The organism is Pseudomonas sp. Rh2 (genome assembly GCF_040762985.1).
Classification (GTDB): domain Bacteria; phylum Pseudomonadota; class Gammaproteobacteria; order Pseudomonadales; family Pseudomonadaceae; genus Aquipseudomonas; species Aquipseudomonas taiwanensis.
Window position 1 is genome coordinate 3,303,453 of sequence record NZ_CP142890.1, and the last position, 57,022, is coordinate 3,360,474.

Consider the following 57,022-nt stretch of genomic DNA (forward strand, 5'->3'; position numbering starts at 1 on the left):
GCTAAGGCTTGGCCGGCAAACCCAGAGGGACGCCTGCCGGGCACGTTGGTAGGGACTGGCGGCACATCGATGCAGCCGCCGCGCCCTGACACGCCCTCCAAGACCATCGACCCTTGGTCGACTTTTTGTACCATCCAGTACATTCCTTGATTACACTCCGCGCGTTTCACCCCTGTCCTACAAACTGACGATCTGATACTTGGAGTGTATTAAGTCGATGCAAACGGATTCGATTCGCCTGATGAGCGATCTGGAGCAACAAATGCTGCTGGAAGAGCTCAGCAGCAACGCAACGCAGGTCGAAGAGCAACTGAAATTCGTCGTTTGTGGACAATCCACTTTAAGTGAGCTGGAGAGTCTGCTCGGCCCCTTCGAACAATGTGAAGTGCTGGGCGACATGAAATTACTCCGCTGGAGGTTTGTCTACACCGAGGGGGGCCTGGCCCTGAGTGATCCTCAAGTCCTCACGGTGGCAATCGACCAGAAAGACTGCATAACCGATTTCGCCTTGGTCTAGCGCTGCGAAAGCGCTCGCCAGATTCGGTCCGCTCCATTGATCTGCCATGAACCAGGCACCCCGTATCATTGTCAGGAGACGTATCAATGAGCGTAAACATCAACAGTCTCACGATCACCACGCCGGTTCCCACTTCAGCCACCAACCCGGTTGCGCTGGAGCTCAGTGGAGCCGAGGCGATCGCACAACTGCCCAGCGTCGTCAAGGTCTTGGCCGATGGCTCTGTACAGTTCTCGGCACCGACCAAAGGTGCATCCAGCAAGAGCACTCACCGCACGCGGTGCGAATGGAAGGAGCCGGTCTATGTGGTCCCTCGCAAGCGATGCCGAGCACATCAACGTGCAGGAGATGACGCTGACCAAGGTCAACTCCGCCCAGAAGGTTGTCATTGCGCAGCTCCATGTGAAGGACGACGATAGCCCGCCAGTGAAGGTGTTCTGGAGCAAGGCAAACATCACCCTGGGATTTCGCAAGACATTCAATCAGGCGGCCCCAGTGAACATGACCTTACTCAAAAACGTGCCCCTCGGGACGACGTTCAGGGTGATCATACGCGTCCTGGCTTCGGGTGCCCTGAACGTTACCGCGCAAAGCAATGGCCGCGCGGGATCGTCCGGCAGGCTGGAGATGGACAGTTCCTGGCGCTCATCGCTGTTGAACTTCCACGGCGGTGTGTACAACCAGGTCGCCTATACCGACGCCACTGCAGCTGATGACGGCTCGATCTGTATTCTGAGCGAACTCTCGCTGACTCACGTCTGACCTTCGGGCGCCGGCCAGGTGGCACTGTCCGTTCAGTTGTCGGTGCCGGCTTCACCGCTTGCCCGTCGCCCCCATAGTCATGGCGGCCCTAGTGGGTGCGTAGCACTTGCTCACCAGCATTCCCAGGCAAGCGGATGGCGTCGGCCAGGGCGACACCGGCGATCAATGCCACACCGATTAGCGCCCAGTGAAAATCACTCACCGTCAGCTCACCCTCACCTCCTCGCAGCATCAGCGAAAGGCGCAACAGCAGCGCGACAACCGCCACACCAAGCGCCATCGCCAGCTGGAAGAACATACTGAACAGTGTCGATGCCTCGCCCATCTGCTGCTTGGGCACCTCGGAAAATCCGAGCGCGTTGTAGGTGGTGAACTGCATCGAACGCGACAGTCCGCCTATGAATAGCACCAGCGCCATCCAGTACCACGCCATCCCCTGTTGCAGGCCCAGACAAGCCAGGATGCAACCGACGCCGATCAAGCCGTTCACCAACAGTACGCGTCGAAAGCCATGACGCCGCAACAACCCCGTCGTAAACGGCTTCATCGCCAGGTTACCGGCGAAGATCGCCAGCACCAGCAACCCAGTATCCAACGGTGACATGCCCAAACCGATCTGCAACAGCAACGGGACCAGGAACGGCAAGGCGCTGATCGAAAGGCGGAACAGCGTGCCACCGACGACGCTGGCCCTGAAGGTGGCGATACCCAGGGTCGTCAACGGCAGCAGCGGCGCCGGATGGCGCTGGCAATGACGGACCGACATCCAGGTCAGGAGGCCACCCACCGCCAGCAGGGCTAAGCCTCTATCGAGGCTGCCACCGGAAAGCGAACCCAACATCTCCAGCCCAAGCAGCCACGCGGCGCAGGCCAAGGCAAGAAGAACGAAGCCGAGCACATCGAAGCTGCGGACTTCGCTCGAACGAGTATTGGGCACCAGCCACCACGCCGCCGCGATAGCCAGCAGGCCCAACGGGATGTTCAGGTAGAAGATCCACGGCCAGGACAGGTGGGTCACGATCAGCCCACCAACGGGGGGGCCGAGGACCGGTGCCACCAACCCAGGCCAAGTGATTACCGCGAGCATCTTCACCAGGTCCTGCTTTTCGGTGGTGCGCAACACCACCAACCGACCGACCGGGACCATCAGGGCGCCACCGATACCCTGGAGCACCCGTGCGGCGACAAAGGTTTCCAAATTGTAAGCCAGGCCGCAGAGCCAGGACGCCAGGGTAAACAGAGCAATGGCACCGGCGAATACCTGGCGGGCACCGAAGCGGTCAGCTACCCAGCCGCTGAGCGGAATGAACACTGCCACCGCCAGCAGGTAGGCGCTGATGCCGATGTTCAGACTCACCGGACTCGCGCCAAAATCATGGGCCATCTGCGGTAGCGCCGTGGCGATGACGGTCGCATCGAGGTTTTCCATGAAAAAGGTGATGGCGACCAGCAAGGCAATGCAAGTGGTCTGCCGGGCGCTGAGGGTTACGGCCGCTTCGGTCAAGGCTACACGTCCTTCTGAAAGTGAAGAATCGGTCAGACCATCTTCATCGCCGCACGCAGGGCGAGCAGATAAGTCTCGACACCGAACCCGCAGATCTGTCCGCGCACGACTTCGGCGAACACCGAATGGTGACGAAACGGCTCTCTGGCATGGATGTTCGACATATGCACTTCGACCACCGGCGCCTCGAGGATGGCCAACGCATCGCGGATACCATAGCTGTAGTGCGTCCACGCCCCGGCATTGATCAGCACAGCATCGACCCGATCTTCAAACGCCTGATGGATTCGCTCGCACATGGCGCCTTCGAAGTTGGTCTGGAAGCTCTCGACCCGCGCCCCCAGTTCCTCGCCCAGCGCCTGCAAGGACTGGTCGATATCGGCCAGCGTGGCCGTACCATACTGGCGCGGGTCGCGTTTGCCGAACATGTTGTGGTTGATACCGTGCAACATCAGCACATTGGCAACCATGGGCTTACTCCAGAGGAATGGTCAGTCGGTCGATCACGGCGCGGGTTTCGGGACGCACCCCACGCCACCAGGCAAACGCTTCCGCCGCCTGCTCGACCAGCATGCCCACACCGTCGGCCAGGCGCGTCACGCCTTGTGCTTGCGCCAGACGCAGGAATGGCGTCAGGCCTTTGCCATAAGCCAACTCGTACGCCAGCCGCGTCGCGCCCAACACATCAGCAGGCAACGGCGGCAGTTCACCGGTAAGGCTTGCAGAGGTGGCATTGACAACGATGTCGAACGCCTGCCCTTCCAGCTCCTCGTAGCGGCTGATACGTAGCAGCGGATGGTCCAGTTCATTGCGCAAGGACACCGCCTTGGCCATGTCGCGGTTGGCGATCACCAGCTCGCTCGGGCCCGCTTGCAGGAACGGCAGTAGTGCTCCACGAACCGCACCACCAGCGCCGAGTACCAGCACCCGACGGTTGCGCAGCGGCTCTGCAAGGTTCTCTTCGATATCCCGCAACAAGCCGATGCCATCGAAGTTCTCGGCGAAGATATGGCCATCCTCGAACTTCAGCGCATTGGCCGCCCGTGCCAGCTGAGCCCGCTCGCTGCGCCGGTCGGCCAGCTCGAAAGCGCGCAACTTGAATGGCGCGGTGATGTTCATGCCCAGCCCGCCATCGCTGCGAAATTGCAGCACCTGGGTCTCGAACCCCTCGAGCTCGCCCTCGATGGCACCATACGCCAGGGTCTGGCCGCTGGCCTGGGCAAACAGGCCGTGGATCAAGGGGGATTTTGTGTGATTGATCGGTCGCCCGATCACTGCATAGCGGTCGCTCATCGTGCATCTCCGTGGGTGAACAGCACACCGTCCGCTTGCATGGCGGTGATTTCTTCGGGGCTGAAGCCAAGCCCGGCAGCGACTTCGGCATTATGCTGGCCAAGGTCCGGGGCCACCTGATGGATCGTGGTGTCGCAATCGGAAAAGCGGAACGGCAGATTGGGCAGGCGCAGGGTACCGTAGCGCGGGTGCCGCTGTTCGATGACCATGTTGCGAGCCTGGATCTGCGGGTCGGCCAGCACTTCGTCGATGCGTTGCACCTTGGCGCTGGGAATGTCGATGCCATCGAGCAGTTGCAGGATGTCGGCGACCCGACGCGCGCCGACCCAATCGCGGACCACTGCGAGAATCGCTTCGCGATGTGCATTGCGGCCATTGAGGTGATGGTAGCGGCTATCGCTACCGAACCCGGACGGGCCGCCATTGGCCTCGACCATGGCGGCAAAGCGCTGCCAGGCATCGTCGACCTGGGCGGCGATGACCAGGTCGCCATCGGCTGCGCGGAAGACGCCATAGAGGGTCGAGGTCGGCATGTCATGGCCGGTCTGCTCCGGTAGCACCTTGCCGTCGGACAACGTGTAGCACTGCACCGCATACTCGTGCATCGACACCAGCGTGTCGTACAGGGCCATGTCGATATGTTGTCCGCGTCCAGAGCTTACCCTGCCCAGCAACGCCGCGTTGATCGCCGCAACAGCATGAATACCGGTGTACATGTCGCCCAGGGAAATGCGCAGCAACGGGGGCGCCTCGCCCGGCACGCCAACCATCTGCATGATGCCGCTCTTGGCTTCGGCAATCAGCCCGAAGCCGGCGCGGTGAGCATCCGGTCCGGTGTGACCGTAGGCTGAGATCGAGCAGTACACCAGGCGCGGGTTGCGCGCCGACAACTCGGCATAGCCAAGACCAAGCTTATCCAGCGCACCCGGGCGATAGTTTTCGATGAACACGTCGGCCGAATCGGTCAGGCGTTGCATGAAGGCCTTGCCACGCGGGTCCTTCATATTGACGCTGACGCCCTGCTTGCCCATGTTCAGCTGCAGGAAGTAGCCGCTCTGCTGCTCATCCAGGGTAAACGCATGCTGGCGGCCGGCATCGCCGCTGCCGGGCCGTTCGACCTTGATCACCTCGGCACCCAGCGCGGCCAGGCAGCGCCCCACATAAGGACCGGCGAGGAAGTGGCTGTAGTCGATGACGCGGATACCTGCCAATGGCAATGCCTGGCTCATGCTTGTGCCCTCCTCGGCACCATCAGGCGGTGCTCGCCGCGCTGCACGACTTCGCCATGCTGGTTGATCAGTTCCGACGGCAGTACCACGATGCCCCACCCTGGGCGACTTTTGCTGGGACGCATCGCCCCTACGCGCATGCGGACATGCAGCACATCGTTGACCTTTATCGGCAGCACGAAATCCCAGGTCCAACCCAACGACATACCCGGCACGAAGCGGTATTGGCACTGGGTCTTCAGGCCGTCGGCGATCGACAACCCGAACAAGCCGTGGGCGACCAGGCAGCCGAAGTGGCTGGCATTGGCGTACTCCTCATCGACATGGACTGGGGTGTGGTCGCCGGTGAGGTCGGCGTAGGCCAGGATGCGCTCGCGAGTTACCGTGTAGGTGGGGCTGATGCACTCATCGCCTTCGCGGGCGTCGTCCCAGAATTTTTCCACTACGCTCATGCCGATACCTCCGCACGCGGGTCGATGGCCAGTGCCTGGGCGACGCACTTGGCCGGCGAGGCCTGGATGAACTCCACCGCCAGGCCGTCGGGCAGGCGCAGCCAGTTGCGACCCTGAGACATTTCGCTGACACCGAAGCGTTGGGCTGCGGCCAGGGCGGCTTCGAGGTCCTCGCACATGATGCCCAGGTGGGCCAAGCGCCCCTCCGGCCCGGCGAAGTCCGGCTGGTGAATGAACTGCAGGCCACCCAGCGTCCAGTACTGCGTCGGCAGCTCGACGTCGCCCTGCACTTCCCGCATGGTCATGCCGCACACTTCATTGAAGAAACGGATATGCCACTGAATGTCCCGCACCCAGAAGGCAACGTGTTCGAGATAGGCTTTCGGCTGGCTCATGGATTATCCCTTTTCTGGTGATCGGCCATCGCGCGTTCGATGCCCTTGATACAGGCCACCAAGGTCGCGTTGACGGGGGTGGCAACGCCATGACGCTGGCCCCAGCGCACGACGGAGCCGTTGATGAAGTCGATTTCGGTGATCGAGCCCTTTTCCAGGCTCTGCAGCATCGAGGTGCGGAAGCTCGCCGGCAGGCCCTCGGCAGCCAGTCTCCATGCCGCTTCGGGACTGGTCAGGCTCAGGCGGATGCCGGCCCGCTCGGCGACGGCAATGGCCTCGGCCACGGCAGCCTTTGCGGTGCATTCGAGCAGCGGCTCGCTGTAAAGCTGGCCATAGCTGAGCATGGTGATGCCGCTCAACGCGCCAGTCGCGACGTTGACCAGTAGCTTGTCCCACATGGTGCCAAGGATGTTGTCGCTGACCGTGGTGGCCAGTCCGGCGCCGTTGAACGCCTCTGCAATGGCTTGCACGCGTGGCGTCATCTGGCCGTCGAGCTCGCCAATGAAGGTCTGCTTGCCTGCCACCCCGGCCCGGATCGATCCGGGTGCCAGCAGCACGCCGCCGACATAGGTCTTGCCGGCCAGCACCCGCTCGCGGCCCACGGCCTCGGCCAGGATGTCCTCATGGCCGAGGCCATTCTGCAGCGACAGCACCAGCGTTTGTGGCCCGAACAGTGCAGTGCCGCCAGCGATGGCATCGGCGGTGTGGAACGACTTGACCAACACCACCACCAGGTCGACCGCGCCAATGTCTTGGGCGTCAGTCGTCGCGTTGACCCGCACTGAGCGCTCGCCGCGTTCGTCCTGCACCTGCAGCCCGTTCAGGTTCATCGCCTCGACATGCGCACGGCCACGGTTCAGCAGCCAGGTTTCATGCCCCGCCTCGCTCAAGGCCGCGCCAATGGCGCAGCCCAGGGCACCGGCACCCAGAATGCAGATTTTCACGTCGCAGACCTCCTGTGATTTGCGACCACCTTATGCAGACGGGCTTATTTAGACTATACAATGCGCTCAATACCACTATTGAGAATCGCAATAATGAGTACATTGGAGGCTCTGCCTGAGCCGAAACTGCTGCAGCTGTTCGACGTGCTGTATCACTGCCGCAGCGTTACCCGCGCGGCCGAGCAGCTCGGTCAGAGTCAGCCGACCATCAGCATCTGGCTGGCGCGGCTGCGCGAACAATTGAACGATCCGCTGTTTGTGCGCACGCCGACCGGCATGGCACCTACGCCACGCGCCGACCAGTTGATCGGCCCCTGCCGGGAAGTCCTGGAATCCCTGCGCCGCCTGACCGCCTGGGAACCACAATTCATTCCAGCCACGGCGCAGCGTCGCTTTCGCCTGTGCGTCAGTGATGCCAGCCATATCACCTTGCTGCCCAGCATTCTCAACCACCTGCGCTCACATGCGCCGGGAATTCGCCTGGAGGCGGCACGTATCGATGGCAATACTGAAAGCGCACTGGAGTCCGGCGAGGCGGACCTAGCGATCGGTTTCGTACCATGGCTGGGTGGAGGGATGTATCAACAGGTGCTGTTCGACCAGGACTGGGTGTGCCTGAGCAATCCGCAGCATCCACGCCTGGCACATGGGATGAATGTGGCGCGCTACCGCGCCGAAGGGCATGTCCAGGTCAGCGCCGGCACCGGGCAGAAATTGCTGGAGGCCGGCTTGGCGCGCGCGGGCATCGAACGCAGGATCATGCTGGAGCTGCCGGCGTTCCTGGGGTTGGGGATGATCGTCGGGTCGACGGACTTGGTGGCCACGTTACCCCGCCATATCGGGCAAACTCTCGCCGAAATGCATGGGCTGCGCCTGCATGACTGTCCGTTTGCAGTCGAGGGATTCACGGTCAAGCAGCATTGGCATGCCCGGTATCACCAGGACAGCGGGAATCGGTGGTTGAGGGAGGTCGTCCGGGGATTGTTCCAGTCAGGGAAAGGTTAGCTTCAGGAGCAACAGTCCGCTGAACCAGGGTTGCCAGCGCTGCCATATAGGAACAATTGCCGTCGCACCGCGAGCGCATCAAAATAGCGCTTCCCGCGAAGACACCCACACTCCAGGAAGGAACACTCAGATGCCGTACCGACTTGCCATCTTCGACTTTGACGGCACGCTCGCAGATTCATTTCCCTTCTTTGTCCGGGTGTTCAACCAAGTCGCTGACCGGCACGCATTCAACCGAATTCAACCCGAAGAACTAGACAGTCTGCGCAAACTGGGGGCACGGGAGATCATGTCCCATATCGCAATGCCCCGCTGGAAGCTGCCTTTCGTAGCGCGGACATTCATGAGTCTGATGAACAACAATCGAAGCTCGATCCCGCTTTTCGATGGAATCGCCGATACGCTAAGCCATCTGGATGAGCAAGGACTGATGCTCGCGGTGGTCTCTTCCAACGCCAAAGACAATGTCACGCAGATCCTGGGCGCCAGCTGTCGACATTTCCGCGCCTTCGAGTGCGGGGCATCCATTTTCGGCAAGGCATCACGCTTGCGCCGGGTCATGCGCAAGTGTGGGGTTACGCCAGAAGAAGTTATCTATATAGGCGACCAGCCTACAGATGGCGAAGCAGCATCGGCTGCAGGCATTGCGTTTGGCGCGGTTGCTTGGGGATATGGGACCCATGAAGCATTCCATGATCTTCCATCCCACGAGTGGTTTGCCGATGTAAGCCAATTAAGGCGACTGACCGGAAACCCTCTGCTGCTGCCATGCATACCCACGCGCTGACGTGTAGCCCGCAAAAAAGCTGTCGGCTGCGGTGAGGTATCAGATTCGTCTGATTAAGCTAGCGGCGGCCCTTGACATAACTTGGCGCATCCATTTACCGAGCATGCACCATGCAAATTTCAAGGCGAACTTATGAACAAGCAAGCAAGCAAGCAAGCAAGCAAGCAAGCAAGCAAGCAAGCAAGCAAGCAAGCAAGCAAGCAAGCAAGCAAGCAAGCAAGCAAGCAAGCAAGCAAGCAAGCAAGCAAGCAAGCAAGCAAGCAAGCAAGCAAGCAAGCAAGCAAGCATTATAGCGCTCGAAGCGTAATTGCCGCAAGCCTATTTTTAACTATTTCCGCGTGTACATTACCCGCTCGTGACAACTCGGACGAAATCCATAATACATCAGAAACCCTTCGTTTAAAGGAAGCCTATGATCGCTTGACATTCGAACACCCTGAATTTAATTGGAAATACGTTGAGGGACTCGCCGAATGATAAAGCCGATCAAATACCTGGTAGCTTGCATTATTGCGACACCCTCGCTTTCGTTCGCCGCCTGCGAATTTTTCGAGGGCCACTCCCAGAAACAAATCACCGTAAGCATACCCTCAACGCTTTCCATCCCCCGAGACGCAGAAAACAACACCGTTATCTACGAGTCTCCAGCCCAGACCTTTTCCGGTAACGCGTCGTACACCTGTTCCACTACCTTCACCACCGGAATAGTAAACAACGTCGGCAGCAACGCACCGACGAAAAACTACTTCCCCATCGGCAATACGGGGCTTTCGTGGCAGTGGATCTATCAGGACGCGCCCTATAACGGATTCGGTGGTGGATCAATTAGAACCCCGGGCGGGTATGGATTCAACACCACGAAGAACGCGTTGCGCATCATAAAAACCGGCGACATCCCGTCAGGTACGACGATACCTGCTGGCACCTTGGGATATATACAAGTCGAAACATCAGCCGTCAGACCGCTAGCGATGATAATAGACAAAAGTCCATCCATCGTACTTCAGTCATGTGAAACGCCGAACATAGCGGTGGAGATGGGCGAATACAATCTAAGTGTCTTTGCCAGCGAAGGCAACGCCACCCCACCCAAACACTTCGAAATAAAACTGAACAACTGCCCCAGCGGAATCAAAAAAGTCAGTTATCGCTTGACTGCCACTTCAGGTTCGCCAGCGGTAAATGGGCAACTCGGGATAATAGAACTGAACAAGGGTTCAACCGCCAAAGGCATCGCGCTTCAACTACTTGACAGCAACCAGGCACCTCTACAACTCGACAAAACTTATGTTTTCAACGAATACTCAACCCTCGGCGGAAATTTCTCCATCCCCATGAGCGCGAAGTACATACGCACGCTGCCTAACGGCAGCGCGGGTCAATACGATGACGGTATGAGCGCGGGCTCTGCTAGTAGTGAAGTGACGTTCGTCATGAGTTATCTGTGACTCACAGTGCGCGTCAAGGACATTGTCATACCCGGTTGGCCGGCTCGCCCTTATGGGCTCATCGACCGCCCCACAGGCAGGCTGGGCCACCGTAAGCAATAGACAGCAGCACACCATCGCGTATCAGCACACATCATTTTTAGCCGCCGTCGGACCAGCACATCAGCCACAAAACCTCGACCAAATCCGCCTATGGGGCCTTGCGTACACAGAGGAAAAGCGAAACTCGCTAGGTCACGGAGCCAGAGACCGATTGGCGCAGCGTGAAACCTGACGGGGCCTGTTGTACAGAACGTCACAGTAGGCCAATGAAAATACAGCCAATACGGCGCTTATACCATCTACTTTGGCCATTTCGACATCCAAACAATGAAAAATACCTGTACAAGGTACTTTCTTTGTACAGGTATTAAGGCAATACTCCCTGCACCGAAGATCGCTCGTACGCTCCCAGCCTGTCGGCATGAAGCCGTACCGCCATGTTATTCCTTCTGCAGGAGGTGCCAGCCTTGTCTATACAACTCATACCTGTTGAGCCTCAACGACCTCATGGCTGCCGCAGCTGCAAGGATAACGCTGGCATTGACTTCGACTTCACCATGGCGTTCCAGCCCATTGTCGACACCCGCGCCAACTGCGTTTTTGCGTATGAATCTCTGGTCCGGGGTAAAGATGGCGCTGGCGCACAGGCCATATTGCAAAAAGTAAATGACTCAAACAGATATAAATTTGATCAAGCGTGTCGTGTCAAAGCGGTGGAACTTGCTGCGAGAGCCGGCATGCCAAGCTGCTTGAGCATCAATTTTCTACCCAATGCTGTGTACCAAGCAGAGGCCTGCATTAGAACCACCCTCCTTGCCGCAGAAAAATACAATTTTCCCATTGAAAAAATAATATTTGAAGTTACTGAAAATGAGAGCATCGCAGACAAAGCACACATAAAAAAGATCATGGAATCCTATAAAAAACAAGGCTTTAGAACGGCAATCGATGACTTCGGCTCCGGGCACTCCAATCTCAATTTACTGGCCAGCTTTCAACCCGACATCCTCAAGATAGACATGGAACTGATAAGAGACATCCATAGCAGCAAGGCCAAGCAAGTTATCACCAAGGGCATTGTAAGCGTCTGCCGAGACCTCAACATACAAATCATCGCCGAAGGGATCGAGTGCGTTGAGGAACTTGATACGCTTCAGGCACTCGAGATACACCTGTTCCAAGGGTTCTTTTTCGCAAAGCCAAAACTTGAATCCCTTCCTGAGATTGCATGGCCCTAGCAGCGAAACCTAATAGGAGTCATCCATGGACAGCGCGATAGACTTCAACGCTGTAATAGCGCTCACACTGGACTACTTAAAACTTCATTTCACACACGCAGAATGGAGCATTGTTCGCGTGGGTGCCGATGAAGCCCCCAAGGCGAGCGGCAGTCATTTCGAACACCCCACGCTCGACGCCGAACTGCAAGCCATCACGAATAAAATACGCGCCGACCTCTTGGTCAATGATGTTCACGCGCCGGGAGGGGTCATACAACATGCATTATCAGGCGAGCACGGCGACACTACGCAGACTACACAGTACGTTGCCATACCCCTACTCCACTATCCGCCTATGCTCTACGGATTTATTTATGGAAGATCGGTAGATCGCAACCTATTGGAAAACCGTACCGACCTCAGACTGCTGGAACTTATTGCGTCGCTTCTAAATAGCTTACTGCATGCTGAAACACAAGCAGATTTCCAGGCGCGCCGCGCCGAGCGTTTCGAAACCCAGGCGTACACTGATGCTATGACCAACCTGTTCAACCGAGCAGCATGGGAACAACTCTTGCACCAGGAAGAACTGCGCTGCGAACGCCAAGAAACACCCTGTGCTGTCATCGTGATTGACCTGGACGACCTCAAGCAAACCAATGACGCCGAAGGGCATTATGCCGGAGATCAGCTTATCAAACGGGCCGCGACCTCGTTACTTCAAGCTTCACGCAAAGAGGATATCGTTGCCCGACTCGGCGGCGACGAGTTCGGGATAATTGCCACCCACTGCAACGAATATGACGGCGCGTGCTTATTGCAGCGAATTAGAGACTTGTTCAAAAAAGAAAAAATCAATGCCTCAATCGGAATGGCGCCACGCCAACCGTCTGGCTCACTAAAAAAGGCGTTCATCCGGGCTGATCAAGCGATGTACAAAGAAAAGCGTGTAAAGCGTGGTTCCGCAACGGCGCGAACCTTAGAAAACCCGTTCACGCCGGGCCACCAAACGGTCTGATTTAGCCACTGCATAGGTGCCATTATGTTTAACAAACGTCTAAAGTGCGAATTGGATGATGCCTTGTCAACGCTCCGGTCCCAGGAGGCCAGAGAAACAGCCATCAGTCGCTCGACGGCGACCATTGAGTTCACACCGGAAGGCATTATAACGAACGCCAATCAAAACGTATTGCATGCAATGGGTTACACGCTGGATACGCTGATTGGCCAACACCACGACATCCTTTGCCCGAACGACGATGCCCACAGTGTCGGGCATGAGGGCTTCTGGAGAACATTGCGAGACGGGGAATATATCCGCGACCGCATCCCCTTCCGCAGCCGCCAAGGTGAAACGCTCTGGCTTGAGGCAACCTACAATCCAATTTTTTCGGCGGACGGTCGCGTCAGTCGCATACTGATGCTCGCAAACGACATAACAGAGCACGTCAGGCGCGAGCAAGAGCAACGCAACGTCCTAGAGGCCATGAGTCGATCGATGGCCATGATCGCGTTTGACCCAGACGGATATGTACTTGAAGCCAACGATAATTTTCTGCATACGCTCGGATATCGTATGCCTGAAATTCAGGGTAAACACCACCGACTCTTTTGCACTCAACAAGAGGCGCAGTCGTCGGAATACCAAGATTTTTGGGCGCACCTCAACAAGGGCGCGTTCTTTTCCGGCCGTTTTCAGAGGGTGAACCGATGCGGCGCCACCGTTTGGTTGAGCGCCACTTACAACCCGATATTTGATGCCAACAAGAAACTGTACAAGATTGTAAAATTTGCTCGCGACATTACACCGCAGGTTGAACAACAGCAAATCGAGTCAACGGCCGCCACGCTTGCCTATCAGGTCTCGAAAGAAACCGACCAACGTGCGCAGCACGGCGCCATGGTCATCAGCGAAACCGTGGCGGTGGTCCGCAGCATTGCGGGCGAACTTTCAAATGCTGCCCTCAAAATATCAGCCGTTGGTCAGCAGTCTGAAATGATCACTGGCATTGTCCAAACCATACGCGGCATCGCTGATCAGACTAATTTGCTGGCGCTAAATGCAGCCATTGAAGCGGCCCGAGCAGGCCCCCAAGGAAGAGGTTTCGCTGTCGTCGCAGATGAGGTGCGTCACCTCGCTGTTCGCACCGCCCAAGCCACCTTGGAAATCAGCGACGTTGTAAAGCGAAACCATCAATTATCGCAAGACGCTGTAAAAGGTATGCAGATGACTCAACATATGGCTGACGTCGGCGTAGGGTTAGTAGGCCAAGCCGGGGATATCATTGGGGAAATTCAAAGCGGCGCCCGCCAGGTCGTGGACACGGTCAAGCAACTCAGTGAAGCGGTAGATAAACTCTGAGCCTTTTCGTCAACTCGCTTCTTCGCCTTCACGTTGTTGCCCTGTACTCAACCGTGAGATGAGTGACTTGGTGAACAGGCTCCAATGCAGCGCGTACATCATCGACCGATAGACCTACAGAACCTTGCACACTCACGATGGCTGCTCGCGCCTGCGGCCCCACTCGCCAGACATGGAGGTCTGTAATCTTGAGCGTCCCGAACTGACTGAGCAATTCACGGATCTCCTCGGCTATATACTCATCGCTCTTGTCGAGTAGCACGGCTGCAGTATCGCGAATGAGCGACCACGCCCAGCGCGCAATCACGACAGCCCCCACTATACCCATCAACGGATCAAGCCATACCAAGCCGAGGTACTTGCCAGCCACCAGTGCGACGATGGCCATGACAGATGTCACTGCATCCGCCAGCACGTGCATATATGCGGAACGCAGGTTGTTGTCGTCGCCATGCGTGTGGGTGTGGGTGTGGTGATCATGGGAGTGTCCATGATGATGCGCATGCTTATGACTGCCTCCCGCGAGAATGAGGGCGCTGACAAGGTTTACGACCAAACCTATTACCGCAATGAGCGTGGCCGCCTCGAACTCCACGTGGGCAGGTTCGAAAAGGCGTACTAACGATTCAGCACCGATGCCCAAGGAGATCAACCCGAGAACGAGAGCGGACGCAAAACCGCCAAGGTCACCCACTTTTCCCGTTCCAAAACTATAAGCAGCATTCTGCGAATGCTTGCGGGCAAACGCATAGGCCGCCACGGCGATACCCAGCGCGCCTGCATGAGTGGCCATGTGAAAACCATCGGCCAACAGGGCCATCGAACCGGTGATGTATCCGGCAGCTATTTCTCCCACCATCATGGCAAGGGTCAGCGCTACAACCCACAAGGTGCGCTTGGCATTTTCATCGTGTCCAGCACCCAGGAAATCATGGCTGTGAATGGGATCGATCGTGCTCATGTGTTTCTCACTTTGAGTATCGGCGGATGGCTTCCAGGAGCGCTTCCACACCTTGCGCCCTCTCTTGATCAGTGAGACCCGCCCTGGCTACATGCTCACGGGCATGGTCCTCAACAATCTCATCAAGTAGCCCGTTGATTGCGCCACGGGTTGCAGCCACCAGATGCAGGGTTTTTGCGCAGTCAGCATCGCCCTCCAGTGCACGCTCTATAGCCTGTACTTGTCCAGCGATGCGCTTCACCCGCTTGAGCAACTCATCTTTTCCGGATTGCATGTGGGCCATAACATACCCCCCTACCCTATATTGCGTGAATGATGCGCTTGATTTTCGTTGGGAGCAAGGGAGGGTCGGCAAAAGCAGGCTGTGGTTCCACGAACCAAGTGTTACAATCCGCCACTTCAAAGCGGCGCTCGAAGCGCTGGACATCCGTGAACGTCGGCAGTACGACACCCGCCACACCTACGCAACCATGCGCCTGATGACTGGGATGAACCGTGCGTTCATCACGAACCAGCTTGGCCAAAGCGTTGAGATGTTGCCCTCTACCTACGCGTAATGGATCAGCTCCTCCTCGGACTGGAGGGAGCTGGAGAAGCTGCCGCCCCGAGTCGAATTGGCCCAGCATTGGCCCAACACTGACTAGAGGGCCTAAATACACCTCTGGAACCCCCGCAGGACAAGCACTTGATTTCTACCGCCAACATCACCATGCAATTCGGCTCCAAGCCGTTGTTCGAAAACGTCTCGGTCAAATTCAACAACGGCAACCGCTACGGCCTGATCGGCGCCAACGGCTGCGGCAAGTCCACCTTCATGAAAATCCTCGGCGGCGACCTCGAGCCGTCCGCGGGTCAGGTCATGCTCGAGCCGAACACCCGTCTGGGCAAGCTGCGCCAGGATCAGTTCGCCTATGAAGAGTTCACGGTCATCGACACCGTGATCATGGGTCACAACCAGTTGTGGAAAGTCAAAGCCGAGCGCGACCGCATCTACTCGCTGCCGGAAATGACCGAGGAGGACGGCATGGCCGTCGCCGAGCTGGAAACCGAATTCGCTGAAATGGATGGCTACACTGCCGAGTCCCGTGCCGGCGAGCTGCTGCTGGGCCTGGGTATTCCGCTGGAACAGCACTTTGGACCGATGAGCGAAGTCGCGCCAGGTTGGAAGCTGCGCGTGCTGCTGGCACAGGCGCTGTTCTCGGATCCGGACGTGCTGCTGCTGGACGAACCGACCAACCACCTGGACATCAACACCATCCGCTGGCTGGAGAACATCCTCACCGCGCGTAACAGCACCATGGTGATCATTTCCCACGACCGGCACTTCCTCAACAGTGTCTGCACCCATATGGCCGACCTGGATTACGGTGAACTGCGCCTGTTCCCGGGCAACTACGACGAGTACATGACCGCCGCCACCCAGGCCCGTGAGCAGTTGCTGGCCGACAACGCCAAGAAGAAGGCCCAGATCGCTGAACTGCAGACCTTCGTCAGCCGCTTCTCGGCCAACGCCTCCAAGGCCAAGCAAGCCACCTCGCGCGCCAAGCAGATCGACAAGATCCAGTTGGCCGAGGTCAAGCCTTCAAGCCGTGTCAGCCCGTTCATCCGCTTCGAGCAGACCAAGAAGCTGCACCGCCAGGCCGTGACCGTCGAGAAAATGGCGAAAGCTTTCGACGACAAGGTGCTGTTCAAGGACTTCAGTTTCACGATCGAAGCCGGCGAGCGTGTGGCGATCATCGGTCCGAACGGTATCGGCAAGACCACCTTGCTGCGTACCCTGGTCGGTGAAATGACCCCGGACAAGGGTGAAGTGAAGTGGACCGACAGCGCCGAAGTGGGCTACTACGCCCAGGATCACGCGCACGACTTCGAAGACGACATGAGCCTGTTCGACTGGATGGGCCAGTGGACCACCGGCGAGCAGGTGATTCGCGGCACCTTGGGCCGGATGCTGTTCTCCAACGACGAGATCCTCAAGTCGGTGAAGGTCATTTCCGGTGGCGAACAGGGCCGCATGCTGTTCGGCAAACTGATCCTGCAAAAACCGAACGTACTGGTCATGGACGAACCGACCAACCACCTGGACATGGAGTCGATCGAGGCACTGAACCTGGCGCTTGAGAACTATCCAGGCACGCTGCTGTTCGTCAGCCACGACCGCGAGTTCGTGTCGTCGCTGGCCACTCGCATCATCGAACTGACCCCCACTGGCGTGGTGGACTTCAGCGGCACCTACGATGACTACCTGCGCAGCCAGGGCGTCGTAGTCTGAGCCGACCGCACAAGGGCCGCACCGCGGCCCTTTTTTGCGCCCCGGCCCAGCGGGCAAGGCTCGCAATCAAATAATCATTAGCCTGCTTTCATTTCCGTCGCGCAACGGCCATGATGAATCCACGCCCACCGCCCGCCCGCGAACGAGCCCATGACCGCGCAACAACCCTCCCCCAGCACCCGCGCCAACCTCACGCTACAGATCCTGTCGATCGTTTTCTACACCTTCATCGCCTTCCTCTGCATTGGCTTACCGATTGCGGTGCTGCCCGGCTACGTGCATGACCAATTGGGCTTTGGCGCGGTAATCGCCGGGGTGACCATCGGCCTACAGTACCTGGCCACCCTCCTCAGCCGTCCCTTCGCTGGGCGTGTGGCCGATACCTTGGGTGGCAAGCGTGCCATTGGCTACGGACTGTTCGGGATTGCCGGCTGCGGGGTATTGACGTTGCTGTCGGCCTGGACGCTTGCACTTCCCGTGCTGAGCCTGTTGCTGCTGCTGGCTGGACGGGTGCTGCTGGGCGTGGCCCAGGGGCTGATTGGGGTGGCGACATTGAGCTGGGGCATCAGCCAGGTAGGTGCGGAGCATACGGCCAGGGTGATTTCCTGGAACGGCATCGCCTCCTACGGCGCCATTGCCATCGGTGCGCCGGTGGGCGTGCTGGCCGTGGACGGCCTTGGCTTCAGTGTGCTGGGCCCGGCGCTGTTGCTGCTTGCGCTGTCGGCCTTGCTGGCATTGCGCAAGCGCCCGGATGTGGTGGTGGTCCGTGGTGAACGCCTACCGTTCTGGTCGGCTTTCGGGCGCGTCGCGCCCTGCGGCCTGGGGCTGACACTGGCCTCGATCGGTTATGGCACCCTGACCACCTTCGTCACCCTTTATTACCTTGAGCGTGGCTGGATTGGCGCAGCGTGGTGCCTGAGCGCATTCGGCCTGTGCTTCATCGTTTCGCGGCTGCTGTTCGTCAACGCGGTCAACCGCTTTGGCGGCTACAACGTGGCCATCGCCTGCATGGCCACCGAAGTGGTCGGTTTGGGCCTGTTGTGGCTCGCCCCTTCGCCGCCCTGGGCACTGCTGGGGGCGGGCCTGACCGGCTTCGGGCTTTCACTGGTGTATCCGGCGCTGGGGGTCGAGGCCATCAAGCAGGTGCCCAGCAGCAGCCGAGGTGCCGGACTGGGCGCTTACGCGGTGTTCTTCGACCTGGCCCTGGCCATCGCCGGCCCAGTCATGGGCGCGGTCGCCGTGCACTTGGGCTACGCCTCGATCTTTTTCGTCGCGGCCCTGCTCGCCCTGTCAGGGGTGGGCCTGATCCTGCTGCTGGCCCGGCGCAACAACGGCGGTTGAGCGCCCTGCGGGCAGCGGCGCGCCCAGTGCCTGGCTGAAAAATGCAGCAGTGTCACGCGTTAGCGAGCGATGGATATGCCGGCGGTCGACACCGTCGGCATCCTTGCACAGCACTGGCATGCGAGCGTGCTGCTCTTCGTCGCAGCGGGCCATGAACACGAAATGCCCAGCGCCGGCCAACAAGCGGTAATCCGGGGTGAGCGGAAGCTTACGGGCAAGGGCCTCGGCATTCCGGTCCAGCGCCACCAATTGGTCGCTGTCACCGCTGAAGATCAATGCCGGCACCTTTACGCCAGCCAGGGCGTGACGGCCAAACATCAGGCTAAGCGGTGCCATCAGCATCACCGCGCCTATCCGTGTATCTGGCTGGGGGCTCAGTTCGCTACGGTCGGCTATCAATACACCATGGGTCTTGCAGGCATCGGCATCGTCTGGGCGCTCCAGGCAGTAGCGCCTCAGCCGGTCCAGATCTGGCTGCGCGCCCGACAGAATCAGCGCCGTTTCACCGCCGGCCGAATAGCCAATCACACCCACTTTGCCGTCATTCAGGTAGGGCCCCAGCAACCGATCGACACGGGCGGCGGTGATGGCGGCACTGACCTGCAACGGACGACCATAGAGGTTGCTCAGGGTGCCCAGGCGGCTGTGGTCGCGGGCGTTGTCGCCTGGGTGAATCACCGCCACCACGACGAACCCCTGGTGCGCCAGGGCCGTTGCCAAGTAATGCAGCGCCAGCGGGCTTCCGGTGTTGCCATGGGACAGTACCAGCAAGGGAAATTGACCCAAAGCGACCGGGGCCTCTTCGGCCACCTGGATCGGGTAGCCGTCGATACGATTGGTGCGAGGCTCGCCTGTGGACGGGTAGAACGCCAGGGCCTGCATCGGACGGGCATCGACAGGATCGTCCAGGGTCATGCGGTGCAGCCCAACGTTCCAAGGCTGCGCCTCGGCGCGGGGCAGCAGCCCCCCCAGCAGGACCAGCGCCAACAAGATTCGGGAGGTGCTCATCGGCCCGCCACCCCTGCGAAGCAAAAGGATGACGCCAGCATAGATCCAGGATCGTCCGGGGCGGATGAAACCTAAATGAAAAAACGGCTGACACCCCAGGTGGCAGCCGTTTTCTAATTGCCTCAGCGGATCACGCGGCGGCGAACAGCTCGTTGGCGATCTGCGCCTGAGCGTCGTCAATTGCCTTGCTGCGCTGCTCCGGACCGTAGGCCAGGCCGTGGGCGCGGACGATTTCCAGGTCGGTGATACCGATGAAGCCGAGGAACACTTTGAGGAAGTCCTCATGACCGGCACCGGTCGCTTGGCCGGCGTGCAGGCCGCCTGCAGTGGATACCAGGACCACTTTCTTGTCGCCGCACAGGCCTTCAGGGCCGGCTTCGGTGTAGCGGAAGGTCTTGCCGGCGACGGCAACACGGTCGATCCAGGCTTTGAGCTGGGTCGGCACGGTGAAGTTGTACATAGGGGCGCCGATCACCACAGCGTCGGCGGCCAGGAACTCTTCCAGGGTTTCGGCGCTGAGCTTGGCTTCGAACGCCTGGGCCGCATCGCGCATGTCTTCAGGGGTACCGGCTGCAACCAAGGTCGCGGCGGAGAAGTGGGCGATGGCGTCGGCGGCCAGGTCGCGGTAGACCACTTCGATGCTCGGGTCGACGGCTTTCCAAGCTTCGACCACTTCGCGGCTCAGCTGACGGGAGGCGGAATTGTCGCCCAGGATGCTCGAATCGATATGCAACAGTTTCATGGGACTCTCCTGTGAATGAAGACCGCGGCGGTGGGCGATCACGATGGAGAGAATCCTACCGGGGCAGCCAATGGCTGATAAGGCGGCAAAAATGCGTTAGTTTGTCCTATGGATAGGACAGTGAGACAGGACCATGCAAGACCTCAATGACCTCTTTTACTTCGCCCGCGTGGTTGACGCCGGGGGGTTCGCGGCGGCAGGACGCCAGCTGGGCATCCCCAAGTCACGCTTGTCGCGACGCATCGCCGAGCTGGAGGAACGTCTGGGCACACGCCTGCTGCAACGCACCACCCGCCAGCTCAAGCTCACCGCCGTGGGCGAACGGTACCTGCATCATTGCCAGGCCATGCTGCTGGAGGCCGAGGCGGCCGACGAGGTGGTGGCGAGCATGAGCAGCGAGCCGCGTGGCCGACTGCGGGTTTCCTGCCCGGTCGCCTTGGCCCATGCCTTCTTGCCGGACGTGGTCAGTCGTTTTCTGGCGCACTACCCTCAGGTACAACTGGACATGGTGCTGCTCAACCGCCGGGTCGATCTGATTTCCGAGGGTATCGACGTGGCCCTACGGGTCCGCGATCTGGGCGATGAGGACCCTGCGCTGGTCACCCGTCGTTTGCGCCAGGCACAGATGCAGCTGGTGGCGGCTCCTGGCTTCGCCGACCACATTCGCGACCCCGCCGAACTGGCCACCCTGCCAGTCCTGGGTGCAGCAGAGGCCGACAGGCTGGTGCACTTTCGTCTGCACGGCCCAAACGGCCAACAGCAGGAGATTGCGCTGGAGCCGCGCCTGGCCATCGACGACTTCGTGGTGCGAAGCGCAGCCGTCCGCGCCGGGCTCGGCTTCTCGGCCTTGCCAAGCATGTTCTGTGAGGAACAGCTTGAACGAGGCGAACTGGTCAGGCTGCTGCCCGACTGGTCGCTGCCTGGTGGCTATCTGCAGGCGGTGTACCCTCACCGGCGGGGTCTGCTTCCAGCGGTACGGGCCTGGATCGATCATCTGGCGGCGTCGTTCGAGGCCTGTGGGGAACGTTATGTCTAGGCAGCACATGACCGAAGACCAGGTCGTGACCTTCTGCCTGGGCTTGCCGGGTGCACGGGAAGACTACAAGTGGGGCGGTGTCCGGGTGTTTTCGGTAGCCGGTAACAAGATGTTCGCGGTGCTGGATCTGGCCGGTGCAGGGCTGTCGTTCAAGGTGGCGGACGACATCTTTCTGGGCTACTGCGACCGACCCGGCGTCCGCCCGGCACCTTACCTGGCGCGGGCAAAGTGGATCAGCATGGCGCCACCCTACCCCATGGGCCGGGATGAGCTGTGCGATTTGCTGCAACGCTCGCACCAGCTAGTGGTGAAACGCCTGCCAAAACGGCTGCAGGTTGGCCTGGTGATGTGAACCGATCGCTGGCAAGCCGAGGCTCCAGGTAACGCGACGACTTCAAGAAGGACGCGCCCCTGGAGGAGCGACCTTGGGTCGCGAAAGGGCTGCAAGCAGCCCCCGGCAACGCCGCCATCAAAACAACGAGAAAAGCTGCTGATTCAGGAACAGGTAATCCACCCAGAACACCTGGTGCAGCAGCACGATGCCCCAGAACACCAGCTGGTAGGAAACCTTCCGAGTCTTGTGCCGAAACAGTTGTTGGGCCACCAGTGCTCCAGGCCAGCCCCCTAGAAGCTCGCTGACATGCAACACCTTCTCAGGCGTACGCCAGGCTTGGGCGCGCGCCTGGTGCTTGTCCTGCCAGTACAGCAGCAGGCAGATCAAGCTCGCCGCCGGATAGACGGCTAGCGGCCACCAGGCTTGCCCACCCCAAGCCATCTGGGCCACGCCAATTCCTGGCAGCAGGCACAATGCGCCCAAAACCAGCAGCTTGAAGCGGGCATGGCGTACCCCCTCCTCACGAGCGGCGCCATACTGCCCCTTGGCTTGCGTGCGTGCCATATCAGCCGTGCGCCGTCGACCAGTCGACCCAGCCGAACTGCCAGGTGGCCAGAATCAGCAGGCCAAAGGCAATGCGGTACCAGGCGAACACTGCATAGCTGTGATTGGCGATGAACTTCAACAAGCCTCGCACGGCGATCATGGCGAAAATGAACGAAGTCACGAAGCCGATGGCGAAGACTGGCAAGTCGCTGGGCTGGAACAGATCGCGGTACTTGTAGCCTGAATACACCGCCGCCCCCACCATGGTGGGCATGGCCAGGAAGAAGGAGAACTCGGTAGCGGCCTTGCGCGACAGACCGAAGATCAAGCCGCCGATGATGGTCGAACCGGAGCGGGAAGTGCCGGGGATCATGGCCAGGCACTGGATGAAGCCGATTTTCAGCGCATGGCTCCAGCGCATGTCGTCGACGTGATCGACCTCGACGCGGTGGTCGCGGCGCTCGGCCCACAGCATGATGAACCCACCGACCACCAGCGCAGCAGCCACGGTGATCGGGTTGAACAGGTATTCATGAATCAGGTCGGCGAACAACACACCGAGCACCACCGCAGGCAGGAAGGCCAGCAGCAGGTTACCGGTGAAGCGTCGCGCGCTGGGCTGGCGGGTCAGCCCAAAGACCACATCGAGGATCTTGCGTCGGAATTCCCAGACCACCGCCAGGATCGCCGCCAACTGGATGATGATGTTGAACGCCATGGCCCGCTCGCCACCGAAGCCGATCAGGTCGGCGACGATAATCTGGTGGCCGGTACTGGAAATCGGCAGAAACTCCGTGAGTCCCTCGACCACACCTAAGATGATTGCCTGGAAGGCAGTCCAAAAATCCATCGTTCCCCCGGGTGGAGCACTGCTCTGTGCAGGCCCCTAGTTCTTGATTTGCTTGTGATTTGCCGCACGCGGCGCGGCTGTTTTACAGCGACTGTTGGTGGCAATGCCAGTCGAAAAGTTCACGCTGCCTAAAGGTTTCATCTTGGGCGGCCGAAATCCTAACAGAGACGCTCTGCGATCGCTTGCCTGAACAGCGGCAGAGTAGCCCGGATCTAGCACTTAGCCATTAGTCGAGTGGGGGGCGACGGCAAAGCGTGTTTGGATGCACCTGAATAACAAGAAAAACGCGGGAGTAACCTTCATGAAGACCTTGAGGTCGATGTCGATCAGCCGCCGCTTGTGGCTGATACTGCTGGTGGCCGTGGCAATGCTGGTAGTGCTGGGCTTGTTGATGCTGCGCCAGATCCACGGCGACCTTTACCAGGCCAAGGCGGAGAAGACCCGCCATGTGGTCCAGACTGCCGCAGGTGTGCTGGCCTACTACCAGGGGCTGGAGGCTGCCGGAAGCCTCAGCCGCGAGGCGGCCCAACAGCAGGCCCTGCAAGTGGTGCGTGGGCTGCGCTATGACCAGAATGACTACTTCTGGATCAACGACCTGGGGCCGAAAATGATCATGCACCCGGCCAACCCCAAACTCGATGGCCAGGACCTTTCGGCCATCCGAGACCCAGACGGTTTCGCCGTTTTCAACGAAATGGTCGCCCTCGCCCGCAGCCAGGGCGCAGGCCCGGTCAACTACCGCTGGCCCAAGCCGGGCGCCACCGATCCGGTGGCCAAGACCTCCTACATTCAATTGTTCAAGCCTTGGGGCTGGATCATCGGTTCGGGTGTGTACGTCGACGATGTGCAGGCCGAATTCGCCCGTCAGTTGCGCGACGCCACCCTGGTCGGCCTGGGCATCGCCCTGTTGATGGCGCTTGTGGTGATGCTCATTGCCCGCAGCATTGCCCGCCCACTGCAGGAAGCCGTTCAAGCCATGGGCAACATTGCCAGTGGCGAGAGCGACCTGACCCGGCGTCTGGACACCCACGGCCGTGACGAGATCACCCACCTGGGCGAGCATTTCAACCGCTTCAACGGCAAATTGCAGGGGGTCGTCGGCCAACTGCAAGGTGCCGCCCATGCCTTGGCCCAGTCCGCAGGACAAGTCGGTGACAATGCTGGAGCCGCGCAACAGCGCAGCGCCCAGCAGTCGCTGCAGATGGACCAGGTGGCGACTGCCGTGAACGAAGTCACTTACGCCGTGCAGGACGTGGCCAAGACCGCCGAGCAAGCGGCCGGCGAGATGCGCGCTGCGCAACAGCAGGTGGAGCATGGCCAGCAAGCGATTCACGGCAGCCTGCAGCAGATCGACAGCCTGTCACAGACCATCGATCAGGCCGTGCAGGTGATCCGGGAACTGGCCGGGCACAGCAGCAAGATCGGCGGTGTACTCGATGTGATCCGCTCGATCGCCGAGCAGACCAACCTGCTGGCCCTGAATGCTGCGATCGAGGCAGCCCGCGCGGGCGAACAAGGCCGTGGTTTTGCCGTGGTTGCCGACGAAGTGCGCCTGCTGGCCCAGCGCACGGCTCAGTCGACCGCGGAAATCCATACCATGATCGAGCATTTGCAGGGCCAGTCGGATGCCGCGGTCAAAGCCATCGACACCAGCAGCGAGGCCTCCCGCCAGACGGTTCAGCAGGCCCGAGAAGCCGGCACCAGCCTGGATGCGATCAGCCACGCGCTGCACAACCTCACCGCACTCAATGCCTCCATCGCCAGTGCCACCTTGCAGCAGTCGCATGTCGTCGAGGAAATCAACCGCAACGTGCTGGATACTGCCGGTTTGTCACAGCAGACCGCCGACGCTGCCCGCCAGTCGAGCGATGCTGGGGAGGCACTGGCCCGCTTGAGCGAGGAACTGGAGCAGCTGCTGCGTCAATTCAGGGTTTGAACCGCGTCTGCGAAGGGCCGCGAGGCGGCCCCGACAGGGACTGATGCGAGGGCTATGCCCTCGATCGCAGGCTACGCCCGCGCCCCCGCAGCTTCTTCGAATCGATGAGCTTTCGTTGTTCGGTCAGAGCCGGCAGCCAAGCGGTTCACAAAGCCTTGTCACTCATCGCCCCCCACGGGCTACAATCGCGCCCCCTCCCATTCCAAGGATCGCCGATGTCCGGCCTTGAGTTCATCGCCGCCGTGCTCGGCGTAATCGCCGTCTGGCTCACCGTCAAACAAAATGCCTGGTGCTGGCCGATTGGCCTGGTGATGGTGCTGATCTATGCCTGGCTGTTCCATGAGGTCAAACTGTACTCGGGCATGCTCCTGCAAGTGGCCTACGCTGCGCTGCAGCTGTATGGCTGGTGGCAATGGCTGCGCCCGGATCGCGCCGAAGATGCACGCAAGGTGTCCCGCCTGGGGGGACCTGCCGTAGGTCACAGCCTGTTGGCCGGCCTTGTGTTGAGCCTGGCGCTGGGCGCGGCGATGGCCCGGTGGACCGATGCTGCCCTACCCTGGCTGGACGCCACCTTGACCGGTTTCAGCTTGGTGGCGCAGGTATGGATGGCGCAGAAGCGCCTGCAGTGTTGGCCGTTGTGGGTGGTGGTCGATGTGGTGTACGTCGGTCAATACCTGCATCAACAGCTGTACTTCACTGCTGGATTCTTCGCCGTGCTGACCGTCATCGCTGTGCGCGGCTGGATGGAGTGGCGTCGTGATCCGGCGTTGGTGGCGCAATGAAAGTCGTAGTGCTGTGTGGTCCGGAATCCAGTGGTAAAAGCTGGCTAAGTCGAGTGCTTCAGGCTCGCTTCGGCGGCCTTGTCGTGCCGGAATACGTGCGCCACTTCATCGACCAGGAGGGCCGCGATACCTGCTACGCCGACATCCCCACCATCGCCCGCGGGCAACTGGCGTGGGAAGATGACGCTCGCGCCCGCCAGCCTCGTTTGTTGATCCTCGATACCCACTTGCTCAGCAACCTGTTATGGAGCCGGGCACTGTTTGGCGATTGCCCGGCCTGGATCGAGCAGGCCCTGCTGGAGCGCGACTACGACCTGCATCTGTTGCTCGACCCGGAGGGTGTCGACTGGGTGGACGATGGCCAGCGCTGCCAGCCCCAACTGAGTGAGCGCCAAGGTTTTTTTGCCGACAGCCTCGGCTGGCTGCAACGCCACGAACAAGTTTGGCAGGTCGTCGGCGGCGACTGGCCAACCCGCAGCGCCGCCGCATTGGACGCTGTCGGCCAACTGCTCGCAACCCCGTGATGTGTTAAGCCCCTGAGACACCAAGGCAAGCCATGGTTCCCGTGCTTGCGCGCTTTCCGCAAATGCCGGGGTGAGTGTTACGCCGCTGATACAACCCCGCCAAAGCCGCTTGGGGCAGGGCCACAACCAGAAAAAGCTGTTCTTGGCCTGCCCCGTGTCTCGTCGCTGATACAGCTAAATGATGAAGCATTCAGCTATTGAAGCTAATTCCTTGAATTATCTATGAAAAGCAAAAACGGCACAGCTCCTGCTCTCTTCCTCGCAACGCTGATAACGGGCCAGCGAACGGAAAGAAGGAATTGCCACCGTGGAGAAACTCGATAAAGGCCTTTTCCGCCGCCTGCTGATAGGGTGCGTACTGGGTTCATGCCTCAGTCTACCGGCCCAGGCCGACAACGGAATCATCGTGATCACCCGCGATGTCCAACCCCGAATGGCGATCCGCGCGCCGCTGGCGCCAGACCCCAACCCTACCACCGCCAACGCCAACCCCTCTGCCTACATCCTCAAGCAGACCAATGAGCTCAGTGATGGCGACTTCGCCAACATCACCAGCGGCACTGGTATTTCTTCGCTGGTCAACCAGCAGACCAACAACCTGGGCGGAGCCATCGGCAACCAGAACCAGCTTCCCAACATGGCCGCTGGCCGTGGCACAGGCGCAGGCAATGGCATCTCCAACATGGTCAATTCGAGCGTCCAGCGCGGTCTTGCACCGCTGCAGATCCTGACTGGAGGCAAATGAGATGAGGCAGACGCTGTTCATCCTTGCCGCGTTTTGCAGTGCATCGACCTTGGCCCAGTCCCCCGTGATGAATGACGCTTCCATCGACAGCTCCGGCGGGCAGTACCAAGGCAACTTCTCCCTCAACCAGGCAGCGGGCGACCTGCAGCAACAGGTCAACGCCCGCGCGTTTGCCAATGGGCCGCAGGCCAGCGCGAATACGCAGATCCAACAACGCCTTCAATCCGTGATCGATCCGAACATGGATGCCCGAGCCAGCATTCAGGGCACCGCCTTCAGTCACGGCAGCGGCGCGCTGGGCATCAACCAGAGCGCAGGTGCCAGTACCCAGCAAGCCAACGCACTGAGCATCAGCACCAGTGCGCATCCGCAAAGTATCGACGACAGCGTCCTGATGCAGCAGAACGTGGCGCTGATCAAAAGCTCCGATCCAACCGATACCTCCCCTGGTTATCGCCAGGTCACCACCGGTGACCAGGCCTTCACCGGTAGCCGTGGGGTGATTCAGTTGAATCAGAGCGCCGGGGTGGGAAACCAGACGGCAAACACCCTGAGCGTACGGGTCGCGAACTGACCCAAAAAGGTAAGAACAACACTTAACCGAAAAAAAAGACGGAGAAACACCATGAAACCCTCGATGGCACTCAAGCCTCTGGTTTTCGCAATTGCTGCGGTCATGGCTGTTGCTGCACAAGCGGATCAGAACGATCGGCGTGGACATGGCCACCACGGCCACTACAACCCTCCTCCAAAACCTATCTACACCAGCGCTACTGCCACAGCTGACGACACCCAAAGAAGCACCAACAACTTCATCCTCAATGAAGGCACCGTCAACGAAGCAGAAATGAGCAGCTCGGCCGCAGGCGCGAGTGGCAACGTCGGCGTCAACGTGGCAGCCGGTAACGGCAACCAACAAGACAACGCGGCGGCTATCGCCAACACCGCGTCCGACAACTCTGCCATCGACAACAGCTTCGTCTTCGGCGACTCCGTGGCAACCGCAAACGTCGATCAACACAGCAACAACAACACCGTCAAGAACTGGTCGACCCAAAGCTCGGCTGTCATGAGCGGCTCGGCTGACGGTAGCAGCGGTAACGTGGGTATCAACATTGCTGGCGGCGACCTGAACCAGCAGAAAAACACCATGGCCATTGCCAACAACAGTGCGCCAATTGGTAACTCCACTGCCACTGCCACTGCCAAGCAGACCGGTCCAGGCCTGACCGTCATCAACCGTGCCGACCGCACCTATCGGGTGGATACGCTTACCTTCACCACCTCCAAGAGCGGTTCGTCCTCGCGCAGCGGCTCGTTCGATGCCAACATCGACAAGAGCTCCAGTTCGAGCTTCAGCGTGGCTGGCTCGCAAAGCAGCAGCGCCAGCGGTTCGAAGAGCAGCAGCGCCAGCGGCTCCAGCAGCAGCAACGCCAGTGGCTCTAGCAGCATGAACGCCAGCGGCTCCAGCAGCAGCAGCGCCAGCGGCTCGAACAACATGGCTGCCAATGGCTCGAACAGCTGGAATGCCAGTGGTTCGCATAACTCGAGCTCCAGCTCCACCTCGAGTGCTTCGCTCAGCGCCTCGCTGGATGCTTCGGCCAGTGCCGATGCAACCTCCAGCTCGTCGTTCGGCCCGTTCACCCGGACCCGCAGCGAAAGCTTCGACGGCTCGCTCAGCGCTAACCTCGACGTAGACGTCGATACCTCGAGTGACAAAACCCACGCGTCGTCCTTCGACAAGTCCTTCGATTCGTCGTTCGACAAGTCGTATAGCTCTTCGTATGACCGGACCCGCGACTCTTCTTACGACAAATCTCGCGACACCTCCTACGAGAAGTCTCGCGATTCTTCGTACGAAAAAGCGAGAGCCTCGGAGTGGGAAAAAGCCAACGCTTCGGCCTTCGAGAAGTCCGGCGAGAAAGCCTCGCAATCTTCGGACAGCATCTCGAAGAGCTACAGCGAGTCTAGCGAGTACGCACTGAGCAACACCGTGTCGTTCCAAGTGCTGACCCCGACCGGCTGGGCCAACCCTGTGACCAACACCGCAACCCTCAGTGGCTCGGTGAACGGTGGCAGCGGCAACCTGGGCGTCAACGTGGCAGCCGGTGTGGGCAACCAGCAAAGCAACTCGCTGGCCATCTCCAACACCTCGATGTAGCAACTGCGGCGTGGAGGCCCCCTTCGGGGGGCCTCTTTCTAACAAGAAATCAAAGGGGGGCGTCGAACATGCGCATTATCGCCTTGGCGTTTTTGCTGTGCATGGCCAGTGTGATCGAAGCAGCCCAGATGCCGTTGTCCGTCCTGCCGGGAGGCGCGGTCATCTACAAACCCATCCAGAGCATCCGCGAACGCAAGTTCGCCGACCTGGTGCAACAGAAAACCGACTTCAGTTGCGGCGCCGCGGCCCTGGCGACCATCCTGCGCCAAGCCTACTGGCTGGACGTCGACGAGCAGCAGATCATCGAAGGCATGCTGGCCCATGCCGACCCCGACCAGGTGCGCGTCCAAGGTTTCTCGATGCTGGACATGAAGCGCTACGTGGAAAGCCTCGGCATGCGCGCCCGTGGTTACAAGGTGGCCCCCGATACCCTGCACAGCATCCGTATTCCAGTGGTCGTGCTGATGGACATCCGCGGCTACAAGCATTTCGTGGTCATGCAGAAGGTCGATCGTGGTTGGGTCTACATCGGCGATCCGGTGCTGGGCCACAAGCGCTTCAAGGTAGAGGACTTTCTCAAGGGCTGGAACGGCATCATCTTCGCCGTCATTGGCCAGGGATACGACAAGAACAACATCCTGCTCGACCCACCGTTGCCGCTGAGCGCCAAGAACCGCATCAGTAACTTCACGCCGGTGCAGGACGCTGAGTTGATGGACTTTGGCTTTATCCAAAGCGACTTCTTCTAGCAATCAATGGGCAAGACGCTCCGGGAGCTCCCCATGAAAACTTCTACCTGGCTGGCCTTGATGTGCCTGGCCGCTACCCTGCCGACCCAGGCAGAGACATTCAAACCCATCGAGCTGAAGGATCAGGAGCTGGCCAACCTGCGTGGCCGCTACGTGATGCCGGGACGGATCGTCAGCTTCGGCATCGTCATGACCAGCACCTGGCAGAACGCCAATGGCGAGGTGATTGGCGCAACGTCTTCGATGCAGATTCAGCAATCGACCATCAAGCCGCAGTTCTATGTGTCGATGATCGACGAAAAAGGCACCGGCACCTCCCAACCCACGAGCAATGGCACAGGGACCGTCACCGGCGGCAGCGGCCTGAACACCACCGAAGGCGTGACCCAGGTGGTACGTGCCGCGGGTGACTTCAACACAGCACACAACAATGTCGCCATCAACGTGACCAAGGGCAACCAGGCCCCAACCAGCAGCCCCCAAGGTCAAGCCCTGACTGACGGCTCCTCGCTGACCGGCAGCAACGGTGCGGGTTCGCTGAACGTGTCAGCTTCCGGCACCGGGGTTCAGATGAGCATCGTTGCCAATAACAACCAGGGCAACACCTTCCAGCGCATCGGCCAAGGTGGACTGATGCAGAACACGACATTGCTCGGTGCCAGCAACCGGGTCAGCAACCTGACGTCGCTCAATGTCGTGATGCGAGACAGTGCTCGCACGGCCGGCACGATGAATGTCAACCTGGACCAGCTCAAAGGCCTTCGAAACCTCGGATACTGATCTACGCTCAGTCTCATCGAATGCAGTCAGTCAGAAGGGACGGCTAACCCATGCACCGTTTGTTGACGCTAAGAGCTATCGTCTGTTTGAGTACCCTGGCACCGGCCACTCTGCTCCAGGCTGCGGCCGACCCGGAGGTCGAAGCGCTGAAACAGGAGCTTATCGCGCTGAAACAGCGCTATGAAGCACAACAGAACGCATTGATGGTGCTGGAGCAACGACTGCGCCAGGTCGAAGAGGCACCTCAGGCCCCAGCCCCGAAACGCCTGACCAAATCGCCTGCCGAAGGGGTCAAGGGCAGCCAGACCGTGGCCTCTGGCGCGCCCGGTACCACAGGCAGTTCCTACGGACAATCGTTGCAGGACAATTCCGAGCCCGCGCAAAGCGTGTCCAACCTGTATGACGAAGCCAGCGGCTTTTTCGGTGGCGGCAAGTTCAGCGTCGAGACCGGCCTGACCTATACCCATTACGACACCCGCGCCCTTACCCTCAACGGATTCCTGGCGCTGGATTCGATTTTCCTGGGCAATATCAACATCGACCGTATCAAGGCGGACAACTGGACCCTGGACCTGACAGCCCGCTACAACATGGATCAGCGCTGGCAGTTCGATATAAACGTCCCGATCGTCTACCGCGAATCCACCTACTCCTCAGGCGGCGCAGGCGGTGCCGCTGGGGTGACGTCCGATGATACGGTGACCCGCGACCCGGCCATCGGCGACGTCAACTTCGGGATCGCCTACAAGTTCCTCGACGAAGACGAAACCTGGCCGGACGCCGTGGCCACACTGCGCGTCAAGGCACCCACCGGCAAAGACCCCTATGGCATCAAGCTGATCCAGAGCCCTGGCAACGACAACCTGGCGGTTCCGGAAGACCTGCCGACCGGCAATGGTGTCTGGTCGATCTCGCCCGGCATCTCGCTGGTCAAGACGTTCGACCCGGCCGTGTTGTTCGCCAGCCTGCAGTACACCTACAACATGCAGGACTCGTTCAGCGACATCAGCCCGCAGGTCAATTCCAAGGTTGGCGGGGACGTGAAACTCGGGGACTCGTGGCAGATCGGCGGCGGTATCGCCTTTGCCCTCAACGAGAAGATGAGTATGTCGTTCTCGGTAACCGACCAGTTCTCGAGCAAGAGCAAGATCAAGCCTGACGGGGGCGACTGGCAGTCGATCAGCAACAGTGACTACAACGCTGCGAACTTCAACATTGGCATGACATTCGCTGCGACCAACAACCTGACGATCGTACCGAACCTGTCCATCGGGCTGACCGATGATGCGCCGGACTTCTCCTTCAGCCTCAAATTCCCTTACTACTTCTGAGTTGTCCGGGCCTGCCCGGCCCGGCAATTGGTAACCAACCTTGTAACCGACCGCTTTCCTGAACTTGGCCTGTTATCATCGAGCACAGAAACATGACGTTTTAATGGCAATAAGGAAAGTTTTCGTGAATGACCTGTTAGGCCACCCTCGCACCCGTCTTGCCGCCCTGGCGACCTTGGTGCTGGTGATCCCACTGGGCGCGCGCGCCATGTTGGGTTGGTCCAACGCTTTTGGTTACCTGTCGGACCTCGCGATCGGCAGCCTGCTGGTGCTGGCACTGCATCGCCGCCCCTGGTGGCTGGCCCTGCCGGTGCTTCTGGCCTGGGCCGGGTTCTGGGTGACTTCGGCGGAGCTGGTGAGTGCAGTGGGCCGGCTGCCCACCGCCGCCGACCTGGGCTACCTGACCGACCCACAGTTCGTGGAAAACTCCACCGGTGGCGGCCTTGCCCATGCCTGGCTACCCTGGGCACTGGCGCTGGGCCTGCTGGGGTGGCTGGCGAGCCTATCGTTCGGGGTCCGTTCGCCTGCTTCTCCCTTACCCCGCAAGGCCTGGGCCATTCCCGTGCTGCTGTTCGGCCTGCACTGGAGCGGTCAGCACCTGGCGCCGTCGGACGCCGACCAATGGCGCCAATACAACCTCTCCCACCAACTGCTGGCAGCAGGCGTCGGCAGCGTGCAGCAACGTGCCCTCGATGCGTTTGGCGAACAACAGCCCGTAACCCCGCTGCCAAGCGCGGGCCTTACCCAGTCCGACTTGCATGGCCGCAAGCTGTTGGGCGTGCCCGGCCAGGCGCGCAACCTGCTGGTGATTACCCTCGAAGGTATTCCCGGGGCTTACATCAGGCCTAATCGCCAGGCCCTGAATAGCCGCTTCGACGAAGAGCTGATGCCCAAGCTCAGCCACTGGGCAGAGCGCGGCATGAATACCCCGGATTACGTGCTGCATACCCACCAGACCATTCGCGGCCTGTACGCCATGCTCTGTGGTGACTACGACAAGCTCGCCAACGGCACTCCCAAGGGCATGGAGCTGTTGACGCAGCAGCAGCGCAATCAGGCTTGCCTGCCGGCGCAGCTGCGTCAGGCAGGATTCACCACCCATTACTTGCAGGGTGCAGGCCTGCGTTTCATGGCCAAGGACCGGATCATGCCGCACATTGGCTTTGACTCGGTGAATGGCCAGGAATGGTTCCGCAACGGGAACTACCTGGAGTTCCCCTGGGGCAAGGATGACCGGGCCTTCTTCGAGGGTGCGCTGGACTACGTGGGCCAGCTACGCAAACAGGACAAGCCGTGGATGCTCACCCTGCTGACCGTGGGCACGCACCAGCCCTACTCGGCGCCCGAGCAGTACCTGGAGCGGTACGATACCGCCAAGCAGGCGGCAGTGGCCTATCTGGACGATGCCATTGGCGCGTTTCTCGACAGCCTCGAACAACAGGGTGTCCTCAAGGATACCCTGGTAGTGGTTACGTCCGATGAGTCCCACGGCATCGACGGAGTACGCCTGGCATCATCCTGGGGTTTCAACCTCACCCTCGCCCCCGAGCAAGCCGCATTGCCCCGCGTGAACCGCGGCACCTATGGGCATATCGACCTAGCCACTTCGTTGCTCGATTACTTCGCACTGCCCATTCCCGCCGCACTCGGCGGGCGCTCGCTGTTTCGCGACTATGACAGTGGCCGCGAGATGATCGCCTACACCAACGGCATGCTTCGCTACCATGACGGCAAGGGCGTGTTCACCGAGTGCGACTTCCAGCAGCGCTGCCGGCGATACGCCAGCGAGGGATTCATTGCCGACCAAGCCAAGTACCTGGGGCCAGGCGATGCGATTACCGGGCTGCAGATCAGCGCTCTGGCCGGAGTGCTCGACCAGTCCTTGCTGCAGACACCGCTGAACCTTCGCTACCAGTTCGGCGGTCCGTCCGCCATCCCGCTGCAAGCCCGAATACACGACGACTGGGCCGATAACCTGATCGGCGCACAGTATCTGGAACTGCCGGAGGGCTCGCACACCAGGGTACGGGTCAAGATCCGCTCCCTCGACCCGCAGCACAATGCCTACATTCAGCTCAAAGCCAAAGAGCTAGAGCAGGATGTACCATTGGGGCTACCTGAAGAAATGCTGGTAACGGCGGACCAGCCTCTGGACATGGAGTTCGGTTTCGACAACCCGACTGAGCGCAAGGCGTTTTCTTTCCATTTGCTGGGGTACGGCGGTGGCGAGGTGGAGGTCAGTGACTTCAGTGTGATCACAGCGCTGCCGGGCGAGGACGAGGCTGTCGAGGAAATTGCCGACGGGCATATTGCGCAGTCGAGTTGAGACGCAGTGCCAAAGTGTCCAGGCTGCTTCCGAACAACCCCACACGTTGAGTCAGCCCGGCTGAATGCTTACCTGATCTGATGCTTGTGCAGCAGGCGATAGAAGGTTGGCCGCGACACCCCGAGCACCCGCGCCGCGATGCTCAGGTTATCGCTGTGCCGGTTGAGCACATCGCACAATGCCTGACGTTCCGCGCGGTGCTTGTAGTCCTCCAGCGTGCCCAGCGGTTGATCCTGTTGCTCCACTACCTGCAAACCAAGGTCCTGCGCCTCAATCTGCCGCCCTTCGGCCAGGACCAAACCTCGCCTCACACGATTGGCCAGTTCCCGCACATTACCCGGCCAGTCGTGTCGGCCCATCGCAGCCAGCGCATGGTCGCTGAACGAACGCGGTCTGCGCCCTGTTTCCAGGCTGTAGAAATGCGAAAAGTGGTTGGCGAGCATCGACAGGTCACCATGGCGGTCGCGCAGGGGCGCAGTCACGACCTGCAGGACGTTCAGCCGGTAATAGAGGTCTTCGCGAAAGCGGCCCTGTTCGATGGCCTTCTCCAGGTCCACATGGGTCGCGGCCAGTACCCTGACGTCAACGGGGATAGGTTGGCTGCCTCCCACCCGTTCGATGTGCTTCTCTTGCAGAAAACGCAGCAAATTGGCTTGCAACTCCAACGGCAAGTCACCGATTTCATCGAGAAAGAGCGTACCGCCGTGCGCTGCTTCGATTCGCCCGACCTTGCGCTGGTGGGCACCCGTGAAAGCCCCCTTTTCATGACCGAACAGTTCGGACTGGATCAGGTGTTCCGGGATCGCGCCGCAGTTAATGGCGATAAACGGTTGATCGAAGCGTTGCGACTGACGGTGCAACGTGCGGGCCACCAACTCTTTGCCCGTGCCACTTTCTCCCCGGATCAGCACCGGCGATTCGGTCGGCGCCAGTTTGCCCAACAACTTGCGCAGTTCACGGATGGGTCTGCTGTCGCCAAGCAGTTCGTGCTCAAGCTCCTCCACCTGCATCGCACCTTTGCCACGCAAGCGCGCCATGCCAAACGCACGCCCCAAGGTAACTTGAACCCTGGACACATCGAACGGCAAGGTGTGGAAATCGAAGAACCACTCGCAGACGAAATCTCCGACGTTCTGCATGCGCAGCTCTTCAGCGCTCAACACGGCAATCCATTCGGTGTTGCTGCGCTTGATCATGTCCTTGACTGCGTCGGGGTGGCGCAGGTGCGACGCCTGCAGGCGCAGCAAGCCGACATCGCATGGGTACTCCAGCGCAGCGCCCAGCGTACAGCTATGCACGTCCCAGCCCGCTCCACTCAGGCCTGGCAAAAGACGGTGGCAATCGTCGCAAGGATCGACAATGAGCAAGCGGCGTTGAGATGCAGGCTCGTGCATAACCTTTCCTTGGCGCCAAATTATGGTTTTTTACATGAAAACAGTAAGTTGCGACGCCCGAATTAACAGTAGCAACGAACTTGGCGCCGCCCACTACCGTTTGTCTGTAAACGGGAGTGGCCACAATTCGACAAGGGAATTTTCACCGGTTGATGACGTCACACGGGGCGTAGAATGGAGAGTCATTTCTCCGCCCCCAAAAAATTTACAACTGCCATGTGACTTGAACACCGACTTGGAGCATCAGTACGAATAACCCCGCGCTGCGTATCGCGAAATGTTTTAGCGAGCACTCGACAACGCGGACTTCACTTCGATGTTTGGGACCATAGAGAGACCGAACCATGAATGCCCCGCTCCGTGTCAACGAAGCACTGCTGATTGCCGACCATGCCTTTGAACCCTTCCAGTGCGTTGCCTGGGATGCCCCAAACGGTTCGGGCGAGCTGAGTCTGGCAGTCATCGACCGGACCAGCACCCGTATCGGCAGCAAACAGGTTTCCTCGCGTATCTATTCCGACCCAGCGCAATGGGCGAACCTGATCGAGGAAGTGCGTGCCGAACTCTCCGAAAAAGGTTATGACCTGCAACCTTGGTCGATGCCGAAGTAATAGCTGCGGGTGACACAAGTGCGTGCCAGTGCACGCACCTGTGAAACATGTGCTGTTACTGCCACGGCAACTTTCCTTATTGCGGCACAGTGTCGCAGCCTGCTGACAAGTGTCACTTTTGCATTACCTTGAAGTTTTGCAGGTGCCGGTATTCGGCTTGCAGTTCTTCGGCCAATTGTCTGGCACGCCCCAGGCGTACTGGCGCCATTTCCATATCCACCAGCAGGGTGTCGCAAGCCAGTGGTTGCACAGCGCCCCAACGCTGCAGGCGGCCATCGGTGAACACCAGGCAGCGCTGCAGCTCCTGTGGACAGGCCTTGCGCCGCGCCAGCAGCCACTGACGAGCCTGGTCCAAGGCCGCGATCAGGGGGGTACCACCACCGGCGCCCAGCGCCTGCAACCAGGGTTGCAACGCTGCAGAGGCCTTGAGGCCATGGCGCTGCCATTGTGGCGTACCTCCGCTGGCGGTCAGCAAGGCCAGACGCGCTCGCTGGCGATAGGCCTGGTCGAACAGCTCTGCCAGCAGCCCTTTGGTGTGTGCCAACGCCTGGTGACGACGGGTCGACGCTGAGGCGTCGACGATCACCAGCCATAATTCGTTCGCTTGGGCCCGTCGCTGTTGCCAGCACAGATCCTTGCGCACGCGTGGCCGCCCCTTGAGCAGGGTCGGCAACCAGGCAACCCGGCCGGTGGCAGCCGCCTGAACACGGCCCCGGCTGGCGCCCTTGAGCGGTCCGACGCGGGGCCTGGCATCCGTCGCCTTGGCGTCAGGCGGGCGGATGCTCAGGGCTTTTTTGCCCAGTTCGGCACCTCGCGGCGGGCCCCGGTGGCTACCGGCTGAGGCGCCATGGCGCCCCAATCCCCCTGCCCGCCTTGCCTTTGCCCTTCTCCTTGGCCGCCCTCCGGCGCTGCCGATGGCGGCATGGCGGGGGGCGAGACCCGACGGCGGTGGCGCAGGGCGAACTCCGCTACGGCGTCGACATCTTCCTCTGCAATGACTTCGGCGCCGCGCCAGGCGCAGTGGGCGCGGGCTGCTCGCAGCCAGACCAGATCGGCACGCAGGCCATCGACGCCAGCGGCGAAGCAGCGCTCGGTGATCCAGGCCAGAGCCTGGTCATCCAGGGCAATACGCTCGAGCCGCTGACGCGCGGCCTGACAGCGTTCACGCAGTTGCGCCTGGGCTGCGGCCCATTGCGCGCAGAACGCTTGAGGGTCGCTGTCAAAAGCCAGACGGCGGCGAATGATGTGCTGACGAGCGTCTGGGGTAGGCACCCCTTCAAGAGCCACATTCAAGCCAAACCGGTCCAGCAGTTGCGGGCGCAGCTCGCCCTCTTCCGGGTTCATCGTGCCAATCAGCACGAACCGGGCGCTGTGGCGATGAGAAATGCCGTCGCGCTCGACTCGGTTGGTTCCGCTGGCCGCCACATCCAGCAGCAAGTCCACCAGGGTATCGGGCAGCAGGTTGACTTCATCGACGTACAACACGCCGCCGTCAGCCTGGGCCAACACTCCTGGGGAAAACTGCGCCTTGCCCTGGCCCAGCGCCGCGTCCAGGTCAAGCGTACCGACCAGCCGCTCTTCACTGGCGCCCAAAGGCAAGGTGACAAACGGCCCTTCACCCAGCAAATCCGCCAAACCACGCGCCAAGGTGCTCTTGGCCATGCCGCGCGGACCTTCGATCAGTACGCCGCCAATCCTCGGGTCGATGGCCGTCAGGCACAGCGCCAGCTTGAGGTCGTCGGCGCCAACCACGGCCGCCAGGGGAAATTGTACGGGTTCACTCATTTCAAGCCTGTTCCTCGCCGTCGAGCAACTGCTCCTCGAGGGCCTCTCGATAATCGCCTGGGGCCTGCCAGAGGCCTCGTTGCTGAGCCTCCAGCAAGCGCTCGGTCAGATCGCGCAGGGCCTCTGGATTGTGCTCGCGCATGAATTCGCGCGTCGCCGGGTCGAGCACATAGGCATCGGCCAGGGACTGGTAATGATGGTCATCGATCAGGTGCGTGGTGGCATCGAAGGCGAACAGGTTGTCGACCGTCGCGGCCATTTCGAAAGCCCCCTTGTAACCGTGGCGCTTCACCCCGTCGATCCACTTGGGGTTCAGCGCACGCGCACGAATGACTCGGTTCAGCTCTTCCTTCAGGGTACGGATACGGGGGCGGTCGACCTGGCTGTGATCGCCGTGATAACTGGCCACTGTCGTACCGGCCAGCGTCTCCGAGGCCGCCAGCATGCCACCCTGGAATTGGTAATAGTCGTTGGAGTCGAGCACGTCGTGCTCGTGGTTGTCCTGGTTCTGCAACACCGCCTGCACCTGACTCAGGCGACGGGCGAACTGAGTGCGTGCCGGTGTGCCCTGGTCAGCGCTGCCATAGGCATAACCACCGTGGTTGAGGTAGACCTCGGCCAGGTCCTCACGCTGCTGCCACAAGCGTCCATCGATGGCGTTCTGCACGCCGGCGCCATAGGCGCCTGGCTTGGCACCGAAAATCCGCCAACCCGCTTCACGGGCGGCCTGCTCGGCCGAGACGCCTTGTGCGATCAGCACTTCACGCTCACTGCGCACCCGAGCCGCCAGAGGGTTAAGGTCATCTGGCTCATCCAGTGCAGCCACCGCTTGCACGGCGGCATCGAACAGCCGGATCAGGTTACCGAAGGCATCTCGGAAAAAGCCCGAAACACGCAAGGTCACGTCCACCCGAGGGCGGTCCAGCAGGCTCAGGGGCAATATCTCGAAATCATCGACCCGCTGGCTACCGGTCGCCCACACCGGCCGAACGCCCATCAATGCCATGGCCTGGGCGATGTCGTCGCCCCCCGTGCGCATGGTTGCCGTGCCCCAGACCGACAGGCCCAATTGGCGCAGATGGTCGCCATGGTCCTGCAGATGACGCTCCAAGACAAGGTTGGCCGAAGCGAAGCCCAGGCGCCAAGCCGTGGTCGTGGGCAGGTTGCGCACATCCACGGTGTAGAAATTGCGGCCGGTGGGCAGTACGTCCAGACGGCCACGGCTGGGCGCACCACTGGGGCCGGCAGGCACGAAGCGCCCCTCCAGCGCTGCCAGCAGGCTGCCGATTTCGGCCGCCCCACAAGCATCCAGATTCGGCGCGACCTCGTCCTGCAGCGCCTGCACCACCTCACGTACCGACTGCCACGGGGCTTGCTCGGGCAGTCGCAGCGTGCCGGCCAGGGCTTGCTCGATCACCTGCAAGGCCATCAGTTCGAGGCGTTCGCGGGTGTCGCCACAGGTTCGCCACGCCGAACCGCTGACGGCCTGCAACACGTCGGGGCGCGGCCCTTGCCAGGGTTGACCGAGCTCGCAGTCCAGCGGATCGAAGCCCAGTTCCAGCGCCTTGGCCAGGGCTCGCGGCAAGCTGGCGTTGCCACCACGACCATCGCCACGCTCTACCCGCAGCAAGGCGAGCAAGGTATCCAGACGCAGCCGTCCTTCAGGAGATTGGCCGAACACATGCAAGCCATCGCGGATCTGCGACTCCTTGAGGTCGCACAGGTACGTATCCAGACGCGGCAACCATACCGTTGCGTCGTCCAACTGGCCTTCGAGCTGAAGTTCGCGGTCGATATGGTTGACCTTGACCAGTTCGAGTATGTCGCGCTGAAGCTCGCGGGCACGCCGCGGGTCAAGCAGTTGCGCCTCGTAGTATTCATCGGCCAGTTGTTCCAGGTGGCGCAGCGGGCCGTAGGTTTCGGCGCGGGTCAGTGGCGGCATCAGGTGGTCGATGATCACCGCTTGGGTACGGCGCTTTGCCTGTGCGCCCTCACCCGGGTCGTTGACGATGAACGGGTAGATGTTCGGCAGCGGCCCTAGCAATGCATCGGGCCAACATTGGGCGGATAGGCCGACCCCCTTGCCAGGCAGCCATTCGAGGTTGCCGTGCTTGCCGACATGGATCACCGCATCGGCGGCGTAGGCATGACGCATCCAGAAGTAGAACGCCAGGTAGCCGTGCGGCGGAACCAGATCGGGGTCGTGGTAGACGGCGCTGGGATCGACCTGGTAGCCGCGTGCGGGCTGGATGCCGACGAAGGTCAGGCCAAAGCGCAGACCCGCTACCATCAGGCGGCCACTGCGGAACATCGGGTCCTGCTCGGGCGGCCCCCAGCGCTCCAGCACGGCTTGGCGGTTGGCATCCGGCAGACGTTCAAAGGCTGCCTGATAATCCGCCAGGCTCAGGCTCTGGGCACAGGGGCGCTGGTCCACGTGGTCGAGGTCGTTGGTGACACCGCCCAGCAGTTGATGGATCAACGCGGTGCCGCTGCCAGGCAGCTCGCTCGTCGGATACCCCTCGTCCTGCAGGGCCTTGAGGATATTCAATGCAGCGGCCGGCGTATCCAGGCCGACACCGTTGCCAATGCGCCCGTCACGGGTCGGGTAGTTGGCCAGCACCAGGGCGATGCGTTTCTGGCCATTGGGCAGGCGCGCAAGCTCCACCCAGCGGCGCGCCAACTCGGCAACGAAATCCATGCGCTCGGGATGGGCGCGGTAGCACACCACGTCCGCCTGGCTACGCTCGCTGCGCCAGGCCAGATCCTTGAAACTCACTGGCCGGGTGATGATGCGCCCGTCAAGCTCGGGCAAGGCGATATGCATGGCCAGGTCGCGGGCGCCCAGGCCCTGCTCGCTTGCCTCCCAGCCGGGCTGGTTGTCCTGGGCGCAGATCGCTTGCAGAACTGGAATGTCGCGCCGGAATGGTCGCGAATTGGGTCGCTCTGGGCTGGACAGGGCAAACCCGGTCGTGTTGATCAGGACTTCGGCTTCGACCTCTTCCAGCCAGGCCTCGACCTGCTCCAGGCAGGCGCTTTCCTTGAGGCTGGCCACCGCGATGGGCAATGGATTGAGCCCGGCCTTCTGCAAGCGCTTGCAAAACACGTCGATGAATGCGGTATTGGCCGCCTGCAAGTGCGAGCGGTAAAACAGCACCGGTGCCACCGGCTGTTCCGGGCGCCAATGGCCATACCAGTCTTGGATTGATGCACTGGCCTTGGTGGGGTGATAGACGGCGGTCCGGGGCAGCGGTTGAGGCTCGTCCCAGGCGTAGTCGCAGCCCAGCCACTGGCTAGCGATGCAGTTGAACAGGTTGACGGCATTGGCCTTGCCGCCCTGGCGCAGGTAGTGCCACAGGCGGTCCGCCTGCTCGGGGGCCACCGTGCTCAAACCGGTAAGTTCGGGGTCCGGGCGATCATCGCCGGGCACCAGAATCAACTGCACCCCGCGCGCTGCCAGTTCGACCAGCTGTTCGACGCCATAGCGCCAGTAGCCGACGCCGCCGTGCAGCGAGACCAGGATCACCTTGGCATGGCGCAGCACCTGGTCGACATACAGGTCGACCGAAGCATGGTTCTGCACCTGCATAGGGTTGGCCAGACGTACGCTGGGGAAGCCAGGCGGCAGTTGCTCGGCGGTGTCGGCGAGCAACGCCAGGTGCGAATCGCCGCTGCAGAGGATCACCAGGTCGGCGGGGGTCTGGCCGAGGTCGGCGATGCTGTCGTCCGGCACGAAACCGCCGGGCTGGGTCCGCAGCAGGTGCATGGGTCAGGCGCCCAGGGCCTTGCGCAGTCGCGCTTCCAGTTCACTGGCGTTCAGCTCCTGGCCGATCAGCACCAGGCGGGTGATACGCGGCTCGTCGGCGCGCCAGGCGCGATCGAAATGCTTGTCGAAGCGCGTGCCCACGCCCTGCACCAGCAGGCGCATCGGCTTGCCCGGAATGGCCGCGAAGCCTTTGGCGCGCAGAATGCCGAATTCGACCACCAACTGGGTCAGGGCATCGAGCAGCAAGCTTTCATCGGCTTCGGGCAGGTCGATGGAGATGGAGTCGAAGGCATCGTGGTCATGATCGTCATGGTCGTCGTCATCGTGGTGCGAATCGTGGTGGGTGCGGCGACCGTCGATATGCGCCTCGGATTCAGCCCCCACGCCCAGTAGTACGTCCAGTGGCAGGCGACCGCTGCTGGCTTCGATCACCTTGACTGCTGGCGGCAGCTCTTCGGCGACTTCCGCCCGGACCTTAGCCAGGCCTTGGGCGTCGATCAGGTCGGCCTTGTTGAGCACCACCAGGTCGGCACTGGCCAGTTGGTCGGCGAACAGTTCGTGCAGCGGCGATTCGTGGTCCAGGTTGGGGTCGAGCTTGCGCTGGGCATCTACCTGGTCTGGATAGGCTGCGAATGTGCCGGCGGCCACCGCCGGGCTGTCGACCACGGTGATGACGGCGTCCACAGTGCAGGCATTGCGAATTTCCGGCCACTGGAAGGCCTGTACCAGGGGTTTTGGCAGGGCCAGGCCGCTGGTTTCAATGAGAATGTGGTCGAGGTCGCCACGGCGCGCCACCAATTCGCGCATTACTGGGAAGAACTCTTCCTGTACGGTGCAGCACAGGCAGCCATTGGCCAGTTCGTAGACGCGTCCGCTGGCTTCTTCCTCGGTGCAACCGATGCTGCACTGCTTGAGAATTTCGCCGTCGATGCCCAGTTCGCCGAATTCATTGACGATTACCGCGATACGGCGGCCTTGGGCATTGTCGAGCATGTGCCGGAGCAACGTGGTTTTGCCCGAGCCGAGGAAGCCGGTGACGATGGTGACGGGTAGCTTGGCCAGTGTTTTCATGTCGCAATGCCCTTGGCAGGATGGCGGGCATGCGGGACGAGAGCCACGGGCCAGTGGCCGGGCTTGTTCGCCACCGGATCACCCCGCCCGGTTGAAAGTCGAAATCGTCCGAGGCAGGTCTCCTGGCTTGCACTGCTTCGCCCTCTCTCTGCGGGGGCTTGTGGGATGACGCCTTCCCGCGCTTGGGCGCAGTGGCTGTGTCGATCCGTTGTCGGTGCTTACAGTTGCGGGGGCAGCCACGGCTTGTACCGCGTTCCCGTCTTAGCTTCGGCGCAGCCGAAGAACCTCGAAGCGGCAAGGCTACGCGTGGGGTGGCAGGTGGTCAACTGTTCGCACAATCGCTCGACCCATTTGTAGCCGGTCTTTCGGCTGATCTCGTAGGCCTGGCATAGGGCGCTGAAGCTGGGCGCCCCTTGCAGGAATCCGCGATGAAAAGCATTTTCAGGTCCATAGGTTTCAGCTCTCGCCAAGGCATGGTCAGAACCTCGAATACCGACCCTGTCAGTCAAAGACTGTTACCTATGTGCGTGATCTGATTTGTAACCCATGTGGGTGAGTCATGCCGCCAGACCTTTTTGGCTACTTTTTGGGGCGTCTGCCAAAAAGTGACCCGCTGTAAGAGCGGAAAGGTGATTGAGCGTCACCTTGGCAAATGGATATGCTCACGTATCCAGAAACCAAAACTTCAAACTTCAAACTTCAAAGCACAGATTTAAGGGCGGCATTCAGATAGCGTGAATATCCATTCGCCATGGAGGCGCTCATTCACCTTTTCGCCTTTACGGCGACCTACTTTTGCTCTTGGGCAAAAGTAGGCAAAAACCGCTGGCTCCTATCATCCGGCCCCTACGCTTCGCTCCGGGGTTCCCTCGCTACGGGCTTGCTCCCGGGAGGACCGCGCTGAACGGCCCCTCCTGGGCCGCAGCGCTTGACGGGCATCCATGCCCGTCACCTCCCTCCGCAAGCCCTACGCTCGGCCTACTGACGTCGCAATTTGCAGCGTCTGGGATATCGCGCATTAAAAGCAAAAGCGGAGCATGAAATACCAAATCCGAACAACAACAGCTAAACCAGCCGCACATTCAACATTAAAACTATAAATTCGAGGCGGACTTTCTTTTGCTTCGCTTTGCTCTTGCTTCTAGCGCGCGGTAGTTCAGGCGCCACCTCATGCGACTTCAGGAGGCCGAGCGCAGGGCTTGCGCAGGGAGGTGACGGGCATGGATGCCCGTCAAGCGCTGCGGCCCAGGAGGGGCCGTTCAGCGCGGTCCTCCCGGAGCAAGCCCGGAGCGAGGGAACCCCGGAGCGCAGCGCAGGGGCCGGATGATAGGAGCCAGACTTTTTTGGTTACTTTTTGGGGCGTCTGCCAAAAAGTGACCCGCTGTAAGAGCGGAAAGGTGATTGAGCGTCACCTTGGCAAATGGATAAGCTCACGCATCCAGAAACCAAAACTTCAAACTTCAAACTTCAAACTTCAAACTTCAAAGCCCAGATTTAAGGACGGCATTCAGATAGCGTGAATATTCATTCACCATGGAGGCGCACATTAACCCTTTCGCCTTTACGGCGACCTACTCCGGCCCCTACGCTGCGCTCCGGGGTCCCCTCGCTACGGGCTTGCTCCCGGGAAAACCTAGGCTCGGCCCCCTGCCCTCGCATTTGGCTGCGCCTGAACCAACCCGCATAGAGGAGCAACAACAAAGCGACAACAACGCAAAATCGCTGTTGAAATGTAACTGCATTTGACGTGCATCCCGCCCCGTGCTCTCCTTACGCCTTGCGTTCAGGTGCCCCATCAGGGGTGAAACGGGAAACCGGTGCGTCACAACCCCCGACAGGGGTGGACAAAGCCGGTGCTGCCCCCGCAACGGTAAGCGAGCGAAGCGTCTAGACCACTGTGCCAGCACCCCTGGCATGGGAAGGTGACCCTTTACAAGGAGCCCTGCTCCTCCTCGTGAGCCCGGAGACCGGCCTGGCGTTCATGAACACCCCGCGGTGGGCGGGCGCTGTCGCATTCCCCTGGGCACTTCGCGCTCGGGGTTGCCGCGCCTGCCCATTGCCCACAAAAAGCAGAGGAACGCGTCATGCCCGTCACCAGCGCCAAACACACCGTCGCCACCCCCGTTACCCTGAGCCAGCGTGTCGTCATCGCCGTTGGTGCCAGCCTGCTGGGCCTGTGCCTGGTCTACTTCGCAGGGTTTTCGCACATCGAGGCAGTGCACAACGCCGCCCACGATACTCGCCACAGCGCCGCCTTCCCCTGCCACTGAGCCTGCCCGCATGATCAAGCGCATCGCCCGTACGGCAGGCTTCAGCGGCCTGCTTGCCGCCCTCCTGCTGACTTTGCTGCAGAGTTTCTGGGTTACACCCCTGATCCTCGAAGCGGAAACCTACGAGTCCGCCACCCCCGCTGTCGAGCCGCACAGCCATGAGGGCCAAGCCGCTCACACCCACGAACACAGTGAACACGCCTGGTCGCCGGAAGATGGCTGGCAACGCGTGCTGTCCACCACTGGCGGCAATCTCGTCGTGGCCGTTGGTTTCGCGCTGATCCTGGCTGCACTGTACAGCCTGCGCGAACCCAGCCGCGTAGCCACCGGCGCACTGTGGGGCCTGGCCGGTTTCGCGGTGTTCTGCCTGGCGCCCACCCTTGGCTTGCCACCGGAACTGCCCGGCACCGCCGCCGCTGAACTGGGGCAACGCCAAACCTGGTGGATCGGCACCGCTGCAGCGACCGCACTGGGCCTGGCACTGCTGGTTTTCGCTCGCCACGGTTTGCTCAAGGTCGTGGGCGCCGCCCTGCTGGTGCTGCCACACGTGATCGGCGCGCCGCAGCCTGAAGTGCATCAAAGCCTGGCCCCCGAAGCGCTGGAAACCCAATTCGTGTTCGCCTCCTGGCTGACCAACGCGGCCTTCTGGGTAGCGCTGGGCCTGATCAGCGCTTGGCTGTACCGTCGCTCCAGCCAGGCTTGATGGCCTGCGGGGTGTCCTCGTCCCTGCTCTATGCAGGCTTCGGTTGCCGCCAAGGCTGCCCGGCGGCCACGCTCGACACCCTGCTACGCCAGGCACTGGATGCGCATGGCCTGCCACTGACGGCACTTGGCGGCATTGCCAGCATTCCAACCAAGGCCGATGAACCAGGGTTGCGGCAACTCTGCGCGCGACTGGGCCTTCCGCTAACCGTATTCGACTCGGTACAACTACAGCCATTCGAACCGCTATTGAGCCACCGTTCACCAACGGTGTTCGCCCACAGCGGCTGCTGGGGCGTGGCGGAGAGTGCCGCATTGGCGCTTGCCACCCACCATCACGGTTCGGCCAGGCTTGTCGTGCCCCGTCTTGTGCTCGGCCCGGCTACCCTCGCCCTTGCTTGTGGCCGATAATCGCTTCATTCATTTATCTGCAAGGACTCTCCATGACGGTCTACTTCATTGGTGCCGGCCCCGGCGACCCGGATCTGATCACGGTCAAGGGCCAGCGCCTGATCCGTCAGTGCCCCGTGATCATCTACGCAGGTTCGCTGGTTCCGCCAGCCGTCCTCGAAGGCCATCAGGCACACACCGTCATCAACAGTGCCCAGCTTCACTTGGAGCAAATCATCGAGGCGATGCGCGATGCCCATGAAAAGGGGCTGGATGTAGCTCGTGTCCACAGCGGCGATCCAAGTCTCTATGGCGCCATCGGTGAACAGATCCGCCACCTGCGCGAACTTGGCATCGACTATCAGATCGTACCTGGCGTTACCGCCGCTGCCGCCAGCGCCGCCCTGCTCGGCTGCGAGCTGACACTGCCCGATGTGGCGCAAACCGTGATTCTCACACGCTACGGGGACAGCTCCCCCATGCCGGCTGGCGAGCAATTGGGCGACTTGGCCCGCCATGGCAGCACCCTGGCCATTCATCTAGGGGTGAAGCACCTGCCGCGTATCGTGGACGAGCTGATGCCCCACTATGGCCCTGATTGCCCGATCGCCGTGATCCATCGCGCCACCTGGCCCGATCAGGACTGGGTGCGTGGAAACCTTGGGAATATCGTCGAACGCGTGGCGGCCAAGGGCTTTCGCCGCACCTCGCTGATTCTCGTCGGCCATGTACTTGGGGATGCCCCCTTTGCCGAGTCCGCCCTGTATCGGGCAGGTCACGCCCACCTGTATCGCCCTGGCGATTGACCATTGCCAAGCGCCTGAGGCCCGTAGCAGACTCCGCTGTACCTCTCTCGAACCGGAGTCACGTCCATGCTGGAGCTACGCCCGAATTGCGAATGCTGCAATGCCGATCTGCCGGGTGACAGCCCGGATGCGTTCATCTGTTCCTTCGAGTGCACGTTCTGCCGTGCGTGCGCCGATACCCGTTTGAAAGGCCGCTGCCCGAACTGCTCTGGGCAATTGGTGGCTCGCCCCAGCCGCGTAGGCCAGGCTCTTCGCGACAACCCCGCCTCCATAGAACGGGTGCTAAAACCACACGCCGCTTGCGCCTGATCTGTCTTGGGCATCGCCAGGGTTCGCTTGGCGATGCCTATCTCAAGCATCTTGTAGGATTTTTCAACAGGTATCGGCTGCTTATTCAACAGTTCTATACTCGCCGTTACCAATCATCCTGAATGGAAGTATCTTGCAGCGCTGCTGAAAAAGCCGATGCAGACGTATTCCTGACAGTTTCAGGAAACGGACCACCTTCCGACAGGAGTTAGCTACATGACAACCGTGCTGATCGTCGACGATCACCCCATCGTGCGTCTTTCATTGCGCTTGCTACTTGAGCGCGAACGTTTTCACGTCGTCGGCGAAGTGGGCGATGGCAGTGAAGTCGCGCAGAAGGCACGGGAGCTGCGCCCGGACGTGGTGGTGCTGGACATCGGCTTGCCCGGCCTGGATGGCATGGAGGTGATCAAGCGCCTGCAGAACATGGAACCCGCACCGAAGATAATGGTGCTTACCGGCCAGGCCACCGACCTCTATGTACGCCGCTGCCTGGATGCCGGTATCGGCGCCTTCGTCACCAAGGATGAAGACCACGAGGCGCTGATCTTTGCCTTGAAGGCCCTCGTCAAAGGCTACTCGACCTTCCCGCAGATGTCCGTGAACAGCAATTCTCTGGAAAGCGAAACCGTGCGCCTGAGCAGCCTCTCCAACCGTGAGATGGAGGTGCTTCGGCGCCTGTCGCGGGGCGAAAACAACAAGAATATCGGTACCTGCATGAACCTCAGCGCCAAGACCATCAGCACCTATCGCGGGCGCATCATGGAAAAGCTCAAGACCGAATCGCTGGTAGAGATGGTCGATCTGGCCAAGCGCAACAACGTCAACTGAGCAATCCGCTGCCATGAAGCGCCCACTGTCGACCATGCTGCTCGCCCTGTTCCTGGCCTTGCCCCTTTGCGCACTGGCCGATGGTGAACCGCGAGACCTGCTTGCACGCGCGTTGAGCGCTGCCTCGCCGTTGACGCTGGATGCCCAGGACCGCCAATGGCTCCAGCGGCGCGAGGCACTGATCCTGGGCAGTTCCCGCCCCGACTATCCGCCGTTCGAGATCAACACCAGCCTGTCGGACTACGAAGGCCTGAGCGCAGACTACGCCGGACTGATCGCCGAACAACTGGGGGTGCCCATCAAGGTAATGCGCTTCGCCAATCGCCACGAAGCGATTGCCGCACTGCGCGACGGTCGCATCGACCTGTTGGGCAGCTCCAACGCATTCGAGGCTGACGATGCCCACCTGGTCCTCAGCCAGCCTTATACCGACGACCTGCCGGTCATCGCCACTCGCGAAGGCCGCTCCCTGAAAAGCAACCTGGAACTGGATGGGCTGTGCCTGGCCATGGTCGATCACTACCTGCCAGGCGAGGCTGTACGCGCGCTTTATCCAAAGGCCCAGTTGAGCCTCTACCGCTCTACCCAGGCCGGCCTTGCCGCCGTCGAACTGGGCGAGGTGGATGCCTACCTGGGTGATGCGATCAGCACCGACTTCCTGATCGGCAAGAGCTACCAAGGCACGGTCAAGATCGACCACTTCTGCCTGGCACCGGGAGGCACCTTCTCCTTCGCCCTGGCCAATGACAATCCACGCCTGAAGCGCCTGGTGGACCAGGCCCTGGACAGAATCAGCGAGAGTGAGCGCCTGAACATCCTGCGGCGCTGGACCAGCGGCAACACCAGCTTGCTGATGGAGCGTCACCTGGCCGCACTGACCGCCGAGGAAGAAGAATGGATCGCCCGGCACCCTACCGTCAGCGTATTGATCAACCCGGCACTGGCACCACTGACGTTCAACAACACCCAACAACGCTTGAGTGGCATCACGTTGGAACTGCTGAAACAGATCACCCTGCGCACCGGCTTGCAGTTCAAGTTGATCGAGCAGCATTCGGTGCAGGCCATGGTGGACCAACTGGCCCAAGGCCAGGCGGACATGATCGGCGCGCTAGGCTACGGCGTGGCACGTGCTCGACAACTGCGCTTTACCCGCCCCTACCTGGTCAGCCCCAGGGTACTGGTGACCCGCAGCGCCTTGGCTTCGCCAACCCAGTCCACCGCCCTGGATGGCCAGCGAATTGCTTTGTTGCGGGGCGCACCGCAGCTGGCGGACGTGAAACGCCAGTACCCGCACGCCAGTATCGTCGAAGTCGACAACCCGCTTGGGCTGATGGAGGCCGTGGCCAACGATGAAGCCGATGTCGCCTACAGCAACCATATCAATGCGACGTACTACATCAACCACGTCTTCAAGGACAAACTGCATATTGCCGCCGTCCTTGGCGACGAACCCGCCGTCGCCGCATTCGCCGTGGCACCCGGCCAGCCAGTACTGCAGGGCATCCTCGACAAGGTGCTGCTGAGCATCCCGCCGGAAGAGCTGGACCAATTGATCAATCGCTGGCGCACCAGCACCGTGGTCAGCGATAGTCCATGGCGTGACTATCGCACCCTGGCCTTGCAAGTGCTGGTGCTGTCCACGTTACTGCTGGCTGGCGTGGTGTTCTGGAACAGTTACCTGCGCAAGCTTATTCAGCAGCGTACCGAGGCCCAAAGGGCCCTGCAGGACCAACTAGCGCTGAGCCGCGGCCTGCTCGAGCAACTGCGTCAGGCCAAGGAGGATGCCGAACAGGCCAGCCAGACCAAAAGCACCTTCCTGGCAACCATGAGCCATGAAATCCGCACGCCGATGAACGCCGTGATCGGCTTGCTGGAGCTGGCCCTGGAAGACAGCCGCTGCGCGCACTCCGATCGCCAGACTTTGCAGACAGCCCACGATTCGGCGGTGGGCCTGCTCGAGCTGATTGGCGACATCCTCGACATCTCGCGCATCGAGTCTGGCCACATGACGCTTCAACCGGTGCCTATCGACCTGGTCGAGTTGGTACGCGCCACCGCACGTGTATTCGAGGGCAATGCCCGGATCAAAGGCCTGCACCTGCAAAGCGCCTTGCCTCCCGAGCCGGTCTGGGTGCTGGCCGACCCTCTCAGGCTCAAGCAGATCCTCTCCAACCTGCTGAGCAACGCCATCAAGTTCACCGACCGCGGCGAAGTCATCGCGAGCCTGACTGTGAGCTCGGTGCTGGAGGAAGGCAAACGTGAAGTCGAACTGTGCGTACGCGACACCGGCATTGGTATCGGTGTGGCCGACCAGGCCCGACTGTTCACCAGCTTTGCCCAGGCCAATGGACCACGGGCTCGCCAAGGTGCAGGCCTGGGTCTGGTCATCAGCCGTACCCTGGCGGAGCTGATGGGAGGTACTCTCAGCCTGCAGAGCGTCGAAGGGGTTGGCACGAAGGTGGAAGTGCTGCTCAGGCTACCCGCCTGCCAGCAGCCCGCTGTCGCTGCGCCCGTTACCCCGGCCCGGGAAAGCGACGGCAGCCCACTGCACATCCTTGTGGTCGACGACTACCCGGCCAACCTGTTGCTACTGGACAAGCAGCTAACCAGCCTGGGCCACCGCGTAACCCTCGCCGAGAATGGCGCAGTGGCGCTCGCCCTTTGGCAAGAGGCGACGTTCGATCTGCTGATTACCGACTGCAGCATGCCGGTGCTCGATGGCCACGCCCTTACCCGGCGCATTCGCGAGCTTGAGCGCCAACGGCAGCGACCCGCCTGCCGCATCATTGGCGTCACCGCCAACGCCCAGGCCGAGGAGCGTGCCCGTTGCCTGGCCAGTGGCATGGATGACTGCCTGTTCAAACCGATTGGCCTACAGACCCTCAAGGCGCACCTGCCCCGGCTGCCTGCCCAGCCGGAGCCGTCAAGCACTCCGTCAAGCGGCTTTGACCTCAAGGAACTCCGTCATCTGACTCAGGACAACGAGCAACTGACGCGCAGCTTGCTCGAACAATTGGCGCAGAGTGCCCGCGAAGACCTGGCAACTCTCCAGGCACTGGGCCCCACTCCCCCCGCCGACGCATTACGCACCGTGGCACACCGTATCAAGGGTGGCGCCAAGATGGTCAGGGTGCGTGGCGTGGTCGGCGACTGCGAGGCCATCGAGCAGGCCCTGGCCCAGGACCTGCCTACCGCCGCGTTGCAGCGCCGCCTGGAAGCGAGCCTGCAGAGCCTGCAACGCGAACTGGCCGATACCCTCAGTGCAATTGCAACGTCGAACTGATCTGGCTAATGGCGTCGACCACATGCCGCGACCCCTGCTGGATCTCCATGATCACCGTACCGGCCTCGTTGGCCAGCGCCACCCCCTGACCGGTGCGAGACAAACTCGATTGCATGCTCGCCACCGCTGTCAGTGACAGGTCATGGTTCTGCCGCACCACATCGACGATCTCCAGGGTCGCCTTGCTGGTCCGGGCCGCCAGGCTGCGCACCTCATCGGCCACCACGGCAAAACCACGCCCCTGATCTCCTGCACGCGCAGCCTCGATGGCAGCATTCAATGCCAGCAGATTGGTCTGGTCGGCAATGCCGCGGATGGTCAGCACGATCTGCCCTATCACGTCGGATTGGCGGCTGACCGCATCGATGTTACGGGCGGCATCGTTCAAGTCCTGGGAAATCTGCTCGATTACCTCGACCGTCTGCTGGACCACCTCCGTGCCCTTGCGGGCGCAAGCATCGGTCTGCACCGAGCTGGCATGGGCCGCTTCGGCGGCGCTTTGCTGGGTGCTGATCTGGGCAGTGATGTCGCTGGCGAACTTCACCACTTTGTACAGTCGCCCCTTGCTGTCGAAGATCGGGTTGTAGGAGGCTTCCAGGTAAACGGTCTGGCCTTGTTTATTGACCCGCTCGAAGCGATGGGAATGGTATTCGCCACGGTTCAGTGAGGCCCAGAACTCACGGTATTCGGCCGACTCACGCTCATGGGGCAGGCAGAACAAGCCATGATGCCGGCCCACCACTTCCTCGAGCCGATAGCCCATGGTGTTGAGAAAATTCGGGTTGGCCTTGATTACCCGCCCCTGGGGCGTGAATTCGATCACTGCCATGGAGCGGCCAAGGGCCGTGATCAGGCTTTCGCTTTCATGCTCGTCCTTTACGCGCTGGCTGATATCAGCGGCGACCTTGAGCACGCTGGTGACCTGCTGCTGGTCATCGAGCACAGGCATGTAGCTCGCCTCCAGCCACACCTCTTCGCCGGCCTTGTTGATGCGTTCGAAGGTGCCGCTGATGGCTTTACCCTGGCCCAGTTCACGCCACAACTGCTGGTACTCGGCACTCTGGGCGTAACCCGGGTCGCAAAACAGCCGATGATGCTTGCCCCGCAGTTCTTCAGCGCTGTAGCCCATGGCCCGACAGAACTGTTCATTGGCATCGAGAATGGTGCCATCGGGTTCGAACTCGATGATCGCCATGGACCGGCTGATCGCCGCCAGTTTCGCCTCCACGCCGGCCAAGGCCTGATGGCAGCGCTGGATCTCGATCAAGTCGGACTTGCGATGGAAATCGAACATGGTGCCGGGCTCCTTCTGGGCGGAATTTTCAGAGCATAGATCGGCATTGGAGGCGTGCAAGCACGTTGATATCACTTTGTAATTAGGCGCCAAGCCTGATTACGCACTCGCTCAGGAACTCTCGCGCACCATCAATTCAAACCCCAGGTCCTGCTGCTCGGTCGTGACCCGCTTGCCATCGAGCAATGCCAGCAATGCCTGGGCCGCGCCGCGCCCGACGGCCGCTCGTGGTGTACGGATCGAGGTTAAGCGCGGCACCATGTGCGCCGAGGCTGGCAAGTCGTTGAACCCCACCATGGCCACTCGACCTGGCACCTCGACGCCCTGACGCATGGCCTGCAGCACTGCACCCTGGGCCAAGTCGTCGTTGCAGAAGAATATGCCGTCGACGTCCGGTGCCTGCTCCAACAACTGGCTGAACAGTTCGCTACCCAAGGCGATGGACGACGGTTGCGGGGCGAGAATCTCCAGCTCCGAGGCCTGCAATCCGGACTCCACCAAGGCCTGGCGGAAGCCCTCGGCACGCTGCATCACCCGCGGGTCGAGCTGCGCGGCAATGAACGCCAACCGGCGGCGGCCGCGCTCGATCAGGTGACGGGCGGCAGCACGGCCAGCCTGCTGCTGGGAGAACCCCACCGATAACTGCCCCGCTTCCCCGCCGAGCTCCATCATGTGGACACATGGCACGCCACTGGCCGCCAGCATCTGGCGCGACGCGTCGCTACGGTCGAACCCGGTCAGCAACATGCCACACGGCTGATAAGCCAGATAATTGCGAATCAGGTTCTCTTCCTCGGCGATATCGTAGTGATAGTTGCCGATCAGCACTTCCAGACCGCGTGGACGCATCACCTCGTGGATAGCTTCGAGGGTGTCGATGAACAGTTGGTTGGACAGCGAAGGAATCAGAACCACCACCGATTGGCTACGCGCCGATGCCAAGGCGCGGGCGGCCGGGTTGGCGACGTAACCCAGGCTCGCGGCGGCAGCCATGACTTTTTCGACCAGTTCTGGCGCAACGGTGCTGACGCCGCGCAAGGCACGGGAAGCGGTAATGGGGAAACCCCGGAAAGCCGGGCGACTTCTGCCAGCGTGGGACGACCGGTAGTGCGAGAGCCTGTGCGAGACATGAATGTTGTAATTTTACTACTTGCCAAGGAGGGGGAACGGCCATAAGGTAGCGCTGTCTCAGGACGCAGGCAATGTAATCTTTGGTAGTGCCCGGCACTGATAGCCTGCCAAGCGTCCATACTGCGTAAGGACAAGACCAATAACACCGGGGAGGTGGCGTGTCGTCGAAGACGAGACAGCGCTGTCTCACTCCGCAGGAGGTACTGATGAACTCTTCCCTGTCCGCCATTGTGGTGATGGGTGTCGCCGGCTGCGGTAAAAGCAGCGTAGGCGCCGCCATTGCCGCCAGGAGCGGAGGCCGCCTGATCGAAGGCGACGCTTTCCACCCTGCCGAAAACATCAGCAAGATGAGCGCCGGCATCCCTCTGAACGACGACGACCGCGCCGGCTGGCTGGTTCGCCTTGGCCAGGAGCTACAGTCGACGCTCCAGTCCGGCGAACGCCCGATCCTGACCTGCTCCGCCCTCAAGCTTCGCTATCGCGAAACCTTGCGCGCTGCGGTGCCGAACCTGTGTTTCGTATTCCTCGAACTGAGTCCGGCCGAAGCGGAAAAGCGGGTGCTGGCACGCCCCGGCCACTTCATGCCTGCCAGCCTGATCGACAGCCAGTTCGCCGCGCTCGAACCACCCCATGGCGAGACGCTGACCCTCGCGCTGGACGCGACTCGTCCGCTCGACACGCTCGCAGAGCAGGTCGACGTATGGCTAAAGCCTTGCGGTGAGCGGAGCCTGGCGCGGACCGCCTGATCCCGGCGGTTTTCCTGGCTCACCTGAGATAGCGCTGTCTTTACGCTAACAAAGCTTAAAAAATCAAAAAGCTACGCCAAAAACAACGATAAGACCGAGGCATAAGAACCATGTTCGGACTGGCAACTGATACCTACCTGCTGCTCGACGCCCTTGTCACCATTGTCGGGCTGATCCTGCTGATCACCCATTTCAAGGTCCACCCCTTCGTCGCCCTCACACTCGCCGCCGGCTTCCTCGGCCTGACCTCCGGCATGCCGGTCGCCAAGGTCATGAAGTCGTTCCAAGACGGATTTGGCGGCGTGCTTGGCTTCGTCGGCATCGTGCTGGCGCTGGGCACCATGCTAGGCAAGCTGATGGCCGACTCAGGTGGCGCGGACCAGATCGCACAAACGCTGATTCGCGCCTTCGGCAAGAAGAACGTGCATTGGGCGATGATGTTCGCCGCGTTCCTGGTGGGCATCCCGCTGTTCTTCGAGATCGGCTTCGTGCTGCTGATTCCGCTGGTGTTCATCGTGGCCCGCCGCTCAGGCGTGTCGCTGATCAAGATCGGCATCCCGCTGCTGGCCGGTCTTTCCGTGGTCCATGGCCTGGTGCCGCCGCACCCGGGACCACTGCTGGCCATCGGCATCTTCCACGCAGACATCGGCAAGACCATCTTCTATGGCCTGCTGATTGCCTTGCCGACCGCCGTGATCGCCGGACCACTGTTCGGTAACTTCATCGCTCGCTACATTCCGGGCAACCCCTCGCAAGAACTGATGGACCAGATCGCCAAGGAGTCCGACCAAGGCAACCTGCCAAGCTTCACCATCACCCTGGTCACCGTACTGTTGCCAGTGGTGCTGATGCTGCTCAAGACCTTCGCCGACGTGGTCCTGCCAGCCGAGCACATCGTGCGCCAATGGATGGACCTGATCGGCCACCCGATTACCGCCTTGCTCGCCGCCTTGCTGTTGGCCTTCTACACCTTCGGCTCGGCCCGGGGATTCAATCGCCAACAGATCATGAAGATGCTCGACCAGAGCCTGGCGCCAACAGCGGCCATCGTGCTGATCGTCGGCGCCGGCGGTGGTTTCAAACAGATGCTGGTCGATACTGGTGTGGGTAACGTGATCGGGCAAATGGCCGTACAGGCTGAGATTTCGCCGATCCTGCTGGCCTGGCTGGTCGCCGCAGTGATTCGTATCGCCACCGGTTCGGCGACGGTGGCCACCATCACTGGCGCAGGCATCGTGGCCCCGGTGATCGACCTGGTGCCGGGCGTGAACCGTGAACTGCTGGTATTGGCCACCGGTGCCGGCTCGCTGATCCTCTCGCATGTCAACGACGCCGGTTTCTGGCTGGTGAAGCAGTACTTCAACATGACCGTGGCCGAAACTTTCAAGACCTGGAGCATGATGGAGACCATCCTGTCGATAGTCGGCATCATCTTCATCATGTTGCTGTCGTTGGTGGTGTGACCCTCAAGGGGGCGGCCAACGCCCCCCACTTCACCACTGTCGCTTGTCAGGCCGGGTCAACCCAAGCTTCTCGATCCGGTAGCGCAGCATGTCGCGTGACAGACCGAGCATCCGCGCCGACTTGGTGACATTCCAGTCGGTGCGATCCAGCGTACGGCATACCAGATCCCGCTCCATGTCCGGCAGACTGGTACCCGGGTCAGGCTCGAAGCGTGGTGCCTCGAACGACGCAGGCGCAGGATGAGCCAAAGGCTCGTCGATCAAGGTCATGCACAGGTTCAGCTGGTGTGCCTGCACCACTTCATTAGGTGCCAGCAAGACCGTCTGTTCCAGCATGTTACGCAGTTCACGCACATTTCCAGGCCAGCTGTAACCCAGCATCAGCGACTCGGCCTCGGCCGAGAAACGCAGGTTGGGCTTGCCATAACGACGCCCGTGATGGGCCAGGAAGTGCCGGGCAAGCAGCAGGATGTCCTGCCCGCGGGCATACAGACGTGGCACCTTCAAGGCAATGATGCGCAAGCGGAAGAACAGGTCGCGACGGAATTTGCCCTGTTGAACCATTTGCTCCAGGTTGCAGTTGGTGGCACTGATCACCCGCAGGTCGACCTTGCGCTCCTTGACCGCGCCGATTCGCCGAATGCTGCGATCTTCCAACAGCTTGAGCAGCTTGGCTTGCAGGACCAGGTCCATTTCACCGATTTCATCCAGAAACAGCGTGCCGCCGTCCGCTGCCTCGACCAGGCCTACGCGGCGCTCCTTGGCATCGGTAAAGGCACCTTTCTC

General features: G+C 60.9%; 53 protein-coding genes, 4 pseudogenes and 2 riboswitches (2 of these 59 only partly in view). Of the genes and pseudogenes, 35 read left to right on the forward strand and 22 right to left on the reverse strand.

The window, feature by feature from the left end; translation table 11 throughout:
* The 3 genes and pseudogenes from VXM67_RS14835 to VXM67_RS14845 form a co-directional block, all read left to right on the forward strand.
* Nucleotides 1–5, forward strand: partial view of a hypothetical protein gene (locus tag VXM67_RS14835; protein WP_367237121.1) — the end only. Its footprint begins 232 nt before the window's first position; only the last 5 of its 237 coding nucleotides appear in the window; the start codon falls outside the window, past its left edge; it ends in the stop codon at nt 3–5.
* A 236-nt stretch (nt 6–241) separates the two neighbouring features.
* On the forward strand, nt 242–517 hold the full coding sequence (locus VXM67_RS14840) for a hypothetical protein (RefSeq protein WP_148299919.1): 276 nt from the start codon (nt 242–244) through the stop codon (nt 515–517).
* A gap of 86 nt (nt 518–603) precedes the next feature.
* Nucleotides 604–1,279: pseudogene (locus VXM67_RS14845) on the forward strand (polysaccharide lyase family 7 protein).
* Nucleotides 1,280–1,367: 88 nt separating this feature from the next.
* Here the strand turns inward: VXM67_RS14845 and VXM67_RS14850 are convergent.
* From VXM67_RS14850 to VXM67_RS14880, 7 genes are read right to left on the reverse strand one after another with little or no spacing between them, the layout of a single operon-like run.
* On the reverse strand, nt 1,368–2,783 hold the full coding sequence (locus VXM67_RS14850) for an MFS transporter (protein ID WP_023380772.1): 1,416 nt from the start codon (nt 2,781–2,783) through the stop codon (nt 1,368–1,370).
* Nucleotides 2,784–2,815: 32 nt separating this feature from the next.
* Nucleotides 2,816–3,253, reverse strand: coding sequence for a type II 3-dehydroquinate dehydratase (gene aroQ / locus VXM67_RS14855; RefSeq protein WP_027907349.1), 438 nt, complete (start codon nt 3,251–3,253; stop codon nt 2,816–2,818).
* A gap of 4 nt (nt 3,254–3,257) precedes the next feature.
* The gene (aroE, locus tag VXM67_RS14860; protein WP_027907348.1) at nt 3,258–4,076 is read right to left on the reverse strand and encodes a shikimate dehydrogenase; all 819 of its coding nucleotides are present in this window, start codon (nt 4,074–4,076) and stop codon (nt 3,258–3,260) included.
* Entirely contained in the window at nt 4,073–5,305 is a 1,233-nt protein-coding gene (locus tag VXM67_RS14865; RefSeq protein ID WP_104883846.1) for a CaiB/BaiF CoA-transferase family protein, read from the reverse strand. Before VXM67_RS14865 ends, aroE begins: the two co-directional genes overlap by 4 nt.
* Nucleotides 5,302–5,757, reverse strand: a complete 456-nt coding sequence (locus tag VXM67_RS14870; protein ID WP_023380777.1) for a MaoC family dehydratase — start codon at nt 5,755–5,757, stop codon at nt 5,302–5,304. The genes VXM67_RS14865 and VXM67_RS14870 overlap by 4 nt, the downstream gene beginning before the upstream one ends.
* A complete protein-coding gene (locus tag VXM67_RS14875; RefSeq protein WP_023380778.1) occupies nt 5,754–6,152 on the reverse strand; it encodes a VOC family protein in 399 nt (132 codons plus the stop codon). The genes VXM67_RS14870 and VXM67_RS14875 overlap by 4 nt, the downstream gene beginning before the upstream one ends.
* Entirely contained in the window at nt 6,149–7,096 is a 948-nt protein-coding gene (locus VXM67_RS14880) for a ketopantoate reductase family protein (RefSeq protein ID WP_023380779.1), read from the reverse strand. The genes VXM67_RS14875 and VXM67_RS14880 overlap by 4 nt, the downstream gene beginning before the upstream one ends.
* Before the next feature lie 93 nt (nt 7,097–7,189).
* On the opposite strand from VXM67_RS14880, the gene VXM67_RS14885 reads away from it, so the two are divergent.
* The 7 genes from VXM67_RS14885 to VXM67_RS14915 all read left to right on the forward strand — a co-directional run bounded on the left by VXM67_RS14885 (nt 7,190) and on the right by VXM67_RS14915 (nt 13,960).
* Complete coding sequence (locus VXM67_RS14885; RefSeq protein WP_023380780.1) at nt 7,190–8,101, forward strand: LysR family transcriptional regulator; 912 nt, start codon at nt 7,190–7,192, stop codon at nt 8,099–8,101.
* A 130-nt stretch (nt 8,102–8,231) separates the two neighbouring features.
* Nucleotides 8,232–8,888, forward strand: a complete 657-nt coding sequence (locus tag VXM67_RS14890) for an HAD hydrolase-like protein (RefSeq protein ID WP_023380781.1) — start codon at nt 8,232–8,234, stop codon at nt 8,886–8,888.
* 132 nt (nt 8,889–9,020) lie between these two features.
* The gene (locus VXM67_RS14895; protein ID WP_367237122.1) at nt 9,021–9,365 is read left to right on the forward strand and encodes a hypothetical protein; all 345 of its coding nucleotides are present in this window, start codon (nt 9,021–9,023) and stop codon (nt 9,363–9,365) included.
* Nucleotides 9,362–10,336 carry a fimbrial protein gene (locus VXM67_RS14900; protein WP_023380783.1) on the forward strand — a complete coding sequence of 325 codons (975 nt, stop codon included), beginning with the start codon at nt 9,362–9,364 and terminating at the stop codon, nt 10,334–10,336. Before VXM67_RS14895 ends, VXM67_RS14900 begins: the two co-directional genes overlap by 4 nt.
* Nucleotides 10,337–10,845: 509 nt before the next feature.
* A complete protein-coding gene (locus VXM67_RS14905; protein ID WP_238346426.1) occupies nt 10,846–11,616 on the forward strand; it encodes an EAL domain-containing protein in 771 nt (256 codons plus the stop codon).
* 25 nt (nt 11,617–11,641) lie between these two features.
* Nucleotides 11,642–12,616 carry a diguanylate cyclase gene (locus VXM67_RS14910; protein WP_023380785.1) on the forward strand — a complete coding sequence of 325 codons (975 nt, stop codon included), beginning with the start codon at nt 11,642–11,644 and terminating at the stop codon, nt 12,614–12,616.
* A gap of 24 nt (nt 12,617–12,640) precedes the next feature.
* Nucleotides 12,641–13,960 (forward strand): methyl-accepting chemotaxis protein, encoded by a 1,320-nt coding sequence (locus VXM67_RS14915; protein ID WP_367237123.1) that lies wholly within the window; start codon nt 12,641–12,643, stop codon nt 13,958–13,960.
* A gap of 28 nt (nt 13,961–13,988) precedes the next feature.
* On the opposite strand, the gene dmeF is transcribed toward VXM67_RS14915, so the two are convergent.
* Nucleotides 13,989–14,921, reverse strand: coding sequence for a CDF family Co(II)/Ni(II) efflux transporter DmeF (dmeF, locus tag VXM67_RS14920; protein ID WP_023380787.1), 933 nt, complete (start codon nt 14,919–14,921; stop codon nt 13,989–13,991).
* Nucleotides 14,922–14,928: 7 nt separating this feature from the next.
* Nucleotides 14,929–15,204 carry a metal/formaldehyde-sensitive transcriptional repressor gene (locus VXM67_RS14925; RefSeq protein WP_027907343.1) on the reverse strand — a complete coding sequence of 92 codons (276 nt, stop codon included), beginning with the start codon at nt 15,202–15,204 and terminating at the stop codon, nt 14,929–14,931.
* Between VXM67_RS14925 and VXM67_RS14930 the strand changes: the two are divergent.
* From VXM67_RS14930 to VXM67_RS14940, 3 genes and pseudogenes are all read left to right on the forward strand, one after another.
* A pseudogene (locus VXM67_RS14930) lies at nt 15,194–15,565 on the forward strand (integrase). The gene VXM67_RS14925 and the pseudogene VXM67_RS14930 overlap by 11 nt on opposite strands.
* A 41-nt stretch (nt 15,566–15,606) precedes the next feature.
* Nucleotides 15,607–17,193, forward strand: coding sequence for an ABC-F family ATPase (locus VXM67_RS14935; RefSeq protein ID WP_023380790.1), 1,587 nt, complete (start codon nt 15,607–15,609; stop codon nt 17,191–17,193).
* Nucleotides 17,194–17,343: 150 nt separating this feature from the next.
* The gene (locus VXM67_RS14940) at nt 17,344–18,534 is read left to right on the forward strand and encodes an MFS transporter (RefSeq protein WP_023380791.1); all 1,191 of its coding nucleotides are present in this window, start codon (nt 17,344–17,346) and stop codon (nt 18,532–18,534) included.
* Here the strand turns inward: VXM67_RS14940 and VXM67_RS14945 are convergent.
* Entirely contained in the window at nt 18,484–19,542 is a 1,059-nt protein-coding gene (locus VXM67_RS14945; RefSeq protein WP_023380792.1) for a hypothetical protein, read from the reverse strand. The genes VXM67_RS14940 and VXM67_RS14945 overlap by 51 nt on opposite strands.
* Before the next feature lie 130 nt (nt 19,543–19,672).
* A complete protein-coding gene (locus tag VXM67_RS14950; protein WP_023380793.1) occupies nt 19,673–20,284 on the reverse strand; it encodes an FMN-dependent NADH-azoreductase in 612 nt (203 codons plus the stop codon).
* Nucleotides 20,285–20,417: 133 nt separating this feature from the next.
* Between VXM67_RS14950 and VXM67_RS14955 the strand changes: the two genes are divergently transcribed.
* Nucleotides 20,418–21,320, forward strand: coding sequence for a LysR substrate-binding domain-containing protein (locus VXM67_RS14955; protein WP_023380794.1), 903 nt, complete (start codon nt 20,418–20,420; stop codon nt 21,318–21,320).
* Nucleotides 21,313–21,672, forward strand: a complete 360-nt coding sequence (locus tag VXM67_RS14960; protein ID WP_104881699.1) for an MmcQ/YjbR family DNA-binding protein — start codon at nt 21,313–21,315, stop codon at nt 21,670–21,672. Before VXM67_RS14955 ends, VXM67_RS14960 begins: the two co-directional genes overlap by 8 nt.
* Before the next feature lie 117 nt (nt 21,673–21,789).
* Here VXM67_RS14960 and VXM67_RS14965 read toward each other — a convergent pair whose 3' ends face one another.
* Together VXM67_RS14965 and VXM67_RS14970 are read right to left on the reverse strand one after the other, a co-directional pair.
* The gene (locus VXM67_RS14965; protein ID WP_027907340.1) at nt 21,790–22,218 is read right to left on the reverse strand and encodes a DUF1294 domain-containing protein; all 429 of its coding nucleotides are present in this window, start codon (nt 22,216–22,218) and stop codon (nt 21,790–21,792) included.
* 1 nt (nt 22,219) lies between these two features.
* Nucleotides 22,220–23,050 (reverse strand): undecaprenyl-diphosphate phosphatase, encoded by an 831-nt coding sequence (locus tag VXM67_RS14970; protein WP_027907339.1) that lies wholly within the window; start codon nt 23,048–23,050, stop codon nt 22,220–22,222.
* 301 nt (nt 23,051–23,351) lie between these two features.
* On the opposite strand from VXM67_RS14970, the gene VXM67_RS14975 reads away from it, so the two are divergent.
* The 10 genes from VXM67_RS14975 (at nt 23,352) to VXM67_RS15020 (ending at nt 34,384) form a co-directional block, all read left to right on the forward strand.
* Complete coding sequence (locus VXM67_RS14975) at nt 23,352–24,986, forward strand: methyl-accepting chemotaxis protein (RefSeq protein ID WP_023380798.1); 1,635 nt, start codon at nt 23,352–23,354, stop codon at nt 24,984–24,986.
* A 215-nt stretch (nt 24,987–25,201) separates the two neighbouring features.
* Nucleotides 25,202–25,768, forward strand: coding sequence for a nicotinamide riboside transporter PnuC (gene pnuC / locus VXM67_RS14980; RefSeq protein ID WP_027907338.1), 567 nt, complete (start codon nt 25,202–25,204; stop codon nt 25,766–25,768).
* Entirely contained in the window at nt 25,765–26,292 is a 528-nt protein-coding gene (locus tag VXM67_RS14985) for an AAA family ATPase (protein ID WP_027907337.1), read from the forward strand. The genes pnuC and VXM67_RS14985 overlap by 4 nt, the downstream gene beginning before the upstream one ends.
* 307 nt (nt 26,293–26,599) lie before the next feature.
* Entirely contained in the window at nt 26,600–27,037 is a 438-nt protein-coding gene (locus VXM67_RS14990; protein ID WP_027907336.1) for a hypothetical protein, read from the forward strand.
* A gap of 1 nt (nt 27,038) precedes the next feature.
* Nucleotides 27,039–27,611 (forward strand): hypothetical protein, encoded by a 573-nt coding sequence (locus tag VXM67_RS14995; protein ID WP_027907335.1) that lies wholly within the window; start codon nt 27,039–27,041, stop codon nt 27,609–27,611.
* A 51-nt stretch (nt 27,612–27,662) separates the two neighbouring features.
* On the forward strand, nt 27,663–29,198 hold the full coding sequence (locus VXM67_RS15000; protein ID WP_023380803.1) for a hypothetical protein: 1,536 nt from the start codon (nt 27,663–27,665) through the stop codon (nt 29,196–29,198).
* 68 nt (nt 29,199–29,266) lie between these two features.
* Nucleotides 29,267–29,947, forward strand: coding sequence for a C39 family peptidase (locus VXM67_RS15005; protein WP_023380804.1), 681 nt, complete (start codon nt 29,267–29,269; stop codon nt 29,945–29,947).
* 33 nt (nt 29,948–29,980) lie between these two features.
* Nucleotides 29,981–30,727 (forward strand): hypothetical protein, encoded by a 747-nt coding sequence (locus tag VXM67_RS15010; protein ID WP_027907334.1) that lies wholly within the window; start codon nt 29,981–29,983, stop codon nt 30,725–30,727.
* Between the two features lie 50 nt (nt 30,728–30,777).
* The gene (locus tag VXM67_RS15015; protein ID WP_023380806.1) at nt 30,778–32,058 is read left to right on the forward strand and encodes a hypothetical protein; all 1,281 of its coding nucleotides are present in this window, start codon (nt 30,778–30,780) and stop codon (nt 32,056–32,058) included.
* Nucleotides 32,059–32,182: 124 nt separating this feature from the next.
* The gene (locus VXM67_RS15020) at nt 32,183–34,384 is read left to right on the forward strand and encodes an LTA synthase family protein (RefSeq protein WP_027907333.1); all 2,202 of its coding nucleotides are present in this window, start codon (nt 32,183–32,185) and stop codon (nt 34,382–34,384) included.
* A 68-nt stretch (nt 34,385–34,452) separates the two neighbouring features.
* On the opposite strand, the gene VXM67_RS15025 is transcribed toward VXM67_RS15020, so the two are convergent.
* On the reverse strand, nt 34,453–35,778 hold the full coding sequence (locus VXM67_RS15025; protein ID WP_023380808.1) for a sigma-54 dependent transcriptional regulator: 1,326 nt from the start codon (nt 35,776–35,778) through the stop codon (nt 34,453–34,455).
* Nucleotides 35,779–36,122: 344 nt separating this feature from the next.
* Between VXM67_RS15025 and VXM67_RS15030 the strand changes: the two genes are divergently transcribed.
* Nucleotides 36,123–36,389 carry a hypothetical protein gene (locus VXM67_RS15030; RefSeq protein ID WP_023380809.1) on the forward strand — a complete coding sequence of 89 codons (267 nt, stop codon included), beginning with the start codon at nt 36,123–36,125 and terminating at the stop codon, nt 36,387–36,389.
* A gap of 112 nt (nt 36,390–36,501) precedes the next feature.
* Here the strand turns inward: VXM67_RS15030 and VXM67_RS15035 are convergent, their stop codons facing one another.
* The 5 genes and pseudogenes from VXM67_RS15035 to VXM67_RS15055 form a co-directional block, all read right to left on the reverse strand.
* Complete coding sequence (locus VXM67_RS15035) at nt 36,502–37,062, reverse strand: VWA domain-containing protein (RefSeq protein ID WP_027907332.1); 561 nt, start codon at nt 37,060–37,062, stop codon at nt 36,502–36,504.
* 110 nt (nt 37,063–37,172) lie between these two features.
* Entirely contained in the window at nt 37,173–38,174 is a 1,002-nt protein-coding gene (locus tag VXM67_RS15040) for an AAA family ATPase (RefSeq protein ID WP_023380811.1), read from the reverse strand.
* A 1-nt stretch (nt 38,175) separates the two neighbouring features.
* Nucleotides 38,176–41,937, reverse strand: a complete 3,762-nt coding sequence (gene cobN, locus VXM67_RS15045; RefSeq protein WP_186598470.1) for a cobaltochelatase subunit CobN — start codon at nt 41,935–41,937, stop codon at nt 38,176–38,178.
* Nucleotides 41,938–41,940: 3 nt separating this feature from the next.
* Entirely contained in the window at nt 41,941–43,008 is a 1,068-nt protein-coding gene (gene cobW / locus VXM67_RS15050) for a cobalamin biosynthesis protein CobW (protein WP_023380813.1), read from the reverse strand.
* 94 nt (nt 43,009–43,102) lie between these two features.
* A riboswitch (cobalamin riboswitch) is annotated at nt 43,103–43,312 on the reverse strand.
* Nucleotides 43,313–43,346: 34 nt separating this feature from the next.
* A pseudogene (locus tag VXM67_RS15055) lies at nt 43,347–43,483 on the reverse strand (IS481 family transposase); the annotation flags it as partial.
* 1,293 nt (nt 43,484–44,776) lie between these two features.
* Nucleotides 44,777–44,999: riboswitch (cobalamin riboswitch) on the forward strand.
* A 93-nt stretch (nt 45,000–45,092) separates the two neighbouring features.
* Between VXM67_RS15055 and VXM67_RS15060 the strand changes: the two are divergent.
* The 7 genes from VXM67_RS15060 to VXM67_RS15090 all read left to right on the forward strand — a co-directional run bounded on the left by VXM67_RS15060 (nt 45,093) and on the right by VXM67_RS15090 (nt 51,602).
* Nucleotides 45,093–45,278 carry a CbtB-domain containing protein gene (locus tag VXM67_RS15060; protein WP_023380814.1) on the forward strand — a complete coding sequence of 62 codons (186 nt, stop codon included), beginning with the start codon at nt 45,093–45,095 and terminating at the stop codon, nt 45,276–45,278.
* Nucleotides 45,279–45,288: 10 nt separating this feature from the next.
* The gene (locus VXM67_RS15065) at nt 45,289–45,981 is read left to right on the forward strand and encodes a CbtA family protein (protein ID WP_367237124.1); all 693 of its coding nucleotides are present in this window, start codon (nt 45,289–45,291) and stop codon (nt 45,979–45,981) included.
* On the forward strand, nt 45,981–46,391 hold the full coding sequence (locus VXM67_RS15070) for a cobalamin biosynthesis protein (protein ID WP_023380816.1): 411 nt from the start codon (nt 45,981–45,983) through the stop codon (nt 46,389–46,391). The genes VXM67_RS15065 and VXM67_RS15070 overlap by 1 nt, the downstream gene beginning before the upstream one ends.
* Before the next feature lie 32 nt (nt 46,392–46,423).
* The gene (gene cobM, locus VXM67_RS15075; RefSeq protein WP_027906681.1) at nt 46,424–47,176 is read left to right on the forward strand and encodes a precorrin-4 C(11)-methyltransferase; all 753 of its coding nucleotides are present in this window, start codon (nt 46,424–46,426) and stop codon (nt 47,174–47,176) included.
* Nucleotides 47,177–47,242: 66 nt separating this feature from the next.
* The gene (locus VXM67_RS15080; protein ID WP_023380818.1) at nt 47,243–47,485 is read left to right on the forward strand and encodes a DUF1272 domain-containing protein; all 243 of its coding nucleotides are present in this window, start codon (nt 47,243–47,245) and stop codon (nt 47,483–47,485) included.
* 216 nt (nt 47,486–47,701) lie between these two features.
* Complete coding sequence (locus tag VXM67_RS15085; protein ID WP_023380819.1) at nt 47,702–48,316, forward strand: response regulator transcription factor; 615 nt, start codon at nt 47,702–47,704, stop codon at nt 48,314–48,316.
* Between the two features lie 13 nt (nt 48,317–48,329).
* Complete coding sequence (locus VXM67_RS15090; RefSeq protein WP_367237125.1) at nt 48,330–51,602, forward strand: transporter substrate-binding domain-containing protein; 3,273 nt, start codon at nt 48,330–48,332, stop codon at nt 51,600–51,602.
* Here VXM67_RS15090 and VXM67_RS15095 read toward each other — a convergent pair.
* Complete coding sequence (locus tag VXM67_RS15095; protein WP_023380821.1) at nt 51,577–52,896, reverse strand: PAS domain-containing methyl-accepting chemotaxis protein; 1,320 nt, start codon at nt 52,894–52,896, stop codon at nt 51,577–51,579. The genes VXM67_RS15090 and VXM67_RS15095 overlap by 26 nt on opposite strands.
* Nucleotides 52,897–53,007: 111 nt before the next feature.
* Nucleotides 53,008–54,026: pseudogene (locus VXM67_RS15100) on the reverse strand (LacI family DNA-binding transcriptional regulator).
* A 207-nt stretch (nt 54,027–54,233) separates the two neighbouring features.
* Here VXM67_RS15100 and VXM67_RS15105 point away from each other — a divergent pair.
* Together VXM67_RS15105 and VXM67_RS15110 are read left to right on the forward strand one after the other, a co-directional pair.
* Entirely contained in the window at nt 54,234–54,773 is a 540-nt protein-coding gene (locus VXM67_RS15105) for a gluconokinase (protein ID WP_023380823.1), read from the forward strand.
* Nucleotides 54,774–54,883: 110 nt separating this feature from the next.
* Nucleotides 54,884–56,236, forward strand: coding sequence for a GntP family permease (locus VXM67_RS15110; protein WP_023380824.1), 1,353 nt, complete (start codon nt 54,884–54,886; stop codon nt 56,234–56,236).
* 30 nt (nt 56,237–56,266) lie between these two features.
* Here VXM67_RS15110 and VXM67_RS15115 read toward each other — a convergent pair whose 3' ends face one another.
* Nucleotides 56,267–57,022 carry the 3' portion of a sigma-54 dependent transcriptional regulator gene (locus VXM67_RS15115; RefSeq protein WP_023380825.1) on the reverse strand. 669 nt of this gene lie beyond the right edge of the window, so 756 of the gene's 1,425 nt are visible here — the last part of the coding sequence; the start codon falls outside the window, past its right edge — the gene reads right to left on this strand; its stop codon occupies nt 56,267–56,269.

Bases quoted from the DNA above. Each gene is read 5' to 3' on its own strand.
- VXM67_RS14900 (WP_023380783.1), top strand. From the start codon at position 9,362: ATGATAAAGCCGATCAAATACCTGGTAGCTTGCATTATTGCGACACCC.
- VXM67_RS14945 (WP_023380792.1), bottom strand. From the start codon at position 19,542: ATGAGCACCTCCCGAATCTTGTTGGCGCTGGTCCTGCTGGGGGGGCTG.
- aroQ (WP_027907349.1), bottom strand. From the start codon at position 3,253: ATGGTTGCCAATGTGCTGATGTTGCACGGTATCAACCACAACATGTTC.
- VXM67_RS15005 (WP_023380804.1), top strand. From the start codon at position 29,267: ATGCGCATTATCGCCTTGGCGTTTTTGCTGTGCATGGCCAGTGTGATC.
- VXM67_RS14840 (WP_148299919.1), top strand. From the start codon at position 242: ATGAGCGATCTGGAGCAACAAATGCTGCTGGAAGAGCTCAGCAGCAAC.
- VXM67_RS14985 (WP_027907337.1), top strand. From the start codon at position 25,765: ATGAAAGTCGTAGTGCTGTGTGGTCCGGAATCCAGTGGTAAAAGCTGG.
- VXM67_RS14970 (WP_027907339.1), bottom strand. From the start codon at position 23,050: ATGGATTTTTGGACTGCCTTCCAGGCAATCATCTTAGGTGTGGTCGAG.
- aroE (WP_027907348.1), bottom strand. From the start codon at position 4,076: ATGAGCGACCGCTATGCAGTGATCGGGCGACCGATCAATCACACAAAA.
- VXM67_RS14885 (WP_023380780.1), top strand. From the start codon at position 7,190: ATGAGTACATTGGAGGCTCTGCCTGAGCCGAAACTGCTGCAGCTGTTC.
- VXM67_RS14940 (WP_023380791.1), top strand. From the start codon at position 17,344: ATGACCGCGCAACAACCCTCCCCCAGCACCCGCGCCAACCTCACGCTA.
- VXM67_RS15030 (WP_023380809.1), top strand. From the start codon at position 36,123: ATGAATGCCCCGCTCCGTGTCAACGAAGCACTGCTGATTGCCGACCAT.
- VXM67_RS14895 (WP_367237122.1), top strand. From the start codon at position 9,021: ATGAACAAGCAAGCAAGCAAGCAAGCAAGCAAGCAAGCAAGCAAGCAA.
- cobW (WP_023380813.1), bottom strand. From the start codon at position 43,008: ATGAAAACACTGGCCAAGCTACCCGTCACCATCGTCACCGGCTTCCTC.
- VXM67_RS14910 (WP_023380785.1), top strand. From the start codon at position 11,642: ATGGACAGCGCGATAGACTTCAACGCTGTAATAGCGCTCACACTGGAC.
- VXM67_RS15095 (WP_023380821.1), bottom strand. From the start codon at position 52,896: ATGTTCGATTTCCATCGCAAGTCCGACTTGATCGAGATCCAGCGCTGC.
- pnuC (WP_027907338.1), top strand. From the start codon at position 25,202: ATGTCCGGCCTTGAGTTCATCGCCGCCGTGCTCGGCGTAATCGCCGTC.
- VXM67_RS15090 (WP_367237125.1), top strand. From the start codon at position 48,330: ATGAAGCGCCCACTGTCGACCATGCTGCTCGCCCTGTTCCTGGCCTTG.
- VXM67_RS14965 (WP_027907340.1), bottom strand. From the start codon at position 22,218: ATGGCACGCACGCAAGCCAAGGGGCAGTATGGCGCCGCTCGTGAGGAG.
- VXM67_RS14975 (WP_023380798.1), top strand. From the start codon at position 23,352: ATGAAGACCTTGAGGTCGATGTCGATCAGCCGCCGCTTGTGGCTGATA.
- VXM67_RS15105 (WP_023380823.1), top strand. From the start codon at position 54,234: ATGAACTCTTCCCTGTCCGCCATTGTGGTGATGGGTGTCGCCGGCTGC.
- cobM (WP_027906681.1), top strand. From the start codon at position 46,424: ATGACGGTCTACTTCATTGGTGCCGGCCCCGGCGACCCGGATCTGATC.
- VXM67_RS15080 (WP_023380818.1), top strand. From the start codon at position 47,243: ATGCTGGAGCTACGCCCGAATTGCGAATGCTGCAATGCCGATCTGCCG.
- VXM67_RS14955 (WP_023380794.1), top strand. From the start codon at position 20,418: ATGCAAGACCTCAATGACCTCTTTTACTTCGCCCGCGTGGTTGACGCC.
- VXM67_RS15025 (WP_023380808.1), bottom strand. From the start codon at position 35,778: ATGCACGAGCCTGCATCTCAACGCCGCTTGCTCATTGTCGATCCTTGC.
- VXM67_RS14960 (WP_104881699.1), top strand. From the start codon at position 21,313: ATGTCTAGGCAGCACATGACCGAAGACCAGGTCGTGACCTTCTGCCTG.
- VXM67_RS14890 (WP_023380781.1), top strand. From the start codon at position 8,232: ATGCCGTACCGACTTGCCATCTTCGACTTTGACGGCACGCTCGCAGAT.
- dmeF (WP_023380787.1), bottom strand. From the start codon at position 14,921: ATGAGCACGATCGATCCCATTCACAGCCATGATTTCCTGGGTGCTGGA.
- VXM67_RS15040 (WP_023380811.1), bottom strand. From the start codon at position 38,174: ATGAGTGAACCCGTACAATTTCCCCTGGCGGCCGTGGTTGGCGCCGAC.
- VXM67_RS15085 (WP_023380819.1), top strand. From the start codon at position 47,702: ATGACAACCGTGCTGATCGTCGACGATCACCCCATCGTGCGTCTTTCA.
- VXM67_RS15060 (WP_023380814.1), top strand. From the start codon at position 45,093: ATGCCCGTCACCAGCGCCAAACACACCGTCGCCACCCCCGTTACCCTG.
- VXM67_RS14915 (WP_367237123.1), top strand. From the start codon at position 12,641: ATGTTTAACAAACGTCTAAAGTGCGAATTGGATGATGCCTTGTCAACG.
- VXM67_RS15110 (WP_023380824.1), top strand. From the start codon at position 54,884: ATGTTCGGACTGGCAACTGATACCTACCTGCTGCTCGACGCCCTTGTC.
- VXM67_RS15010 (WP_027907334.1), top strand. From the start codon at position 29,981: ATGAAAACTTCTACCTGGCTGGCCTTGATGTGCCTGGCCGCTACCCTG.
- VXM67_RS15015 (WP_023380806.1), top strand. From the start codon at position 30,778: ATGCACCGTTTGTTGACGCTAAGAGCTATCGTCTGTTTGAGTACCCTG.
- VXM67_RS15070 (WP_023380816.1), top strand. From the start codon at position 45,981: ATGGCCTGCGGGGTGTCCTCGTCCCTGCTCTATGCAGGCTTCGGTTGC.
- VXM67_RS14950 (WP_023380793.1), bottom strand. From the start codon at position 20,284: ATGAAACTGTTGCATATCGATTCGAGCATCCTGGGCGACAATTCCGCC.
- VXM67_RS14870 (WP_023380777.1), bottom strand. From the start codon at position 5,757: ATGAGCGTAGTGGAAAAATTCTGGGACGACGCCCGCGAAGGCGATGAG.
- cobN (WP_186598470.1), bottom strand. From the start codon at position 41,937: ATGCACCTGCTGCGGACCCAGCCCGGCGGTTTCGTGCCGGACGACAGC.
- VXM67_RS15000 (WP_023380803.1), top strand. From the start codon at position 27,663: ATGAAACCCTCGATGGCACTCAAGCCTCTGGTTTTCGCAATTGCTGCG.
- VXM67_RS14995 (WP_027907335.1), top strand. From the start codon at position 27,039: ATGAGGCAGACGCTGTTCATCCTTGCCGCGTTTTGCAGTGCATCGACC.
- VXM67_RS14865 (WP_104883846.1), bottom strand. From the start codon at position 5,305: ATGAGCCAGGCATTGCCATTGGCAGGTATCCGCGTCATCGACTACAGC.
- VXM67_RS15065 (WP_367237124.1), top strand. From the start codon at position 45,289: ATGATCAAGCGCATCGCCCGTACGGCAGGCTTCAGCGGCCTGCTTGCC.
- VXM67_RS14925 (WP_027907343.1), bottom strand. From the start codon at position 15,204: ATGGCCCACATGCAATCCGGAAAAGATGAGTTGCTCAAGCGGGTGAAG.
- VXM67_RS14875 (WP_023380778.1), bottom strand. From the start codon at position 6,152: ATGAGCCAGCCGAAAGCCTATCTCGAACACGTTGCCTTCTGGGTGCGG.